General features: G+C 68.4%; 54 protein-coding genes (2 of these 54 cut by a window edge). 19 read left to right on the top strand and 35 right to left on the bottom strand.

Features of this window, described 5'->3' with window-relative positions:
* From BLW00_RS01515 to BLW00_RS01505, 3 genes are all read left to right on the top strand, one after another.
* A protein-coding gene (locus BLW00_RS01515) for an ADP-ribosylglycohydrolase family protein (protein ID WP_217634262.1) crosses the window boundary here: on the top strand, nucleotides 1-1007 show its 3' portion. Its footprint begins 343 nt before the window's first position; only the last 1007 of its 1350 coding nucleotides appear in the window; its start codon lies beyond the left edge, outside the window; it ends in the stop codon at nucleotides 1005-1007.
* A 111-nt stretch (nucleotides 1008-1118) separates the two neighbouring features.
* The gene (locus BLW00_RS01510; protein ID WP_217634261.1) at nucleotides 1119-2411 is read left to right on the top strand and encodes an ADP-ribosylglycohydrolase family protein; all 1293 of its coding nucleotides are present in this window, start codon (nucleotides 1119-1121) and stop codon (nucleotides 2409-2411) included.
* Nucleotides 2412-2455: 44 nt separating this feature from the next.
* Entirely contained in the window at nucleotides 2456-3745 is a 1290-nt protein-coding gene (locus tag BLW00_RS01505; RefSeq protein WP_175494082.1) for an MFS transporter, read from the top strand.
* A gap of 133 nt (nucleotides 3746-3878) precedes the next feature.
* On the opposite strand, the gene BLW00_RS01500 is transcribed toward BLW00_RS01505, so the two are convergent.
* Together BLW00_RS01500 and BLW00_RS01495 are read right to left on the bottom strand one after the other, a co-directional pair.
* Nucleotides 3879-4733, bottom strand: coding sequence for an alpha/beta fold hydrolase (locus BLW00_RS01500; protein ID WP_092548181.1), 855 nt, complete (start codon nucleotides 4731-4733; stop codon nucleotides 3879-3881).
* A gap of 113 nt (nucleotides 4734-4846) precedes the next feature.
* Nucleotides 4847-5845 carry an NADP-dependent oxidoreductase gene (locus tag BLW00_RS01495; RefSeq protein WP_092548179.1) on the bottom strand — a complete coding sequence of 333 codons (999 nt, stop codon included), beginning with the start codon at nucleotides 5843-5845 and terminating at the stop codon, nucleotides 4847-4849.
* A gap of 83 nt (nucleotides 5846-5928) precedes the next feature.
* On the opposite strand from BLW00_RS01495, the gene BLW00_RS01490 reads away from it, so the two are divergent.
* The gene (locus BLW00_RS01490; RefSeq protein WP_092548176.1) at nucleotides 5929-6531 is read left to right on the top strand and encodes a TetR/AcrR family transcriptional regulator; all 603 of its coding nucleotides are present in this window, start codon (nucleotides 5929-5931) and stop codon (nucleotides 6529-6531) included.
* Between the two features lie 129 nt (nucleotides 6532-6660).
* Nucleotides 6661-8427, top strand: a complete 1767-nt coding sequence (locus BLW00_RS01485; protein WP_092548173.1) for a hypothetical protein — start codon at nucleotides 6661-6663, stop codon at nucleotides 8425-8427.
* On the opposite strand, the gene BLW00_RS01480 is transcribed toward BLW00_RS01485, so the two are convergent.
* Together BLW00_RS01480 and BLW00_RS01475 are read right to left on the bottom strand one after the other, a co-directional pair.
* Entirely contained in the window at nucleotides 8408-8779 is a 372-nt protein-coding gene (locus BLW00_RS01480; RefSeq protein WP_092548170.1) for a VOC family protein, read from the bottom strand. The two genes, BLW00_RS01485 and BLW00_RS01480, sit on opposite strands and share 20 nt — an antisense overlap.
* 84 nt (nucleotides 8780-8863) lie before the next feature.
* Entirely contained in the window at nucleotides 8864-9559 is a 696-nt protein-coding gene (locus tag BLW00_RS01475; protein WP_092548167.1) for a helix-turn-helix transcriptional regulator, read from the bottom strand.
* A 151-nt stretch (nucleotides 9560-9710) separates the two neighbouring features.
* On the opposite strand from BLW00_RS01475, the gene BLW00_RS01470 reads away from it, so the two are divergent.
* Complete coding sequence (locus BLW00_RS01470; RefSeq protein ID WP_092548164.1) at nucleotides 9711-10286, top strand: NADPH-dependent F420 reductase; 576 nt, start codon at nucleotides 9711-9713, stop codon at nucleotides 10284-10286.
* Here BLW00_RS01470 and BLW00_RS01465 read toward each other — a convergent pair.
* From BLW00_RS01465 to BLW00_RS01440, 6 genes are read right to left on the bottom strand one after another with little or no spacing between them, the layout of a single operon-like run.
* Nucleotides 10276-11103 (bottom strand): hypothetical protein, encoded by an 828-nt coding sequence (locus tag BLW00_RS01465; RefSeq protein ID WP_092548161.1) that lies wholly within the window; start codon nucleotides 11101-11103, stop codon nucleotides 10276-10278. The two genes, BLW00_RS01470 and BLW00_RS01465, sit on opposite strands and share 11 nt — an antisense overlap.
* Nucleotides 11100-12152 (bottom strand): Gfo/Idh/MocA family protein, encoded by a 1053-nt coding sequence (locus tag BLW00_RS01460; RefSeq protein ID WP_092548158.1) that lies wholly within the window; start codon nucleotides 12150-12152, stop codon nucleotides 11100-11102. Before BLW00_RS01460 ends, BLW00_RS01465 begins: the two co-directional genes overlap by 4 nt.
* Nucleotides 12149-13042 carry a sugar phosphate isomerase/epimerase family protein gene (locus BLW00_RS01455; RefSeq protein WP_175494081.1) on the bottom strand — a complete coding sequence of 298 codons (894 nt, stop codon included), beginning with the start codon at nucleotides 13040-13042 and terminating at the stop codon, nucleotides 12149-12151. Before BLW00_RS01455 ends, BLW00_RS01460 begins: the two co-directional genes overlap by 4 nt.
* A gap of 8 nt (nucleotides 13043-13050) precedes the next feature.
* Entirely contained in the window at nucleotides 13051-14202 is a 1152-nt protein-coding gene (locus tag BLW00_RS01450; RefSeq protein ID WP_175494080.1) for a GDSL-type esterase/lipase family protein, read from the bottom strand.
* Nucleotides 14202-15035, bottom strand: a complete 834-nt coding sequence (locus BLW00_RS01445; protein WP_175494079.1) for an amidohydrolase family protein — start codon at nucleotides 15033-15035, stop codon at nucleotides 14202-14204. Before BLW00_RS01445 ends, BLW00_RS01450 begins: the two co-directional genes overlap by 1 nt.
* Entirely contained in the window at nucleotides 15032-16126 is a 1095-nt protein-coding gene (locus BLW00_RS01440) for an enolase C-terminal domain-like protein (protein ID WP_139256575.1), read from the bottom strand. Before BLW00_RS01440 ends, BLW00_RS01445 begins: the two co-directional genes overlap by 4 nt.
* Nucleotides 16127-16252: 126 nt before the next feature.
* Here BLW00_RS01440 and BLW00_RS01435 point away from each other — a divergent pair, with 126 nt between their 5' ends.
* On the top strand, nucleotides 16253-18700 hold the full coding sequence (locus BLW00_RS01435; protein ID WP_092548142.1) for a hypothetical protein: 2448 nt from the start codon (nucleotides 16253-16255) through the stop codon (nucleotides 18698-18700).
* Between the two features lie 145 nt (nucleotides 18701-18845).
* On the opposite strand, the gene BLW00_RS01430 is transcribed toward BLW00_RS01435, so the two are convergent.
* The 4 genes from BLW00_RS01430 to BLW00_RS01415 form a co-directional block, all read right to left on the bottom strand.
* Nucleotides 18846-19178 carry a hypothetical protein gene (locus tag BLW00_RS01430; RefSeq protein WP_245741179.1) on the bottom strand — a complete coding sequence of 111 codons (333 nt, stop codon included), beginning with the start codon at nucleotides 19176-19178 and terminating at the stop codon, nucleotides 18846-18848.
* A gap of 8 nt (nucleotides 19179-19186) precedes the next feature.
* The gene (locus tag BLW00_RS01425; RefSeq protein ID WP_092548140.1) at nucleotides 19187-19483 is read right to left on the bottom strand and encodes a type II toxin-antitoxin system Phd/YefM family antitoxin; all 297 of its coding nucleotides are present in this window, start codon (nucleotides 19481-19483) and stop codon (nucleotides 19187-19189) included.
* A gap of 725 nt (nucleotides 19484-20208) precedes the next feature.
* A complete protein-coding gene (locus tag BLW00_RS22770) occupies nucleotides 20209-20814 on the bottom strand; it encodes a DUF5677 domain-containing protein (protein ID WP_139256573.1) in 606 nt (201 codons plus the stop codon).
* A gap of 9 nt (nucleotides 20815-20823) precedes the next feature.
* The gene (locus tag BLW00_RS01415) at nucleotides 20824-21363 is read right to left on the bottom strand and encodes a hypothetical protein (protein ID WP_139256572.1); all 540 of its coding nucleotides are present in this window, start codon (nucleotides 21361-21363) and stop codon (nucleotides 20824-20826) included.
* A gap of 261 nt (nucleotides 21364-21624) precedes the next feature.
* On the opposite strand from BLW00_RS01415, the gene BLW00_RS01410 reads away from it, so the two are divergent.
* A complete protein-coding gene (locus BLW00_RS01410) occupies nucleotides 21625-22497 on the top strand; it encodes a CPBP family intramembrane glutamic endopeptidase (RefSeq protein WP_092548131.1) in 873 nt (290 codons plus the stop codon).
* Between the two features lie 18 nt (nucleotides 22498-22515).
* Here BLW00_RS01410 and BLW00_RS23245 read toward each other — a convergent pair whose 3' ends face one another.
* The 5 genes from BLW00_RS23245 to BLW00_RS01390 form a co-directional block, all read right to left on the bottom strand.
* Complete coding sequence (locus BLW00_RS23245; RefSeq protein WP_175494078.1) at nucleotides 22516-22674, bottom strand: hypothetical protein; 159 nt, start codon at nucleotides 22672-22674, stop codon at nucleotides 22516-22518.
* A gap of 103 nt (nucleotides 22675-22777) precedes the next feature.
* Nucleotides 22778-24856 carry a beta-galactosidase gene (locus tag BLW00_RS01405; protein WP_092548128.1) on the bottom strand — a complete coding sequence of 693 codons (2079 nt, stop codon included), beginning with the start codon at nucleotides 24854-24856 and terminating at the stop codon, nucleotides 22778-22780.
* A gap of 1 nt (nucleotide 24857) precedes the next feature.
* Complete coding sequence (locus BLW00_RS01400; RefSeq protein ID WP_092548125.1) at nucleotides 24858-25724, bottom strand: fumarylacetoacetate hydrolase family protein; 867 nt, start codon at nucleotides 25722-25724, stop codon at nucleotides 24858-24860.
* Nucleotides 25724-26326, bottom strand: coding sequence for a GDSL-type esterase/lipase family protein (locus BLW00_RS01395; RefSeq protein WP_245741178.1), 603 nt, complete (start codon nucleotides 26324-26326; stop codon nucleotides 25724-25726). Before BLW00_RS01395 ends, BLW00_RS01400 begins: the two co-directional genes overlap by 1 nt.
* An 8-nt stretch (nucleotides 26327-26334) precedes the next feature.
* The gene (locus BLW00_RS01390) at nucleotides 26335-27381 is read right to left on the bottom strand and encodes a zinc-dependent alcohol dehydrogenase (protein WP_175494077.1); all 1047 of its coding nucleotides are present in this window, start codon (nucleotides 27379-27381) and stop codon (nucleotides 26335-26337) included.
* A gap of 158 nt (nucleotides 27382-27539) precedes the next feature.
* Between BLW00_RS01390 and BLW00_RS01385 the strand changes: the two genes are divergently transcribed.
* Both BLW00_RS01385 and BLW00_RS01380 read left to right on the top strand, forming a co-directional pair.
* Nucleotides 27540-28667: a mandelate racemase/muconate lactonizing enzyme family protein gene (locus BLW00_RS01385; RefSeq protein WP_092548115.1), complete on the top strand. Its 1128-nt coding sequence runs from the start codon at nucleotides 27540-27542 to the stop codon at nucleotides 28665-28667.
* A gap of 6 nt (nucleotides 28668-28673) precedes the next feature.
* The gene (locus BLW00_RS01380; RefSeq protein ID WP_092548112.1) at nucleotides 28674-31202 is read left to right on the top strand and encodes a family 78 glycoside hydrolase catalytic domain; all 2529 of its coding nucleotides are present in this window, start codon (nucleotides 28674-28676) and stop codon (nucleotides 31200-31202) included.
* Here BLW00_RS01380 and BLW00_RS01375 read toward each other — a convergent pair.
* The 4 genes from BLW00_RS01375 to BLW00_RS01360 all read right to left on the bottom strand — a co-directional run bounded on the left by BLW00_RS01375 (nucleotide 31175) and on the right by BLW00_RS01360 (nucleotide 35636).
* Nucleotides 31175-32239 carry a Gfo/Idh/MocA family protein gene (locus BLW00_RS01375; protein ID WP_092548109.1) on the bottom strand — a complete coding sequence of 355 codons (1065 nt, stop codon included), beginning with the start codon at nucleotides 32237-32239 and terminating at the stop codon, nucleotides 31175-31177. The genes BLW00_RS01380 and BLW00_RS01375 overlap by 28 nt on opposite strands.
* Nucleotides 32240-32305: 66 nt before the next feature.
* The gene (locus tag BLW00_RS01370) at nucleotides 32306-33739 is read right to left on the bottom strand and encodes an ABC transporter substrate-binding protein (RefSeq protein WP_092548106.1); all 1434 of its coding nucleotides are present in this window, start codon (nucleotides 33737-33739) and stop codon (nucleotides 32306-32308) included.
* A gap of 50 nt (nucleotides 33740-33789) precedes the next feature.
* Complete coding sequence (locus BLW00_RS01365) at nucleotides 33790-34659, bottom strand: carbohydrate ABC transporter permease (protein ID WP_092551780.1); 870 nt, start codon at nucleotides 34657-34659, stop codon at nucleotides 33790-33792.
* A gap of 5 nt (nucleotides 34660-34664) precedes the next feature.
* Nucleotides 34665-35636, bottom strand: a complete 972-nt coding sequence (locus BLW00_RS01360) for a carbohydrate ABC transporter permease (RefSeq protein WP_092548103.1) — start codon at nucleotides 35634-35636, stop codon at nucleotides 34665-34667.
* A gap of 290 nt (nucleotides 35637-35926) precedes the next feature.
* Here BLW00_RS01360 and BLW00_RS01355 point away from each other — a divergent pair, with 290 nt between their 5' ends.
* The 3 genes from BLW00_RS01355 (at nucleotide 35927) to BLW00_RS01345 (ending at nucleotide 40551) form a co-directional block, all read left to right on the top strand.
* Nucleotides 35927-36700: an IclR family transcriptional regulator gene (locus tag BLW00_RS01355; protein ID WP_175494076.1), complete on the top strand. Its 774-nt coding sequence runs from the start codon at nucleotides 35927-35929 to the stop codon at nucleotides 36698-36700.
* 178 nt (nucleotides 36701-36878) lie between these two features.
* Nucleotides 36879-40082, top strand: coding sequence for a stalk domain-containing protein (locus tag BLW00_RS01350; protein ID WP_092548097.1), 3204 nt, complete (start codon nucleotides 36879-36881; stop codon nucleotides 40080-40082).
* A 127-nt stretch (nucleotides 40083-40209) separates the two neighbouring features.
* Complete coding sequence (locus BLW00_RS01345; RefSeq protein WP_092548094.1) at nucleotides 40210-40551, top strand: hypothetical protein; 342 nt, start codon at nucleotides 40210-40212, stop codon at nucleotides 40549-40551.
* A gap of 99 nt (nucleotides 40552-40650) precedes the next feature.
* Here BLW00_RS01345 and BLW00_RS01340 read toward each other — a convergent pair whose 3' ends face one another.
* Nucleotides 40651-41787: a hypothetical protein gene (locus BLW00_RS01340; protein ID WP_139256569.1), complete on the bottom strand. Its 1137-nt coding sequence runs from the start codon at nucleotides 41785-41787 to the stop codon at nucleotides 40651-40653.
* A gap of 214 nt (nucleotides 41788-42001) precedes the next feature.
* On the opposite strand from BLW00_RS01340, the gene BLW00_RS01335 reads away from it, so the two are divergent.
* Entirely contained in the window at nucleotides 42002-43711 is a 1710-nt protein-coding gene (locus BLW00_RS01335) for a molybdopterin-dependent oxidoreductase (RefSeq protein WP_092548088.1), read from the top strand.
* A gap of 51 nt (nucleotides 43712-43762) precedes the next feature.
* Here the strand turns inward: BLW00_RS01335 and BLW00_RS01330 are convergent, their stop codons facing one another.
* Nucleotides 43763-44347, bottom strand: a complete 585-nt coding sequence (locus tag BLW00_RS01330) for a mismatch-specific DNA-glycosylase (protein WP_092548085.1) — start codon at nucleotides 44345-44347, stop codon at nucleotides 43763-43765.
* Between the two features lie 151 nt (nucleotides 44348-44498).
* Here BLW00_RS01330 and msrB point away from each other — a divergent pair, with 151 nt between their 5' ends.
* Both msrB and msrA read left to right on the top strand, forming a co-directional pair.
* Nucleotides 44499-44960 (top strand): peptide-methionine (R)-S-oxide reductase MsrB, encoded by a 462-nt coding sequence (gene msrB, locus BLW00_RS01325; protein ID WP_092548082.1) that lies wholly within the window; start codon nucleotides 44499-44501, stop codon nucleotides 44958-44960.
* Nucleotides 44957-45475: a peptide-methionine (S)-S-oxide reductase MsrA gene (gene msrA, locus BLW00_RS01320; RefSeq protein WP_092548079.1), complete on the top strand. Its 519-nt coding sequence runs from the start codon at nucleotides 44957-44959 to the stop codon at nucleotides 45473-45475. The genes msrB and msrA overlap by 4 nt, the downstream gene beginning before the upstream one ends.
* Before the next feature lie 125 nt (nucleotides 45476-45600).
* On the opposite strand, the gene BLW00_RS01315 is transcribed toward msrA, so the two are convergent.
* The 6 genes from BLW00_RS01315 to BLW00_RS01290 all read right to left on the bottom strand — a co-directional run bounded on the left by BLW00_RS01315 (nucleotide 45601) and on the right by BLW00_RS01290 (nucleotide 51328).
* Nucleotides 45601-46986, bottom strand: a complete 1386-nt coding sequence (locus BLW00_RS01315; RefSeq protein ID WP_092551777.1) for an ABC transporter permease — start codon at nucleotides 46984-46986, stop codon at nucleotides 45601-45603.
* An 8-nt stretch (nucleotides 46987-46994) separates the two neighbouring features.
* Nucleotides 46995-47756, bottom strand: a complete 762-nt coding sequence (locus tag BLW00_RS01310; RefSeq protein ID WP_092548076.1) for an ABC transporter ATP-binding protein — start codon at nucleotides 47754-47756, stop codon at nucleotides 46995-46997.
* Nucleotides 47757-47832: 76 nt separating this feature from the next.
* Complete coding sequence (locus BLW00_RS01305; RefSeq protein WP_092548073.1) at nucleotides 47833-48537, bottom strand: response regulator; 705 nt, start codon at nucleotides 48535-48537, stop codon at nucleotides 47833-47835.
* Nucleotides 48534-49736, bottom strand: a complete 1203-nt coding sequence (locus tag BLW00_RS01300; RefSeq protein ID WP_092548070.1) for a sensor histidine kinase — start codon at nucleotides 49734-49736, stop codon at nucleotides 48534-48536. Before BLW00_RS01300 ends, BLW00_RS01305 begins: the two co-directional genes overlap by 4 nt.
* Nucleotides 49737-50012: 276 nt before the next feature.
* Nucleotides 50013-50528: a dihydrofolate reductase gene (locus BLW00_RS01295; protein WP_092548067.1), complete on the bottom strand. Its 516-nt coding sequence runs from the start codon at nucleotides 50526-50528 to the stop codon at nucleotides 50013-50015.
* Complete coding sequence (locus BLW00_RS01290; RefSeq protein ID WP_092548064.1) at nucleotides 50525-51328, bottom strand: thymidylate synthase; 804 nt, start codon at nucleotides 51326-51328, stop codon at nucleotides 50525-50527. Before BLW00_RS01290 ends, BLW00_RS01295 begins: the two co-directional genes overlap by 4 nt.
* An 89-nt stretch (nucleotides 51329-51417) precedes the next feature.
* Here BLW00_RS01290 and BLW00_RS01285 point away from each other — a divergent pair, with 89 nt between their 5' ends.
* Genes BLW00_RS01285 through BLW00_RS01275 form a run of 3 tightly spaced genes read left to right on the top strand, consistent with a single transcriptional unit; the run spans nucleotide 51418 to nucleotide 53327 of the window.
* Complete coding sequence (locus BLW00_RS01285; protein WP_092548061.1) at nucleotides 51418-51630, top strand: hypothetical protein; 213 nt, start codon at nucleotides 51418-51420, stop codon at nucleotides 51628-51630.
* Between the two features lie 8 nt (nucleotides 51631-51638).
* Nucleotides 51639-52406: a YqjF family protein gene (locus tag BLW00_RS01280; RefSeq protein ID WP_092548058.1), complete on the top strand. Its 768-nt coding sequence runs from the start codon at nucleotides 51639-51641 to the stop codon at nucleotides 52404-52406.
* Nucleotides 52407-52427: 21 nt separating this feature from the next.
* Nucleotides 52428-53327 carry a hypothetical protein gene (locus tag BLW00_RS01275; RefSeq protein WP_092548055.1) on the top strand — a complete coding sequence of 300 codons (900 nt, stop codon included), beginning with the start codon at nucleotides 52428-52430 and terminating at the stop codon, nucleotides 53325-53327.
* A gap of 6 nt (nucleotides 53328-53333) precedes the next feature.
* On the opposite strand, the gene ybaK is transcribed toward BLW00_RS01275, so the two are convergent.
* The 4 genes from ybaK to BLW00_RS01255 all read right to left on the bottom strand — a co-directional run.
* On the bottom strand, nucleotides 53334-53843 hold the full coding sequence (gene ybaK, locus BLW00_RS01270; RefSeq protein ID WP_092548053.1) for a Cys-tRNA(Pro) deacylase: 510 nt from the start codon (nucleotides 53841-53843) through the stop codon (nucleotides 53334-53336).
* 10 nt (nucleotides 53844-53853) lie between these two features.
* Nucleotides 53854-54570, bottom strand: coding sequence for an alpha/beta hydrolase (locus BLW00_RS01265; protein ID WP_245741177.1), 717 nt, complete (start codon nucleotides 54568-54570; stop codon nucleotides 53854-53856).
* A gap of 139 nt (nucleotides 54571-54709) precedes the next feature.
* Nucleotides 54710-55489: a DNA-formamidopyrimidine glycosylase family protein gene (locus BLW00_RS01260; RefSeq protein WP_092548050.1), complete on the bottom strand. Its 780-nt coding sequence runs from the start codon at nucleotides 55487-55489 to the stop codon at nucleotides 54710-54712.
* Nucleotides 55482-56440, bottom strand: partial view of an Lhr family ATP-dependent helicase gene (locus tag BLW00_RS01255; protein WP_092548047.1) — the 3' end only. It continues 3850 nt past the right edge of the window; the window shows 959 of its 4809 coding nt (coding positions 3851-4809); its start codon lies beyond the right edge, outside the window; its stop codon occupies nucleotides 55482-55484. Before BLW00_RS01255 ends, BLW00_RS01260 begins: the two co-directional genes overlap by 8 nt.

Here is a 56440-nt window from a genome sequence, read left to right as displayed (position 1 = left end):
AACCGGTCGAGCTGGGCTGGGACATGGAGCAGACGGAGCGGTACCTCCGGGCGCAGGACGCGCTTCCCCTCACCGACTACATTCCGATTCCGGATGTCTCGGTCACCGCCCTGCACGCGTCGGGGTTCCTGATGGATTCCGTGGTGCCCTATGCCGCCGTCTCCCGCGGGCGCATCGACGGCGGTGTGCGCGACGACGACATCGACTACACCATCCTCGGGCTGCACCTGCTCGAGACCTACGGTCCGGCGTACCGGACCTTCGACGTCGCTTACGAGTGGCTCCACCGCCTGCCGCTGTACCAGACGTACACGGCCGAGCGGGCCGCCTACAACAACCTGGTGCGCGAGATTCCCCTCGAGGAGGTCGGCGAGTTCCACAATCCCTTCCGGGAATGGATCGGCGCCCTGATACGCGCGGACGTCTTCGGGTACGTGCGTCCCGGCCATCCACGCGCCGCGGCCACAATGGCATACAACGACGCCGTGCTCAGCCATCGTTCCAATGGCATCTACGGCGCCATGTGGGCGGCAGCCCTGATCTCCTCCGCGTTCGTGGCAGAAAGTCCTGAGGAATCGATCGAGCTCTCCCTCGCACAGATCCCGCCGACGAGCCGCCTCGCTGAAGAGATCCGTACGGTGCGAGACCATCACCGTGCCGGCCGGCCCTGGGGCGAGTCGGTGCGGGGGATCAGCGTGCGCCATCCCGGCATGAGCTGGGTCCACACCATCAACAACGCCGGCGCCCTGACCGCCGCCTTGTTGTGGGGTGGCGGCGACTTCACCGACACGATCGCCCTGGCGGTGCTCGCCGGACTCGACACCGACTCCATCGGGGCCACAGCCGGTTCCTGGGCGGGCGCGTACGTCGGTTACGACCGGATACCGCGGCACTGGCTCGAGCCGCTGCGCGGACGGACCCACAGCGCTCTGTTCGGCTTCGCCGACATCGACCTGGACGACCTCGCCACGCGCACCCTCCGGCACCTCCCGCACTCCGGCAGCTGAGCGCGGCCGGAACACATTCGTACCGTCCACCCGGCGCGGCATCCGTCACGCGCCCGCACCACTGAGAGGAACCACATGGAATACGTGCCAGATGTTCAGAAGGAAATGGGCATGACGCAAGACCCGTGGGGGCTCGCACTGGGCGAGCTCGACCAGGCCGAGCAAACTGGACGCGACGTCGATTCGTTCAGGACCCGGCTCGCCGAACTGAATCCGAACGACGAGTCGCACCTCCTGGCGCTCTACGACCAGGTGCTCGCCTTGCCCGCACCCGCCGACTGGCCCTATTTCGAAGCATCCGACCTCCCCGCAATCACCGCCTCCTTGGCCGACGTGGGCGAGGGCTCTGCACCCGCCGACATCGACGATCGGATGGCCGGAGCGTGGACCGGGCGGGTCATCGGCAACATGATGGGCAAGCCCTTCGAGATCGGGCCCACGCGCGCGAGCATCCGTTCCTACCTCGAACCACTCGGCCGGTATCCGCTCGCTGGATACGTACCGTTCGCCGACGGTGCAGACCGCGCCCAGTTGGGCATGTGGGGCTTCGAAGGTGTCACGGAGAGCCGCATCGACGGCGGTACGCGAGACGACGACATCGACTACACGGTGCTCGGACTGCACCTCGTCGAAACCTACGGCATCGACTACACCACCCGGGATGTCGCCGTCGAGTGGCTCAGCAGGTTCCCGGCGTATCAAGTGTTCACGGCGGAGCGAAACGCCTACCAGAACCTCATCCGCGAAGTGCCTCTGGATGACGTGGGGGAGTACCACAACCCCTTCCGGGAGTGGATCGGCGCCCTCATCCGTGCTGACATCTTCGGCTTCATCTACGCGGGTAGATCTCGAGCCGCCGCGCTTGCGGCCTACTACGATGCGCGATTGAGTCACCGTGCCAATGGCATCTACGGGGAGATGTGGGCGGCCGCTCTCGTCGCGTCCGCCTTCACGTCGCCCACGCCGGAAGCGTCGGTCGAAGAGTCCCTTCGCCACCTGCCGCCGGCCAGTCGCCTCGCCGAAGAGATCCGCACCGTCGTCGAGGCATACCGCTCCGGCGCGAACTGGGAGACCGCTTTGGACGCCCTCGCCGCGCGTCACCCACGGATGAGCTGGGTGCACACCATCAACAACGCCGGGGCCCTCACCGCCGCAATCCTCTGGGGCGAAGGCGACTTCGCCCGAACCGCAGGACTCGCGGTCACCGCCGGATTGGACACCGATTCCATCGGCGCGACCGCCGGGGCCTGGGCCGGAGCGTTCGTCGGGCTCGAGAAGATCCCGGCCGCACTCGCCGATCCGCTCCACGACTCCTACCGCAGCGGCGTCTTCGGGATCGGCGACGTCCGCCTCTCCGATCTCGCCACCCGTACGACGGCACTCGTCCGTCGATTCCAACCCTGAACCGCCCGCTCACCGATCAAGCAATGGACAAAGGAGTCATCCCGATGAACACCCCACTCACGAGCGACACCGACGCCCCCGTCGACATCCCCGACGGACGCGTCGGCGATCGAGAAGGTCGCGCCTACGCGCCGCTCCTCGCGCTCACCAACTTCGGCTCGTACATGGCGATCCTGACACCGATCATGCTGACACTCCCGCTGAAGATCCAGGACGTCGTCGGCCCCGATGAGGCCGCCGGCGCGTTCGGTCTCGTCGCCGCGATCGGCGCGGTCTTCGCCATCATCTGCAACCCCCTCGCAGGCCGGCTCTCCGATCGGACCGTGTCCCGCTTCGGCCGTCGCCGGCCCTGGATCCTCGGCGGAGCGATCGGCGGCGTGCTGAGCCTCTATCTCATCGCGTCAGCCAACTCGCTGTGGATGATCATCCTGGGCTGGTGCCTGGTGGAGATCTTCATCAACTCCGCCCAGGCGGCCGCCAACGCGACGGTGGCCGACCAAGTACCCGACGCGCGGCGCGGTCTCGTGTCCGGGCTCGTCGGGTTCGGTCTGCCGATCGCGCTGCTGGTCGGGTCGATCGTGGTCAACGTCTTCACCGGTTACATCGAGCGGTTCGTCGTTCCGGGCATCCTGATGCTCCTCTTCTCCGCCTTCTTCGTCGCAGTGCTGCGCGACAAGCAGATAGAGCGGTCGAGCGTGCCGCGATTCTCGCTCAAGGAGTTCGGCATGTCGTTCGTCTTCAACCCGCGGAAGGCGCCCGACTTCGGCTGGGTCTGGCTCAGCCGATTCGCGATCATGTTCGGCTACAGCGGCATCAACACCTACACCGTGTATCTGCTCATCGATCGATTCCAGATCGGGGGCGCCGAGCTCACAGGCCTCATCGTCGCCAACAATCTCGCTTCGTGCATCATGACGATCATCTCGAGCGTGGTCTTCGGAGTGCTGTCCGACCGCCTTCGCAACCGCCGCGCGTTCGTCGCACTCGGATCCGTGCTCATCGCAGCGGGGCTGCTCCTGATCGCGTTCGGCCCGGCGCCCATCTGGATCACGATCGCCAGTGCGATCCTCGGTCTCGGAGGAGGTGGCTTCTTCGCCGTCGATCTCGCCCTCGCGACCGAGACCCTGCCCCACAAGAAGGACACCGCGAAGGATCTGGGTGTGCTCGCGATCACGAACGGTCTTCCGCAGTCGATCGCTCCCGCGATCGCGCCCGCCATCATCGGTCTCGGGGTCACCCTGTCGATAAACGGCTACCAGCTGCTGTACGGAATCGGCGCCGTCGTCGCCGTGCTCGGCGCGGTCTTCGTCTACCGGGTCAAAGGCGTCCGCTGACGCCGAGGGCGGGGACGGAGCCTCAGCTCGTCCCCGCCCCCAGCTCTCTGGGCGAGTGATCGTCCCCGGCCGATGTGGTGGGAGCGCTCCGGCGTGTGAGCGGAGAGCACGAAGCGAGGCGGCCTCGATGAGGTCAGCCCCCGAGGAATTCGACCGCTCGCGGCGCGAAGTCGGGGTGGTACTGGAAGATGCCGCCGTGGCCGGAATCGGGGTAGATGATCAGCTCCGAGCCGGTGATCCGCTGATGGAGGTCGTTGGAGAGCGCGGAGGGCACCATGCGGTCGTTGTCGCCGTTTGCGATGAGTGTCGGCATGGTGAGTTCTGAGAGGTCCGACGGTGTGGAGCGGCCGTAGCGCTGGATTGCGCGGAGCTGCGTCTGGAAGGCTTTCAGCCGGATTGGCGCGTCGCGGTCGGTCGCTCGCTCTGTGAGACGTTCGATGAACGCCTTGCCGGCGCGTTTGCCGGCGGTGTCTCGGTTGAAGAAGAGGAACTCCTTCGGGTCGGAGCGGGTGAGGGTCGCGCGCAGCACGTCGTAGTAGGTGGTGCGCAGCACCTTGTCCATGTCCTTGCCGCCGCGCGGCCCGGTGCCGGTGAGTACGAGCCGGCGCACAAGACCCGGGTGCGCCACGATGAGGTCTTGGGCGATCATCCCGCCCATCGAGAACGAGAACACGTCGATGGTGTCGAAGCCGAGGGCGGTGATGAAGCGGTAGGCGTCCTCGGCGGCCTGCTCGATGGTGGGCGGCACGGTTCCCGACGACCCGCCGACGCCCACGTTGTCGAAGGCGATGACGTGGCGGTTCTTCGCGATCGGGTCGACGATCCGGGGGTCCCAGTTGTCGAGGGTCGCCGCGAGGTGCGCGAAGAACACCACGGGCACACCGCCCCTGGGGCCCAGTTCGCGGTAGGCGAAGGTGGTGCCGCCGGCGCTGAGGGTGCGGTTGGGCGCCTTCGCGTAGGAGGTGATGACTTCTTCGTCGCTGTTCATGATCGACTCCTTCAGGCTTTCGGTTCGGGGTACAGGGCTTCGGCGGGTGCTCCGGTGAGTGACGGCACGGTGGCTTCTTTGTTCGAGAGTGGACAGGGGGGTGTCGGATCGGGTCAGTCGGTCATGGTGACCACGACCTTGCCGCGCAGGCCGCCGCGTTCGAGAGCGGTGAGGGCGGCGGGGGTCTCGGCGAACGGGAACACTCGTCCGATCACGGGATGCAGGGCGCCGGCGTCGACGAGCGCGGCGATCTCGGCGAGCTGCCTGCCATCGGCTCTCATCCAGAGGAAGGAGTAGTCGACACCGAGTCGCCGCGCCCGCCGCCGCAGGTTCGCGCTGAGGCCGCCGATGGCCAGCCGGAGGGCCGGGTTCAGGCCGATCTCCCGCGCGAACGCCGGGTCGGGCGGGCCGGCGATCCCGATCGCCCGCCCGCCCGGGCGCGGCACGCTCAGCGACCTCTCGAGGTTCTCGCCGCCGATACCGTCGATCACCACGTCATACCCGTCGAGCAGTTCATCGAAGCGCTGCGAGCGATAGTCGATGACGTCGTCGGCGCCGAGCTCGCGCAGCCACTCGACGTTCGAGCCGCTCGCCGTCGTAGCGACGTGAGCGCCCAGGTGCTTCGCCAGCTGCACGGCGATCGAGCCGAATCCGCCTGCCCCGCCGTGGATCAGCACGCGGCTTCCCGCTCCGACGTCAGCGCGCTCCACCAGGGCCTGCCAGGCGGTGAGTGCCACGAGCGGCAACGAGGCGGCCTCGACCATGCTCGACGACGCGGGCTTCAGCGCCACATCGGTCTCGGCGATCGCGATGAGCTCGGCGAACGTGCCGATGCGGAAGTCGGCTGCCCGGGCGAACACCTCGTCACCGAGTGCGAAGCGGGTGACGGCTGCACCGACGGCCTCGACCACGCCGGCGACGTCGTGCCCCAGGGTCAGGGGGAGTTCGTAGTGGAGCATCGCCTTGAACTCTCCCAGGGCCAGCTTCAGATCGAGCTGGTTCACTCCGGCGGCGTGCACACGCACCAGCACGTCGTGATCGCCCACGACCGGCTCTGCGGCATCCGCTTCTCGCAGCTCGCCCTTGTACCGATCGATCCTGAAAGCCTTCATCGTGTCTCTCCTCGTTTTTTATGAATGTACTCATTTATGAGGTGAATCGCAAACGACTGGGCGGGGAATACACTTGAGTTCTGATGAAAGTCCCCTCCTCCTCCCCTGGCCGCCGCGAGCGGAACAAGCAGCAGAAGCTCGACCGCATCACCGAGGCCGCAGACCAGCTGTTCGGTCGCTTCGGCGTCGACGAGGTCACGACGCAGCAGATCGCCGACGCGGCCGACATCGGCACGGGCACTCTCTTCCTCTACGCCCGCAGCAAGGCCGAGTTGCTGCTGCTCGTGCAGAACACGCACTACGCCGAGGCGATCGAAGCGGGCCTTCTCGCGGCCGACGACGCGGCGTCACCCCTCGACGCGGTCATGGCGCTCGTCGAGCCCGTGGTCGAGTGCAACCGTCGGCAGATCGAGAACGGCCGCACGTATCTGCGCGAGCTCGTCTTCGGCGACCCCGAAGAGCCCCATCACCGCATCGGGCTCGAGATCATCCAGCAGGTCGACGACGCCTACGTCGAGATCCTGCAGCGAGACGGACGGCTATCGGCCGGCGATGCCGCGCTTCTCGCTCGTGCGATCTCGGCCGTGATGTTCGTGAGCTTGGCATCTCCGGCGCACCTGCAGTCCACCGACCAAGAAGTCTGCGACGACATCCGCAACCAGGTGCGGGTGCTTCTGCGCCCGTAGGGCGAACTGGGCGGCTCGACGGGGCGGGTTTCGTGGCCGCCGTGGACTGCTGATCGAGAGTGGCTCGGGAGTGTACTATCCGACGTGTGATGATCAGTGGGACCATCCGTTGTTCCTCTGAGGAGTGTTGTGCCGATCTGGTCGGTCTTTGCCTGGGTTGTGGCTCTCGGCGTTCCTGTTCTGCTGGTGTTCTCCGCCGCCATGGCCGTCTTCCATGGGCTCTGGTGGCGCCAGCCCCTGCTCGCCCCGCTGTTCGGGGTGCTCGGCACGGCTGCCGCTGCCTGGGTGTCCTTCCTCGCGTACTGGGCGCATCCGGTGTTCGGCCTCGTGGTGACGAGCAGCCTCATCGTCGCCGCTGTGGTGGTCTTCGCTCGCAGCCGGCTCTGGGTGCACTGGCGAGCCGCGGTTCCTCTGCTCGCCCTCCTGATGGGTTCGCTCATCTTCTCGATCGGATTCACCTATGTCTGGGGCGCGGGCCCCGACCCCTACACGGTGGTGGCGAACCGCTTCTTCTACTTCTCCCTGCCCGTCGACAACACCATTCCTCGGCTCTTCCAAGAGCACCTCATGCACAGCCAGAGCACTCATCCGCTGATCGGCGACTGGAACGGCGGCGACCGCCCACCGCTGCAGGTCGGGTTCGAGCTGCTGTTCAGCCCGTTCCTGGCGGCCGGCCAATCGATCGCCGGCGCCGTGGGCGGGGGTTCGTTCACGGTCGCGGGTCTCGGCGGTGCCCTGCCGACAGGCGCCACCTTCGCGCTCGACGTGTTCGCCCAGTATCTGTGGATTCCTGCAGGCTATGGCTTCTTGCGCCTGCTCGGTTTCGCGCGACGCGCCTCCGTAGGAGCGTTGGTGTTGGCGGCCGTCGTCCCGTCGACGGTGGTCAACACGCTCTTCACCTGGCCGAAGATGCTCTCCGCTGCGCTCGTGCTCACCGCCTTCGGATTCCTCTTCGCCACCCGAAGAGCACAGACGGGTGCCAACTGGACGTTCGTGTTCGCGGTCGTCGCTGCGGTCTTCGGCGTTCTCGCGCACGGCGCCGCGGCGTTCGCGCTGCCCGCTCTCGTCGTGGTCGGCCTCTACGCCCTCCGCGGCATCGGCCGGCGGTCCGCCTTCGCACCGATCGCCGTCGGCGCCTCGATCGGCCTGGCGCTCTATCTCCCCTGGATCGCCTACCAGCGTTTCGTCGATCCGCCGGGCGATCGGTTGTTGAAGTGGCACCTCGCCGGAGTCACCACCCCCACCGACACCTCCTTCCTCCACGTGCTGGCGTCGCAATACTTCAGGCAACCGATCTCCGAAGCGCTCGACGCGAGAGTGCAGAACCTGGTCACCTTTCTGGGGCTCGACCAGGGGCATCTCGTGTTCCCCTTCAACCAACTCACCACCATCGGCTTCCGCACCGAGGACTGGACGAGCACACTGTTCGCGCTCGGGGCCGTGGCGCTCGGCTCTCTCGTGGCGATGCTGGTGTGGAGCGCGGTGCGTTTCCGATCACTCACCGTCCTCGACAAAGAACGCCTGCTCCTGATCGGCGCCATGATGCTCAGCGTCGTCGTGTGGGGCCTGTTGCTGTTCTCGCCGAACGCCACGATCGTGGCGCAAGGCTCGCACTCCTGGATGCTCGTCTTCACCCTGGTGCCGTTCGCCTGGCTGCTCCAGCGCCTCCCGCGCATCGGTTGGGGCTTGATCGTGCTGCAAGCGGTGCTGTTCGTCAGCGTCTACTACGACTGGCTGCTCGGCACCCGCACCGCCGAGTCCCCATCCATACCGGCCATCGTGGTGTTCGTGCTCGGGCTGCTGTTCTTGCTCACCGCACCCTTGCTGCTGGCGTCCGATCCATCCACCCGCTCCCGTCGTCGGGCGGAACTGGAGGTCAGGCCGCGGGTCGGGTGAAGAGGTTGACCAGGTTGCCGTCCGGATCCCGGAACAGCGCGGAGCGGTTTCCCCAGGGCATCGTCGAGGGCTCGAGCACGATGTCGTCGAGCTCGTCGTGGAGACGTGCGAACTCGGCGTCGACGTCGGCCACTTCGAACTCGATGAAGACGGACCGATTGGATGCGGGAGCCGTCGCATCGCCGAGCATGGCGACCGTTGCCGGGGATGCGATCGCCAGGGTCGCGCCCGGGCCGGCGAACTGCGCGAACACCGGCGCCGGCCGAATCGCGGTGGTGCCCGTGACGAGCTCGTAGAAGTTCGCGAGTCGATCGACGTCGTCGGTGATGATGCGGATGGAAGCGAATGGCATGAGGGCCTCTCTGATGGATGAACCACTCCAGTCTTCTGGGCCACCGCGACAGCGTCCTGTCGGTGTTTCGAGACGAATGGCGTCTCAGTCGATCACCGGCCGGAGAATGCCGTCGGGAATGTCGAGATCGTCGAGGCTGAACGCTCGTGGTTCCGGGCGCTCGTCGGTCACGCTGGCGGAGAGGGTGCGGTCACCACGGAAGGCCCGGATGTCGTCGCGGAGCCGGCACCAGGCGACGAGATACCAGTTCCCCTCCTTTTCGATGTAGCCCAGAGGCTCCACGTCACGGCGACTGACCGTCCCGTTCCGATCGCGATACTCGAGTCGAAGCACGCGGTTCGCGCGGAGGGCCTCGGCGAACTCCGCCGGGACCGGCGTGACGGGGGCATCCGGCTCGAGAAAGCGATACCGGGAGGCAAGAGCTACAGCAGGCTGCGCGTCGACCTCGGGCGTCACGGCGACGACCTTCCGCAGCGCCGAGGCGGCGGCCTGGCGGAACGGCCCTCGTCGAAGCGAACTGAGCGCGATCAACGTGGCCAGTGCTTCGTCGGGTGTGAAGGCCATCGGGCCGAGTGTCGCTCGGGTGTCGATCGCGTATCCTCCGGACCGGCCGGTGTTCGCCCAGATCGGCGCTCCGGCCTGTTGCAATGCTGCGAGGTCGCGCTCGACGGTGCGCATCGACACCTCGAAGTGATCGGCCAACCAGCGGGCGCTCCTCGTTCGCGGGGCGACCGCGCGAAGCTCTTCCACGAGCGCGTAAAGCCGATCAGTCCTGTTCACGCGTCTGATCCTCCCATCGCCGGGGTATCCAAGTGTCGTCGACCATGCGCCATCGTCTCGCGCCCCCGCATCGACAAATGCTTGTAGCAACAACTAAATCGTGCGATAGTTGTAACTACAAGCAATGATCACCTCAGAGTAAGGAATCGCCATGGCACACATCACCATCATCGGAAAGGGCTCTATGGGAGACGCCATCGGAGGTGTCTTCGCCGCTGGAGGCAGCGATGTCAATTACGTCACCCGCGGCGACGCCGGCGCGACCATCTCGGGCGACATCGTGGTGCTGGCCGTTCCCTACCCCGAGGTCGATGGCATCCTCGCCGCCTTCGGTGATCAGCTCGCCGGCAAGACGGTCGTCGACATCACCAACCCGCTCGATTTCTCCACCTTCGACTCGCTCGTCGTGCCCGCCGATGGCTCCGCCGCCGCCGAGATCCAGGCGAAGCTGCCCGCGAGCCATGTGCTGAAGGCCTTCAACACCACGTTCGCCGCCACTCTGGCGAACAGGCAGCTGGGTGGCGTGCCGACCACCGCGCTCGTCGCCGGTGACGACACCGATGCGAAGGCCGCTCTGATCGCGGCCATCACCGCCGGAGGTGTGTCGGCCCTCGACGCGGGTGCCCTGAACCGCGCGCGCGAGCTCGAGGCGATCGGGTTGCTGCAGCTCACCCTCGCGGTGGGGGAGAAGATCGGCTGGGACACCGGGTTCGCCGTCATCCGGTAGGCGAGTCACCGGGGTGATCGAGTGCTCCGGCCGTGCCGAGCAGTCCCGACGCATCAACGAAGGCCTGCGTCAGTCTGATCTCGGCCCCGGAGCGGAGCAGGTTGTACAGGGCGACCCACGAGGCGCGGTGAGCGGTCTGCCAGCTCGTCGGCACCTCGATGGCGGCGTCGGTCGAGGCGAGCACCGCTCGACCCGGCCGAGCGGTCGTGCCGTCGGGCAGATCGATCCGGATGGTCTCCTCGCGTCCGACCAGCAGGATGTCCAGGGTGCCGTCTGCCGTCGTGCTGTGCGCGACACTCAGCACGATCCTCGCACCTGCTACCGACCGGCCGACCGCGAGGATCGACGACGGGGTCTCTGCTGCGATCTCCACAGATGCGACCTCGATCCCCATGCTCTGGACGGCGCGGAGCTGGGCGAACACCACCGTTCGGAGGTCGCGGCCGGCCGGATGCTCGACAGTGCGGGCATCCACGAGCCCGGTCCGGTGGATCTCGACGGGGAATCGCTCCCGGACTGCTCGGAGCACGGGGCTCGACGCCCACGGCTCGGCCAGCACGATCGAGGCGGCCGGCGGATCGTCGCGCAGGGTGGCCGCCGCGATCGACGGCACGGGGTCGGTGACGATGACACCTCGCGCTCCGCCATGGACGGCCGCGCGCACGCGGTCGACCCAGCCGTCGTGGCCCGAGACCACCACGACCTCGGCGTCGCGCTCGACCCGGGTGTACGACAGAGGGAGAGCCGCCAGCGTTGCCGACGCCGCGGCAGCTCGACCCTCGTCAGCGGGTTCGATCCGCACAGTCCACGCGGTCATCGTGTCGCCTCCTGCCGAGCGGTGGCCGATGCGGCCGAGGCGACCTCGAGCGCGAAGACGAGGTCGTCGATCAGAGCCGCCACGGGAGGTGCCGCCGACGGGCCCGTCGAGGCGACCGCGTGCACTGCCCGCCACTCGCCCTCGTATCCGTTGTGGGGGTAGGGTCCGAAGCGCACGGTCTTCTCGTTCGCGGTGATCGTCGCGACCCCCGAGCCTGCGTGCACGTAGGACGGCGGGAATTCGAGGAGCAGCCGGGCCGAGTCGCTCACCACCTCGAGCTCCCAGGTGGGACGCCACTGTTCGGTGAGCGCCCCGATCGCGTGCACCAGTCGGCCGTGCGCCGTGAGCCCGACCTCGTATCCCCAGGGCGAGAGCGCTGACGCCGACACCACCACGACATCGTCGGTCGCGGGCAGGAGGCGCCGGATCAACGGGAGGTCGTGGATGGCCAGCCCCAGCACCCCGCCGAACACCATCTGCGCCCGCACGGCAGGGTCATCGAGGTCGGGAAGCCCTGAACTCGGCCGCGGAGTGAGCACTTCGGTGGCCGCCGTCTCGAATCGCGCGTTCGGGGGAAGCACGACTCGGGAACGGATCGTATGCGCTTCGCCGCCGACCGACTCCCATTCGGTCGAGGCGGCAAGCCACGCCGGGTCATAGGCGTGCATGGCTCCGACGACGACGGGCACCCCGGTCTGCCGGCTGACCTCGGCGATCTCCTCGGCCTGATCGCGATCTGTCGCGAACGGCTTCTCGCAGAGCACGGCGCGCTTACCGGCCCGCATCGCCGCGATGACCTGGGACGCGTGGAAAGCACTGGGGCTGCAGACCGCGACCACCTCCACCCGATCGTCGGCCAGCAGCTCGTCGAGGGAGGTGGATGCGCTCGCCCCCACCCGACCCGAGACCGCTCCCGCGACATCCGCGCTCACGTCCATGACGTTGCGCACGGTGAAGAGATCGCGCAGGCGGGCGAGCGTGGGGAGGTGGATGGCCTGCACCACCGGGCCCGCGCCGACGATGCCCACTCCGAGGGGCGCGTCGGTCATGAGGCCTCCTTCGCGAAATAGGGCAGTGCGAGCAGATTGTGCCGGGAGAGCACGGCGCTGTCGAACGGGGTGCCGTGCTTGGGCAGGTCGACCTCGACGACGTGCCAGCCGGCGAAGTCGGTGGGCAGTGCGTCGAGCACCGCGACGAGGTCGAGTGCGCCGGCGCCTGGTTCTGCCCAGACGCGATGATCCCGAGTGGCATCGAAGTAGCTCGCACCCTCCTCGAGCACGCGTGCGGCTGCCATCGTGTCGAGATCTTTGAGGTGGATGGCCGCGACGCGGTCGCGGTAGTCGGCGACGAGCGCGACCGCGTCCATTCCCGCGAAGGCGAGATGGCCGGTGTCGGGACCGAACATCAGCGCCCCGCCCTGCGAGCGATCGAGCACGCCCCGCACCTCGAACTCGGTCTCGATCCACGAGCCGACATGCGGATGCAGCGCCGCGGTGACCCCTTCGGCTCGCGCCGCCTGCGCGGCGAGCTCCAGCCCGTCGGCCATGATCTCGACCCGCTCGGCCGACGGCTCCACCCCGATCGCCGGTCGCGCCCGGCGCGCGTCGCACATGTGCTGGGCGATGAACATCGCGTCGAGGCCCAGCTCGGCCGCGGCGGCGGCGTGTCTCCGGGCGTCTTCGACCACGTCATCCCGCTCATCCGGGCGATCGAAGAATCCGCCGAAGTAGCCGGGTGCCGGTCGCAGACCGTACGACTCCAGGAGAGCTCCGTAGGCGCGCGGTGTCAGGCCGGGCGGCACGTCGGCGTGCACGGCGGTGTACCCCGCCCGCGCGATGTCGGTGAAGGTCGCGCGCAGGCGCTCCGGCGAGAGGTCGAGCCCGCTGCCCTCGAGCAGGAACGGCAGAGGGTTGATGGCCAGGCGTTCTCGTCGTGACACGGGACTGCTCACTCTCCGGGATTCCGCGGCGCCCACACGGCGTGGCGCGCTATCTGAACGAATCGATCACCCATCAGCACGTAGCCCTCGGCATCCGGATGCAACCGGTCGTGCAGATGATGGGTGTCGTCGGGGCCGAGCAGGCGGCGCCCGTCGAGGTAGTGCATCGCCGGGTCGGCGCGCTCGCCGACGATGCGCTCGAGCGTCGGCCGCACGTACGAGAGCGTGAGCACGCCCGGGCGGTCGCCCGCGTCGGGCGTGCCCGTCAGATGACCGTCGGGCCCCACGACCGTCGGCCCCGGCGTCGTCTCGTGCATCGGCAACGCCACCGGCGAGATGACGACGACGGGGGTGTCGGGCTGCCCGTCACGGATGGTGTCGAGGAACCCGTGCACCGCGGGAACGAAGGTGCGCATGCGCAGGGCGTCGGCGTTGATGGGATTGGTGCCGATCTTCAGCGTGATCAGCTCGCTCGGCCGGTCGCGGATCACTCGCGCGACGAAGGGATCGATCATCGCCTGACCCCCGAACCCGAGGTTCGTGAGATCCCAGTCGAGGGCGAGTGCCGCGAGCGCGGGCCAGGTGCGGGTGGGCCCGTCGGCTTCGGCGGAGTGGCTGATCGAACTGCCGTAGTGGGTCCACCTCGGGCGCGCGCGGGTGGGAGACGGGTGCAGCGGGGCGTCGGCGCTCACCCTGTGGATCTCCGTCGCGCTCACCTGGGGCAGCCAGATCTCGATCACGCGCGGCCGGGTCGCGGGTTCGCCGAGGGAGAGCTCGGCGATGGCGACCGCGCCGTCGATCCGCTCGGTGCGGCCGGCGTCGAGCTGGCGCAGGATCGGGCCGTTCAGGAACGCCTTGCGGTCGGTCTCCCGCCCGTCGACCACAGCGACGAGAACGGCCGGTCGGGCATCGTCGGGCACCGCCGCCGGAAAGCTCCTGGTGAGAACGGCCTCGATCGCCACGACGCTCGCCGTGGTAAGTACTTCCAGGCGCACGCCGGCGGTCTGCGCCGCCATCCGCTCGATCGACTCGTCACCGCCGCGCTGCCGGATGCTGTGCGGCAGACGGATGGGCGAGAGCCCGGCCTCGGTCTCGTCGACGAACGCGGTGCCCCGCACCGCGGCGCGGATGTCGTCACGCGACATCTCGAAGGCGAGCATCATGACCTCCAGGGGTAGAGCGCGAGGATCGTTCCGCCGAACACCTGGTCGCGCTCGGAGGCGTCGAAGAACGCGAGCGCGTCGTCGGCGAACGCGAGCGCATCGGCATAGCTATGGTGCTGCGTCGAGACGGGCCAGTCGGAGCCCCAGGCCAGGCGCTCGGCGCCGAACGCGAGCGCCACCCGTACGAGCCGGGCGCGCACATCGGCGTAGGGCGGGGTCGTCGTCGAGACGTATCGGAAGCCCGACACCTTGACGGCGATGCGCGGATGCTTCGCGAGGGCGATCAACGCCTCCACGTCCTCGTCGGTGGTCGCCAGGCCCTGGTGGTGCAGCAGGAGGGTGAGGTCGGGGTGCCGCTCGGCGAGCGCCCCGATCGCCGCGTGCCACGCCGGGGGCGCATGTACGCTCGCCACCAGCCCGAGACCCTCCGCGGTGGTGAAGAACTCCGCGGCCTCCGCGGTGTCGAACCAGCCGTCGTCGGCGTCGCCGAGATAGTGCGTGAAGCCGTGTGCGCCGGTGCGCGAGACATCCTCGGCCAGTCGCGTGGCCGATCCCGGGCGATGGTAGAAGGGCGACCAGCGGGAATCGACGTCGGCGAACATCCGGAACGCTGAAGGACGCTCGCCCACCATCTCGGCGACGTCGTCGTTGTTGTGCGGGTTCTGCGTGCGCGCATCCTCACCCCCGATGGCGGCTGCGACGACGAACGCCCGAGCGACCCCGTTCGCCGCCATCTCGCCGACGAGAGCGGTCGCCGTGGCCGCGCCCGGCGGAGGCGTCGACGGGTAGGGCCAGCGACGCCAGAGGTGGCAATGGGCGTCGACGATCACCGCAGGCCCACCGATGCCGGATCGATGCCCACGCCGAGGCCTGCGGATGCGCGTGGCTGCCCGGGCACGCCGCCGAGACCGAGGAGCACCTCGGTGAGGCTGTCGACCCCGAGCGACGAGAGCAGGTGAACCGCCCACGGATGCATCGCGGCGCCGTGGGGCGCGAAGGTGACGCCACGGTCATCGGCGAGTTCGGCCACCCGGCGGGCCGTGGTCAGCCCACCGCACCACGTGACGTCGACCTGGATGACGTCGACGCATTCAGCTTGCAGGAATCGTTCCGCCTCCACGAGACCGAACAGGTGCTCGCCCCCCGCGACCGCCACGGGCTGGCGGCGGCGGAGCTCCGCATACCCCGCGAGGTCATCGGGGAACAGCGGCTCTTCGATCCAGCCGAGGCGATGATCGCTCGCGTCGCGCAGGAACGCGGTGGCGTACTCGAGATCCCACGACATGAAGCAGTCGACCGACAGCGACACGTGCGCCGGCACGCGCGCACGGGTGTCGTCGAGCCGCGCGAGATTGGCGAGAAGGCCCTCGCTGCCATCCGCGGGGCCGTAGGCCATGGGCACCTTGACGGTGGCGCTCGCCCCGAGTAGATCGGGATCGACGTCGTCGAGCAGTTGCGGCTCGGGGCAGGTGAGGTAATGACGGAGCGGCCGCTCGCGCCCACCGAGCAGGTGGGCCAAGGAGGCTCCGGCGGCGCGCGCGGCGAGATCCCACAGCGCGAGCTCGCACGCCGAGAGCGCCATCGACGAGATGCCGCCGGCCGCGTAGGGGAGGGCGGCTCGGTGGAGTTGATCCGCGCGCGTCTCGATGTCGAGGGCCTCCCGGCCGAGCAGCAGTCCACGGAAATGACTCTCGATCAGCGCGGCCGTGACCACGCCGCCCCGGCTCTGCCCCACGCCGAAGACGGCGGGATCGTCGGTCTCGATCAGCACCCACACCAGGTCGCTGCCCGGTCCGCGCCAGCTGCTGCGGCGTTCGGCGAACTCCGGGTAGCCCGAGAGCGGGGTCGACACCCGGCTCTCGTCGAGCCAGGTGCCCCCGGAGAAGGGCGCCACGACGACGGCGACGTTGCGGATCTGCACAGGTTCCTCGGTTCCGACTTCCTCGTGGGGCTGCACAGCGATGCTAACGTAAAGCCAGCAGAAAGTTCAACCTGCAAGACTAGCGTACAGAATGGTGGATCTCTCCACCGCAGATCGGGAGTTCGAATGAGTCACCGCAGCCTCGAGCGAGTCGGACTGGAGACCTCGCTGAAGCCGTTCCCCTCCTGGAGCGAAGCCGATCTCGAGGCCACCGCCACCATCATGTTCGACCAGTGGCGCGATCTCGTCGGCGCCGCGCGATCGGCGGCCGTTCTGCTCTGGATCGCCGACGGCAGCGAGATCCTGGAGTGGGATCTCGACTTCGACCGCGAGGTCACCTGGGCGAACTCGGTGGGCTTCTCGAACACCGAGTACGACCCCTACTCGCACACGGTCACGCCCGACAACACCGCCCAGCCCTTCCGGGCGGATGTGCCGCCCCTCCGCTACCGAGACATCCGTCGTCTGGTGGCGGCGATCCGCCGGGTGGGCGAGCGGATGCTCGGGGTGCCCGTGACGGTGGGCGCCACGTTCGACCCGGGGCCGGAGTTCGCGACCTCGCGTTTCAAGTACGAGGAGCATCCGGAGATCGTGGCCGGCGACGACGAGCAGCGTCTCGGCAAGCTGATCCGGATGATCCGCGCCAACTCCGTCCTGCACGCCGACGAGCGATCGTTCGCCGGTTTTCCCGACGGCGTTCCGGAGGGCACGCCGTTCGGCGTGTTCCTCGGCAGGCAGGCCGCGTCGTACCTGGCCGAGATGGGCTTCGACTACCTCTGGCTCTCCAACGGCTTCGGCTTCAGCGCCTACTCGTGGACTCCGCTCGGCGAGACCTACAACGGAGACGAGTTCCTCTCGGAGCGAGTCGCATCCGTCTCGGCCACCCTGCTGGAGTTCTGGCGCACCTTCCTCGGCGAATGCCCCTTCCCCGTCGAAGTGCGGGGCACGAACTTCTCGACCGGCATCGACCTGGGCGGCGACGCCGTACCCACTCGCGAGATCTACGCAGCCGGGGTGTTCCGCAATCCGCCCCCGAACTCGCCCTGGGGACCGCTGAACGAGGACTTCGGCATCGAGATGTCGGGGTATCTCTCGCGCATCGCCGAGGTTCCGTCCGACGGATTCCTCTTCCGCTTCTACGTCAACGACCCGTGGTTCTGGCAGAACCCGTGGTGGGACTTCTACAACCGCGAGCCGTTCGACATCTACCTGCCGCTGAGCGTCTCGCGGCTCGACGACCGCGGGCGGGTGCGTACCGCGTCGGACGTGCAGTTCCTCTCGATCGACACCGAGCGCGGGGGGCTCGATCCGCGGGCGGGTCGGGAGGTGAGCGGGTATGTGCTGCGGGCTCTGGAGTCGGCGCCGGATGAGGCGGGGCCGGTCGTGTGGGTCTACCCGTTCGACGAGTACGCCGACGATGCGCTCGCCGACCCGGAGTCGGTGCGGCATCCGTACTTCGAGGACTGGTACCTGACGGCCGCGATCAACGCCGGTGCACCGGTGAACACGGTGGCGTCGACGCGGATGCTCTCGGCTGCGGTGGCGGCGGGCTCGCTCGACGGCCGCATCCTCGTCGTGCCGACGAGGGCGCTGCGCGGCACGGTGCTCGAGCTGCTGGAGACTCTGACCGCGCGCGGCGCGAGTGTGCTCGCCTACGGACCGGCCGATCGCGCCGATGACCGCGGGCGCCGCCTGCTCGGCCTGACCCTCGCCGACGGGATCGAGGGCGACCTGGAGCTCGAGACGGCTCTCGACGCCGACGCCGACGCGATCGCCGACGAGCCGGCGCGCCGCGTCCTGCGCCATTCGTCGACCTTGTCGGGCGGAGCCATCCGCGAGATCGCGGAACCGGATGCGACGGTACTGGCATCGGTACGCTCGGGCGCCGACGTGCGCGCCTACGCCACCCGGCAGGGCTCATCGGCGTGGGTGCGAGGCTCGTCGACTTTCGACCGCGCGCCGATGGATGACCACGGCTTCCGCCACTCCCGCCCTCTCGACCCGCGCGAGTTCGAAGAGGCGGGCGCCATACTCGGCCGCGTGCTCGGCGAGCTGGGTGTGTCGTGCCGCTTCATCCGCCGCGATGCGGCTTCGCGCGCCGCTGTGCAGTCGCTGCACCAGAACGGCAACGCCACCTGGCTGAACGGCTATCTGGCTGACACGACCACCCGCCCGCGCTACCGACTCCCTCTCGGCGCGCCGGTTCTGACCGGCCTCGAGGGCTGGTACGCCGACGGCCACACCGAGTACTCCTTCGGCAAAACCCTGCACGCGGAGGCCCGTGTCTTCATGCACCAGCAGGATGCGGCCACGGTCACCTGCCGCGAACTCTCGCCCTACCCGTACTCGATGAGCCGAACCCTGAAGGCGACCGGCTTCACGGATGCGCGAGTCACCATAACCGTCCCCCGAGACGCGACCCGCGTCATCCTCGTGCGAGACGACCAGGCCGCCCTCAACCTGATCGGCGACGTGGTCGCCTCCCGCGACGTCACCGCCGACGTCGTCGACGGCCGCCTCGCCCTCGAGCACGTGACCGGCTCGATCATCGTGAGCTGGTCCGAGAATCGATAGACGGCTCGACTGGCGCGGACCTGACCCCAAAAAAAGGGCCCTCGACCGGCTCGGGCACTCAGTGAATGCCAAGCCCTCGAGGGGAACTGTTGATCGCCGCTATCGCGCTTCGTGATTCGAGGAGACAGAGATCGTCCGCCCACCCTCATAGCCGGCCGAGCCGCTCTGCAGCACGCAGATAAGCGTCAAGCCCCTGCCTGCGCCCGACGGCAACGGCCTCGATCGCGACGGCTTGGACCTCGTTTGGCGTGAACCGATAGACGAGCCGGAACCGCGGCTTGTCGGATCCGTCCGGATCGAAGTAGAGCTTGAAGCAGTCCCCGAGATCACCCGTTGACGCGCGATCGTCCAACGCAATGCCGCGGACATCCCCATTACGAACGTGCAGAAGCATGTTCACCGCCATCTGACGAGTGGCCACATTGGGCAGAGCATCAATGTCGTCCTGAAAGCCCGGCAGGGCCGTCAGGCCGAGCACGCGAGCCACTACTCGAAATCAGCGGGGTTCAAGCCGACCTGCTCAGCAATACCCGAGAGCGGAACCGCCGGCCCTGCAGCAGCCCGCTCGCGCACAGTGGCAGCGATCTCGAGGTCCTCGATCGCCGGGAGCAGTTGGGCGTACAGCTCGAACGGAATCACAACGGCCTCTGGCTTTCGGTGAGAACCGAAAATCACCGGGGTCGCAGAAGCGTGCTCAGCACGAAACCGCTTGAGAACCGCGGGCAGCTTCTCACGGAGCTCACCACTCGGCATCACAACGGGCATCACATCTGAAATGGACATGCCGCAAGCGTATATGAACTACTCGTAATTCTGTACATATTTACCCACATAAAGGCTGCCGATCTCGACGCTACCGCATCTGATCTGTCGTCGAACTTTACGAAGAAGACATCGCTGGCCGTCATGGGCGGTTTCGATCCCGCCACCCTCAAGCCCGGGTCTACGTTGAGCTCAAAGGTTCAGCGCGCTATTGACCTTGCGATCTCGGGCCAACGGATTGAGATCGTGACTGAGCCGACGTTCTTGGAGCTGATCGACCTGTAGGTTTGCTCACCAATCACGGGCCTCGTCCGACCCGACCCGGCCATATTGAGGCGGAACTTCGTCGTGATTGCGCTCTGCCGACATTCCGTCGGATATCTGTTGATGGCTTCGCGTCAGTGCGCCAAGGATGTAGCGACCGTCGGTGATCGGGTTGGTTGTAGGTGACATCGTGACGGATAGCGGGACTATTGCACCAAGGACGCCCATGAGAAGCCCGGATGCGACCACGGCGGGGGCTGCCAAGTTGCCGTCCTCGGGCCCAGCGTAGACATACTTTATGCGGAGGTCCTGATGTCTCAAAGCGTCGTTTAGACCCTCAGAACTGGCGTGTAAATGTGCACTTGCAATTCGGTAGAACACGGAAAAGTCGGGAAGGACCAGCTTGCTGAGTGCGCTGAACGACGGGTTCCCGTTCGGGAGAATCGGTGCAGCCCAGCCCCACGGTCCGGCGAACTCTTTGCCTACTGGCTTGTTAGAGCCTGCCTCTTCGCGTGAAGGGCCTGACGCACTTCGTCGTCAAGTATTGATGCGACCTCAGGATTAGCAGCGCTCAGATCTCTCGCTACTGAGGGGGTGAAGACCTGATGGTGGCAGACGTATCGTGCGACCAATTCCGGATGTTCTCCGTCTGGCATTCCATGCAGCCCAAGGGTTGCAGCAACGACGAACAGTTCGTGGATGGTTCGTACGCGTGTCCACGCGCCTTGTGGGTAGCCGCCGCGCAGCAGCCATCCGACCTCGTCGAATGCCAGGAGGGCTCGCCCCCCGAGTCCGACCTGGAGATTAATGTACTCTGCAAACGCGTCATCCTCGGGCGTCTCGTCTAATGCGCCATGCACCGTCTCAGATGCCCAGTTGACTGCCTCCTCTGCTGTCGAATGCATGAGATCCGTCGCTTCAAAACCCGACCTGTACTTCTCGGACAGCATTGTCCTCAGCTCGGTTCGAGTGGTCGAATTGGAGCTCGACCAGTTCACTTCACTGCGGAAGTTGGTCCAGAAGTCCTCGAATGCTGAGTCAGCGACTGGCGGCTGCGCCCCGATCTCGAACTCGAAGTCTGCGGTCACTGTGGACTGTCAATCGATGACGACGACGGCATCGAGAGATGCGAACTTGTCGCCGGAAATCTCGTCTATGGACACCAGAGTGCCTGAGAGGTTCTGCCCCGCATCGCCGATGCATGCTTGGACTGGTCCAGGCTGATTTCGGGCAATAGGGAGCGTGATTGACAGGTCGTAGCTTCCGTGGAGCGGAGTGCCCTTGTTTGAGAACGGCCCAAACGAGATGCGCCCATCATTGAGGACGCCTTCGTCCTGAGCGAAAAAGCCGTCCTCGACGAAGAAGCTCGCATTCAACTCGGAACCGTCCGGAAGGTTCGAGGTAGCGTCGATCGTGACTCCGCCCGACGAATCGGATGAGAGCGCGTAGGCGATGGCCACATCAATGGGTGGGGGAGGGCAGACGGCCCCAGTTGCGTCCGACTGCGCCTCCGACGACGAACTTGGGGACGGTCTCGGTGAAATCGTGGGTTCTACAGCGGGACCGGCCGTCGGCGAACAGGCGGACAGAGTGAACGCCAGCAAGGCGGCGCACGCGGTTGCAAAAGCGATCTTCATCTGTTGATTATCGCGGCTCAATCGCCTCGACCGAACTACTCGCCGGTAGCGATGGAAGCACACCTCTTGCTGTGCCGACCCCGGATGCAATCTGGTCAGCTCGGAGTCGTTGATCACCGAGATCCCTCAGCGGGTTGCGCAGATGCCAGGGAATCGACAACCACGTTCCAATGAGCGTGTTTCCGGCGGTTCACCTCACCCGGCTACGTTCACGCTCGGCTGGGGGAGACATGCGCGAAGAGAACCGGGGGCGATAGCGCCATGGCGCCCGAAGCCGCCCAGTTCTTCTTCGCCTACCTACTGGTGGTCGTGGCGATCATCCCGGTGATGTGGGTGCGGCTGCGCCCCGGTATGTCGCTCGCCCGCCGTCAAGTCACGATCATGGCGGGCATCGCTCTTCGGATAGCCGGCTTCCTCGCGTCGTTCCTCGTGATCCTCCGGCTGGCGGGCCACCAGATCGAACCGATGCTCGCGAAGGCGGGCGACTGGCCCTTCGTCGCCTGGGGGCGCCAGACGCTCGCCACCGGAGGATTGCCGCTCGCCGCACTCATCGCCGCCGGGCTCGTGCTGGCCGCGGCGAAAGCTGTTCTGCTCTGGCGCCGCACGGTGCGCAGATCAGAGACCCTCGGTTTCGTGGTGTGGCACTATACGCGCTCGGCGACCACCCCGATCACCGAGTATTTCCGTCCCCCCGAGACGGCGATCACCGCGCATCTGCCCCGATCGGTAGCGGAACTGTTCACCCGGGGCGTGCTCGGTTCGATCGTGGTGGGCATCACCGAAGAGCTGATGTTCCGCGTCGGTATCCCGGCGTTGCTTCTGCAGACCGGCGCCAACCTGTGGGTGAGCGTGATCTTCTCGCTGGCCATGTTCGCCCTGCTGCACGGCTACCAGGGGTGGGGAGGTGTCGCGAGCTCCGGCCTGTCCGGCGTGGCCTACACGTACATCTACTTCGTGACCGGCGACATCGTTCTGCCGATAGTCCTGCACGCGCTCAACAATGCGTACGTGCTCGCTGTGCTGCCGGCGGTGAGCTGGCGATCGTCGCGCCGTGAGTTCGACCAGCGGATGCGGGCAGCTGCAGAGCGACCCGCCGTCAGCACACCGGCGATTCCCCCGCCACCCGGAAGCTGACCCGCCCCTCGCGCTCTCTCACCCGACGAACGGGTCGAACTTCTCCCTGATCCACAGCTCGTCGGCGCAGTCCTCGGAGCATGCCCGGTGGTAGTAGATCATCTCCCCGCGGGGCACTCGGATGCCGCAGTGCCGGCACCGCCGCAACCGGTTGCCGAAGCGCTCGTGCGCGCTCACCCCGCCACCGCCTCCACGTACTCGCGCAGGGTCGCGCAAACCACTGCATCGATGTCCTCGCCTCGTGCCGCGGTAATAAGACGAGCCGTGTCGCCCAAGGCTGCTAGCGCCAGCGCACTACCGCGACACCCCAGGCTGAGAGGCCGACGACGAGGCGTTGCCGCACGACGGCGGCCCGGCCATCCATGAGCTCCTCGATCTCGACGACCTCGCCGAGGTTGGGGATGTCGACGAAGTGTTCGCTGTGCGGGGCGCCGATGAGGAAGAGCACCGACCAGTCGCCGCTCGTTCCGCGGCGCCACTGCACAGCTGTTCCGTCGGTGCCGGGCACCCGCGCCGAGACCGCGACACCCGCGCGTTCGACGAGGTGCTCGGTGAACCGCAGCACCTCCGCCGACGACGCGCGACTGTGCGCCAGGCCGAGGAAGCTGCCGACCGACACAACGGCACCCGCGCCCATCGAACGCTCCAGTGCGACCGGGCGACCGGTGTCGCGCGCGAGCACCCGCGCATCCGTCTCGTCGTACTGCTCGAGCCAGCTCGCGGCCGGCAGCACGAACGGCACGCCGTCGAGCTCCAGCGAGAGGGTTGCGGATGCGGGCAACTCGCGTCGACCGAGCGACCGCAGGCCGAGGGCCGACGTGGTGCGCTCGCCGGGTGGGTGGTAGAACGCCTCCTCGTCGAACGCCGCGAGATCGGCCTCGGTGAGCAGGAGTCCACCCCGTTCCACCCAGGTTGCGACGGCCGCAAGCGCGGCCGGCGGAACGCTGAGCGGCCAGGGCAGCACCAGCAGCTTCAGGTCGTCCAGCCGATCGAGATGGTCGGGGTCGAGCACCTCGTAGGGCAACTGGAGTTCCTCGAACGCCCGCATCCAGCCGAGCATGCTCTCGCGCACTTGTCGACCATCATTGCCATCCTGCGCCCACTCGAGGTAATACGTATCGGGGAGGAACAGCACTCCCACCTGGGCCGCCTCCGGCCGGTACGCGTCGAGGAAGTCCTCGTTCGCAGCGATCAGCGAGGCCGTGCGCGCCATAGCTTCCGCGCGCGCCGGCGCGTGCCCGTCGTCGCCGGAGAACCCGAAGCCGCCCGACTCGCGGCCGAGCACCTCGTCGCGCCACTGCCAGACGATCGTGCCCTTCGCGCCGCGCCCCATCCCGTTCCACAGCCAGCGCTGCTGCTCGTCGGCCCGCACCGCGGGCAGCACGTGATGGCCGAGCCGGCCGCCGCCGCCCTGCAGCTCGGCGAGCCAGAACGGCCGCTCACCGGCGGCGCTTCGGGTGGCCTCGATGCGCAGCCCGAGGTCGAGCATCGACATGCCCTCGAGGTTCGGAAAGCTGGAGCATCCGTACCCGTCGAGTTCGGCGGCGAGCGCGAAGTCGTTGCCGCGCGACAGCGGCTGCTCGAACAGGCTGCCGGCCGAGTTCACCGACGGTTCGCCGCAATGCGCCGAGATCGGATGCGCCGGGTCGGCGGCACGGATCGTGTCGCGCCGGAAGCGCAGATGCGCGGCAGCGCGCTCGGTGAGGAACCGCTGGAACGCCACGAGGTCGGTGTACGGCAGCCCCGGTTTCCGGCCGGGTTGCACGTCCTCCCATGTCGCGAACCGCCCCCGCCACGCTCGCGCCACACCTTCGAGGTCGCCGTACCGCTCCCTCAGCCATGAGTGGAACGCCCGGATGCTGGCCGGACTGTAGTCCAGGTAGCCGTCGCCCTCCATCGCCCAGCGGTTCTCGTTCCAGCAGTCCCACGCCACGAGCGCCGGGTGACCGGCGAAGTGGCGCGCGGCCGCGTCGAGGAAGTCGCGCATGTGCCCCAGCACCCGCGGATCGTCGATCGAGCCACCCGGCGTCACCCCGGACTGCGCCTCGACCCGCGTGGTCGACGGCGTGACCCGGCCCAGATGGTCGACCATCGCGGCATCCGGATACCGCCGCAGCAGCCAGGCGGGTTGCATCTCGGCGATCGTGCTGATGACGACGGTCAGACCGTTCGCGTGCGCGAGATCCAGGAGGCGGTCGTAGTCGCCCCACTCGAATTCGCCCGGCGTGGTCTCGACCCAGCCCCAGATCAGCCAGAGCTGCACGGTGCCGAACCCGGCCCGGGCGATGTCGGCGATGTCCTGCTCCCACAGCGACGGGTCGGGCGACGGCGGGCGGTAGTACTGAACCCCGAGCAGCATGTCAGGCGAACTCCTGCCGGATCGACCCGAGTCCGTCGATCTCGGTGACGAGGGTGAGCCCGGGCGTGAGGAACTCCTCCGGGGTGCGCCCCTGGCCGACACCGGCGGGCGTTCCGGTGAAGACGAGATCGCCCGGCTGGAGCTCGACGATGGCCGAGAGCTGCTCGACGATCGCCGGAACGGTGAAGATCATGTCGCGGGTGCGGCCGTCCTGCAGCACGCGCTCCTGTCCGGAGGAGTCGATGCTGCGGCAGCTCACGCGCAGGTCGTCGCGGTCGTGCCCGGCCTCGATCTCGGCCACGCTCACCACCGCTGGCCCGGTCGGCGCGTACCCCTCAAAGGACTTGCCGAGGCTGAACTGCGCGGATGCGCCCCACCATTGCACGTCGCGGTCGCTGATGTCCTGCCCGATCGTGAGACCGGCGATGCGGTTCCAGGCCTCCCCGGCCGGGATGTCGCGCCCACCAGTCCCGATCACGACCACGAGTTCGGCCTCCCAGTCGACGCGCGCGCCCGACAGCTGCACCACTGCGTCGGGGCCGGTGAGGCTCGAGGCGAACTTCGTGAAGACCAGCGGATGCTGCGGCAGCTCGAGCCCGGACTCCGCCGCGTGCTCGGCGTAGTTGAGCCCGACGGCGAGGATCTGGCCGGGCCGCGGCACCGGCGGAGCGAGCGTGGCGCGGTCGACGTCGACCGAACGCGGGTGCCGGTCGACATCGATCCCTTCGCCCCACTCGCACAGCTCGCTCCACGAGGCGTAGACCGACTGCGGGTCGGCCGAGAACCGGCCGGCGCTCGCCGAGGCGATGTCGAGTACGCGGATGTCGCCGAGCAGCACCGCGCGACCGTCGAGGTTCGCGACCCGCATCAGATCGTCACCGACTCGAACCAGGTGCGTGCCAACAACTCGCGTCCGGCGTCGGTGGGATGCACGCCGTCCCAGAGGAGCCCGGCCGCATCGCGCTCGTAGCTCGCCCGGGTGAACGCGACGTCGGCCGCGACGAGCTGGGCATCGAACTCGCGCGCGAGCGTGCGCACCACTTCGATCTTGGGGTCGAGGTCTTCGCGCCAGGTCGTCTGCTCGGGGCGGATGGCGAGGAGGAACGGCTCGATCAGAACGAGGCGCGCCCCGGCATCCGCCGCCCGAGTCGCCAGGTCGCGGTACGAAGCCTCGAACGCCTCGGTCGAGGTCGCCTCGCCGCCGTCGTAGCGGCGCCAGGTGTCGTTGATGCCCACGTGGATCGACACCACGTCGGGATCGTGCGCGAGGCAGTCGCGGTCGAAGCGGGCCGCGAGGTCGACCGCCCGGTTGCCGCCGATGCCGGTGTTGACCACGCGCTCCTCGAAGCCGGCTTCGGCGCGACGACGTGCCACGCGCGCCACATAGCCGACTCCGAGGTCGTACGGATCGTCTATCCGTCGTCCGTCTTCGGTGATGCTGTCTCCGATGAAGACCAGATTCTGTGCCACTCGCATCCTCACTTCGCGTATTCGGTGGTCTTGGTGAAGGCCACGAGCACCTTGCCCGGGATGTCGTCGCCATTGGCCAGGTCGGTGAACGCCTCGTCGGCGCTCTCGGGTCCGATCACTCTGCTGATGAGCGACCAGGCCGTCAGCGGGTTGTCCGCCACCAGTGCCGCGGCGTCGGCGAAGTCGCGCGCGGAGTAGGTGAAGCTGCCCACAAGGGTGCGCTCGGCGGTGCTGATCTGGAAGGCGTCGAGGCGCACTTGCGGCTCGCCCATGCCGACGAGGCACACCGTGCCGCCGAGCACCGTGCAGGCGAGGGCGTCGGCGAGCGAGTGCGTGCTGCCCACGGCGTCGATCACGACGTCGACGGGGCCGCCGTGACGGCCCAGAGCGCCGAGGAGGTCGCCGGCCGACGGATCGATCACGGGAACGCCCATTCCCTCGAGCAGGCTCCGGCGGCCGGGGCTGATCTCGCTGACGTAGATCTCCGGAACGCCGAGCGCTTGGAGCACCAGCACCACCGACTGCCCGATCGGGCCGCCGCCGATGACCAGCACGCGCTCCTGAACGGTCACTCCGGCTCGGCGGGCGGCGTGCAGCGCGACGGCGGTCGGCTCCACCAGGGCGCCGTGCTCCACCGGCATGCCGTCGGCGAGGCGGAGCACATTGACCGCGGGCACCACGACGTAGTCGGCGAAGGAGGCGTAGCGCGCCGGGTCGACGCCGATCACCGACTTGCGGGGCGAGTGCTGCTCGCGGTCGACGAACTCCACTCGGTCTTCGAGGGGCAGCACGACGGGATTGAAGGTCACCGCATCCCCGATCGCGAGCCCGAACGGCGCATCCCCCGGTCCGAACCCCTCGATCGTTCCTGAGCTCTCGTGGCCCATCACCTGGCCGACCGCCCGGCGTCCGTTGTGGCCGGTGTAGCCGTGGATGTCCGAACCGCAGATACCCGTGAACGCCACCCGGATCAGAACCTCGCCGATGGCGACCTCCGGTATGGGGCGATCGGCCAGGGCCATGCGCCCGAATTCCTCCAGGACCAGTGTTCGCACGGTCGATTTCCTCTCGTCTCGCATCGTCGCATCGGAGTCGCCCGACGTCCGTCGAAGCGATCCCACCTTATCAATAAGTTCATCAGAGTGATAACAAGTTCGAAATACAGAACTTTTCTCTCGCTTCTTCGTCGATTTCCCGGCTATAGTTCGAAATCATGATTGACGGCTCACAGTCGAGAACCGCAGGCGTGAAGATCGCCCGCACCGAGATCTTTCCCATCAATGTGCCCGCCACCCCCGAGCAGGTCGCGGCCGGGTACTACCACCGCTATTGCGTGGTGCGCATGACCACGACCGAGGGAGTGCGTGGCCATAGCTTCGCGGGGCCCATCGACCGCACGGTCTGGCCGGCCGTCATCGCCGCCACCGAAGGGGCATCGGTCACCGACATCGACGGGATGCTGCGCCGCGGCCTGAATCGCGGAGCCGGCGCCGAGCACGCGGCCTGGGACGCCCTGGGCAAGACCCTCGGCGAACCCGTGCACGCTCTGCTGGGCGGCGCGCGGATGCAGGAGCTGAAGGCCTATGTCACCCTCGTCTGGCCGGGCGACCCCTCGCAGTCGCATGTCAGCCACGCCCAGACCGTCGACGCCGTGCTCGCCTATCAGGCGGCAGGGTTCGAAGGCGTGAAGATCCGCTGCTGGCGGGAACCGGGCGAGAACGCGCGACTGTGCGAAGTGATCCTGGCCGCGACCGGCCCGGACTTCACTCTGATGGTCGATCGCACCGCCCACGTCTCCGGCGCAACCTGGACCTACGAGCAGGCGCTCGCAGAGGCGCGCGAACTGCAGGACGTCGGGGTGCGCTGGCTCGAAGAGCCGCTTGACCGCTACGACCTGAGCGGCCAGTCCCGGCTCGCCGACGAGATCGAGATGCAGATCGTGGGTGGGGAGGGATACGCGACGCCGGCGGAATTCGCCGCGGCGCTCGTGGCCCGCAGTTTCGACGTCATCCAGCCGGACGCGTCGATCGCCAACGGCATCCTGCCCACCGTGCGGGTGGCGACGATGGCCGAGGCGCTCGGCGTGCCGGTGTGCCTGCACGGCACGGGCGGACTGCGGCTGCCGGGGTGGCTCCAGGCCGCCGCGCTCATCGGGCCGGAGTGGCAGGAGCTCGCGATCATCCCTCCGACGCTGCATCCGGATGAGGCGTGGAGCCTGAACGAGAGCGTGCTCCGCAGTGCGCCCTGGAGCATCGACCGCGGGCGGATCAGCGTGCCGACGGCGCCGGGGCTCGGCCTCGACGTCGACGACGACGCGCTCGACCGCTACCGGATCGGCTGATCGCGGATGTCCGTGCGCCTCACGGGCCTCACCGTCGAACACGCCGAGGAGCCGCTCGGCATCGACGTGCGGCCGCGGTTCGGCTGGGTGGTCGACGGTGGCGCGGCCGGCACCCGTGTGCGCAGCTGGCGGATCGAGCTGTTCGCGCCGGATGGCCGGCGCCTCTGGAGTCGCGACGACCCGAGCGGCGGCCCGGGCGTCGACGTCGAGTACGAAGGGCCCGAGCTCCGCTCCCTGACCCGTTATCGCTGGGAGATCGTCGTGACGACCGAGCACGGCGCTGCGCGGGCGTCCTCCTCGTTCGTCACGGGCATCCTCGACGACGACTGGCGTGGAGCACAGTGGATCTCCCACCCCGACCCGGGTGGCGCCGCACCGCTGCTGCGTCAGGAGTTCACGGTGCCGCAGCTCGCCGCGCCGAGCTACCTCGTGGTCGGCGCCGGCGGCTACGCGCGCCCCGAGATCAACGGCGTGCCCGTACCCGGGTTCGACCTCGCCCCCGGCTTCACCGACTACGACGTCACGGCCCAGTACGTCGTGGTGGAGATCACCGGCCTCCTGGTGCCCGGCCGCAACGCCATCGGCGTCGAGCTCGGCCGCGGCTTCTACGGCATGGCCTCGCCCTCGACCTGGAACTGGGAGACCGCGCCGTGGCACGACGAGCCCTGCGTGCGCATCCTGATCGTGACGGGCGACGAGGTGGTGGTGCTCTCCGACGAGGGCTGGCGGGCCGTCGACGGCCCCACCCGCTACGACGATCTCCACGGCGGCGAGGACTTCGACGCGCGGTACGACCGGCCCGGGTGCTCCGCTGCGGGCTACGACGACGCGGGATGGACGCCGGTCACGCTCGCTCGAGGACCCCGGGGCCGGAGCGTCAACCAGCGCCAGCAGCCGATCGCGGTGGCGCAGACCTTCGCGCCCGATCGGGTCGAGCAGAGCGCGCCGGGCCGGTGGCTGTTCACCTTTCCCCGGGTGATCGCGGGACGCATCCGTCTCCAGCTCGACGGCGCAGCGGGCGAGGTGGTCACCGTCCGCACGGCCGAGAGGCTCCGGGCAGACGGCCGGCCCGACAACGACGATCCGCACGGCTACTACGCGGGGCGGTTCCAGGAGAGCCGGATCACCCTCTCCGGAGAGCCGCTCCTGTGGACGCAACGCTTCGGCTATCAGGGCTTCCGCTACGTGGAGGTCGAGGCGACGCGCGAGCCCGTCGTCGAGGCCGAGCTGCTGCACAGCGCGGTCGCCCGCACCGGCCGCTTCCGCTGCTCGAACGCTCTGCTGAACCGCCTGCACGACCTCACCGTCGACACGGTGCTGAACAACCTGCACGGGCTGCCCACCGACACCCCCAAGTACGAGAAGAACGGCTGGACGGGCGACGGGATGCTGGGTGCCGAGCTCATGCTGCTGAATCTCGACAGCCACGAGCTCCTCGCGAAATGGGCGCACGACATCGCCGCATCGCGGCACGGCGTGGGGGCGCCCGGGGTGATCGCGCCGCACGGCGGCTGGTCGATGGACTGGACGCCGGCGCCGACCTGGCACGCAGCCCTCCTGTTCGTGCCGTGGGAGATCTATCGGCAGCGCGGCGACGTGCGCGTGCTCGCCGACACCTGGCCCGACGCGAGCGCCTACCTCGAGTTCGAGCTCTCGCGGTGGCCCGACGGCATCGCCGACACGACCCTCGGCGACTGGGTGAGCCCGGATGCCGATCCCGGCGGCGGCAACGCGCCCGAAGACACGCGCATCGCGGCCACGGCGTACCTGATCGCGGGTCTCGACATCGCCGCGAAGACAGCCCGGGTGCTGGGCCGCGACCAGGAGCCGTGGCTCGAGCACGCCGCGCGCCTTCGACGTCGTTTCGTCGACGAGTTCTTCGCCGCCGATCGCGCCCAGATCGTGGGAACCGGCGATCGGGGAGACCGCCAGACCCATCAGGTGCTCGCGCTCGCCTTCGACCTGCTGCCGGAGCGGCACCGCCGGCCGGTGGCCGACACGCTGGCCCGGATGATCACGGAGAACGGCGACCATCTGAACACCGGCGCCCTCGGCACCAAGTATCTGCTGCCGCAGCTCACCCGCTACGGTCACGCCGAGACGGCGCTCGCCGTGGCTCTGCAGACCGACTATCCGAGTTGGGGCCTCTGGGTCGAGGCGGGCGCGACCTCGTTGTGGGAGCATTGGAGCCCGTCCGCCCGATCGCACGGCCACTACTTCCTCGGCACCATCGACGATTGGCTGTTTCGATCGGTCGCCGGCATCTCCCCGGCGGCTGGCGGCTGGCGCGAGATCCGGATCGAGCCGGCGGTGTTCGGCCTGAGCTCGGCGGAGGCCGAGGTGCTCACCCCGCTCGGACGAGCCGGAGTCAGCTGGCGCACCGAGGCGTCCGGCGTCGTCATCGACGTCGAGATCCCCGTCGGAGCCGTGGCGACCGTGCGTCTCGGCGAACGCGAATGGAAGGTCGGGGCCGGCCGGCGCCGGCGGCATGCATCGGTGCCGGCTGCTCAGTCACGGACGGCATCCTCGCTGTAGAGGCTCTCGATCACCTCGACCGCGCGAGCGGCGCGCTCCGCGCCTGCGGTCAGTTCCATCAACGGAGCGTCGGAGTGGCCGGCGCGCACCTGGGCCACCGCGTCGATCAGCGTGCTGACCGGGGCGCCGTTCGGATAGGCCGACTCGCCGTCGCCCGGTTCGACGTGGCCGCCCGCGCCATCCGCCGTCGCCCAGTCGAGCGTCGCCCGGGCGAGGTCGTGTCGCGCCGACCCGGCGGTGCCGAGATAGGTGACGGACTGCTGCGCGGCGAGGCCGGGCAGGGCTCCCCCCGAGGAGAAGACGGTCGCGACCGCCGTGCCGGAGAGCCGCAGCGAGATCGCATTGGCCGTGTCCATGCCGGGGGAGACGAACACGCTCTCGCCGGCGATCCGCTCCGGCCGTGCCCCGGTGGCGTCCATGATGGCCGAGACCACGTGGGAGGTCTGGGACTGGCCGTGACCACCGCCGGCGATCGCGACATCCGCGTAGGTGCCGGGCAGCGGCGCGACGGCGTGCGGACGGTTCACGCGCCGGAGGTACTCGTCGACGTCGCCGGAATAGAGGGGGGCCGTGTACGACTCGAACACGGCGTGCACGCCGACGAGGTCGCCCAGCCTGCCCTCCGTCAGCAGCGCGCGAATCTCCCGTGCCGCCGCCGTGTACTGGTAGGGCAGGCTCACCGAGAGGCCGAGCCGGCGCGCCCGCGCCAGGCGTACCAGCCCGTGGGCCTCGGCGGCGTGCAGGGTGAAGGGCTTCTCCACGAGCACGCTGACCTCGCTCAGGAGGCCGGCCCGTGCGGCCCCGGCGTGGAAAGCGGCGGGCGACGCGACCACGAGCACGTCGAGGTCGCTCACCGCCAGCATCTCCTCGACCGTCGAGAAGCTCCGCGCCCCCGGAGCCCCCGCCGTCATCGCGGCGAGGCGCGCCGGGTCGGGGTCGCTCGCCGCGACGAGCGCCGCATCCGGATGCGCTTCGATGGCAGGCACGTGGGCGTGCGCGGCCCACCAGCCGCAGCCGACCAGACCAACTCGAATCATGATGCCTCCTCATGCGGATCTGGCCCGCGATGCGCGATCGCGGGCCAGATCCTGTGGGTTCGGGTGCTACTGCTGCGCCCAGTCGTCGGTCCACTTGCCGTCGGCGGCGACTTCCTTCGCGCTGGTCGTCCATTGCGACAGGGTCTCGGTGAGCTGGTCGTCGAGCGACTTGTTGCCCGTCAGGTAGCCCGTGTAGATCGCCTGCCCGAGAACCGCCTTGGGGAGCAGCGCCGGTTGCGGAACGGTTGGGTTGAGGGCCCAGTCGCCCGTGGTCAGGCCCTCGAGTCCGGGGGCCGGCTTGGCGTCGGCCAGAGCCGGGATGCCGCCGGTCTGGTCGAGCCACGGCTGGATGCCCACCGGGCTGGACGCGAACTGCAGGAACTTCACGGCCGCGTCGAGCTTGTCGCCCTTGGTGGTGGCCGGGATCATGTAGCTCGTCCCGCCCGTGTTCGCACCGGAGCGGGCCGCTTCGCCGGTGGAGAGCGGGCTGTCCTGCTTGGTGATCGTCGGGAAGGGGAGGGTTCCGTACTTCCAGTCGACCTCGTTGAGGCTGTTCGCCGAGAAGTTGGCTCCGAAGGACATCGCGGCCTTTCCGGCCAGGAACTCCTGCGCCCCGGTGAAGGCGGCCCCCGTGCTGGCCACGCCGGACCAGTTGGGCGTGGCGCACGCGTCGACGACCTGCTTCGCGAGAGTGAACGCCTCACCGATCTCGGGGGTGTTCTGCGGGGTGAACTCCCCGGTGAGCACGCCCTTCGCGAAGTCCTTCACCGAGATCTGCTTCGAGGTGCCGGGCTTGCCGTCGGGCCCGTAGTAGTTCAGCTCGTCGAAGTACTTGGTGAGCAGCATCGAGGTGATGGGCTTCACCACGCTCGCCTGAGCGAGGTAGCTGTTGTCGAAGGCCAGCGGCGTGTAGCCCGCCGCGCTGATCGCCTTGCAATCCTTGATGAGATCGCCGTACGTGGCCGGCGGCTCGTGGATGCCGGCGGCGGTGAACACGTCCTTGTTGTAGTAGATGCCGCTGAGGTAGAGGTTGAACGGCACGAACTCGTAGTGCTGCGCCGCATTGCGGCCCGCGTTCGCGGCGCCGCCGATGTAGTCGGGATTGAAAGCGGTGATCCACTTCTCGTTGCCCTCGATGTACGGGTTCGGCTTGTCGAAGTAGTCGTCGAGCGTCACGACCTGATCGGGCTTGTGCGAGGCCTGGTTGAAGATCAGCTCGGGGGCCGTACCGGCGGCGAGCTGCGTCGAGAGCGTCTGGTAGAACTCGGTGAGCGGCAGCACCACCGTCTTGACCTCGATGTTCGGCTCGGCCGCCTCGAAGCGGGCGACGAGGTCCTCCCAGGCCGGTCCGAAGCTCTGCGCGTCGGTGTTCCACTGGTTGGGGCCGGCGATCGTGATGACGGTCTTGTCCGAACTCGCACTGGGAGCGCATCCGGCGAGTGCGAGGGCGGTGGTCGCGACCACCCCGAGCGCGATGATCGGTTTGAGCTTGCTATACATCCTTGTATTGCCCTTCTGTGTGATTGGTGACGAAACGGCCGGAGGTGCGGTCAGTGCGAGCCCGGGAGCCCGCCCTGGATTCCGGCCAGGAAGTACTTGGAGAGAAAGAGGAACAGCAGCAGCAGCGGCAGGCTCGCGATCATGTAGCCCGCGAACATCGCGCCGTAGTCGGTGCCCGCCTGCCCGCGGAAGAAGAGCAGCCCGACGCTCACCGGCTTCAGGGCGTTGTCGGTCACCGTGAGCAGCGGCCAGAAGAAGTCGTTCCAGACGCCGATCACGGTGAGCAGCGACACGGTGCCGACGACCGGCAGCGACAGCGGCAGCATGATCGAGCGGAACAGGCGGCCCGCGCCGGCGCCGTCGACCCGTGCGGCGTCGAACAGCTCCTGCGGGATGCCCTCGATGAACGTCTTCATCAGGATGGTGCCGAGCACCGCGCCGCCGGCGATCCTCGGGACGATGAGCACCCAGAGCGTGTTCAGCAGGCCGAGGTCGCGCATCATCACGAACAACGGGATGAGGCTCGCAATGCTCGGCACCATCAGCAGCGCGATCACCAGCGTGAAGAAGAACCGGCGGCCGGGGAACTGGAATCGGGCGAAGACGTATCCCGAGAGCAGGCTGAGGGCGACGATCCCGACGATCGAGATGGCGGCGACCACCACGGAGACCAGCATGAACGGGGCGATCTGGTTCCAGGCCGTGGCGTAGTTCTCGAAGTGCAGGGGGAAGGACGGGGCCCAGTAGCTCGTGGCGAACTGCTCGTTGGTCTTCACCGAGGTGGTGAGCACGAAGAGGTAGGGCAGCAGCCCCACGGCCACGATCGCGATGAGGGCGACGTGGATGGGCGCGCCACTGCGGCGGCGTTTCACCCTCGTGCGGGGCTGCCGGCTCGGGGCCTCGATGGTCGCTGCGGACATGAGGGTCACATCCCTTTCACATTGGTCGTGGAATCGCGGCGCTTGGCGACGGCCACGATCGTGCTGAACACGACGGTGAGCACGAAGAGAGTGGTCGACAGCGCCGCCGCATAGCCCCAGTTGCCCCCGTTGAAGGCCTCGCTCAGCATGTGGAGCACGGGCACCGTCGTCGCGTTGTCGGGCCCGCCGCTGGTGAGGATGTAGGCGACGAACCCGTATTGCAGGGTCTCGATGATCACCAGCACGAGCAGCAGCTGCACCTGCCGGCCCATCAGCGGCAGGTCGATGAGGAAGAGCCGCTGCATCCGGTTCACCCCGTCGAGCGAGCAGGCCTCGAAGATCTCCTTCGGGACGTTCTGCAGCGTCGAGTAGAACATCAGGAAGGGCAGGCCCGCGATGAACGGGAAGCCGATGAACAGCAGCGAGATCAGCGCGAGGTGCGGATCGCCGAGCCAGTTCTGGGCGAGCGCGTCGAGGCCGATCGACTTCAGGAAGGTGTTGATGACCCCGTCGTTGGGCTGGTAAAGGAACGACCAGATGAGCGCGGTGACCACGCCGGGGAAGGCCATCGGCACGATCAGGAGGGTGCGGTAGACGAACTGCGCGCGCTCGCTCCGCAGTGAGATGAGCAGCTCTGCCGCCGCCAGCGGGATCACCCAGGAGACGACGCCGAAGAGGAAGATGATGCCCAGGTTCTTGAACGACTCCCACCAGAGCTGATCGCTCATCATCGTCGCGTAGTTCTCGAGACCGGTGAAGGTCGACTCCCCGCCCGGGTTCCAGTTCCAGAAGGAGTGGAAGATGCCGCTTGCGGCGGGGTAGTAGCAGAACACGCCCAGCATGATGGCCAGCGGGGCGAGCCCGAGGTAGGCGCCCCAGCTGATCGATCGCCGGCGACGAGGGCGCCTCGGCGCAGTCGTGTCCGCGAGGATCGCCACCGTGTCCGGCACCACCCGGTCGGGTGTCTGTATTGCCATGTCCACTCCACAATGAGTCGGGTGCTGACCGCGGTGATCGGGAGTGTCGATCGCCGGCGTCAGCGCGCAAATGCTCGACCGTGGGCCCGTCAGGGGGCCGCATCGGGCCGAATGATCGAAAGTCTCGCACGCCAGAAGGTTCATGTCAAGGAATCTGCGTTCACACCCATGAACTATGGCTTCGTCGGGCGGCTAAAAGTTCATCTAGCTGTATTCTGATCCTATAGACGGGATGGCATCCGGCTGGAAAACGCGGCATATCGCCGCTTGCCGCGATGGAGAGGCAGATCATGGCCACTGACGACAAAGGCACGAGCGTCAAGTCCGCCGAGCGGGCTCTCGGCCTGATCGAATTCGTGAGCGAGCACGAGAGCGTGAGTTTCGGGGAGATCCTGACCGAGCTCTCCATCCCGCGATCGAGCGCCCATGGGCTTCTGCAGACCCTCACGGCCACGGGCTGGGTCGCGCACGACCCGCGCACCCGTCAGTACTCGCTCGGACTCCGCGCCTGGCAGATCGGCCAGAACTTCCGCGGCCACACCGACCTGCTCGGCATCGTGCGCCCGCTGATGGACAAGCTGGCCGCCGCCGTAGGCGAGACGGTTCAGCTCGCGCAGCTCGACGGCGTGAACAACGTCTACATCGCCATCAGCCAGGCCGCTCGCACGATGCGTCTCGCGTCGTCGGTGGGAACGCAGCTGCCGGCTCACGCGACAGGGATCGGCAAGACACTCCTCGGCCTGCTCCCGCCCGCGGAGGCAGAGCGACGACTGCGTGCCGCCGCCCCGCTCGCCCACCTCACCGAGCACACGGTCTCCGACGTCGACGAGCTCCTCGTTCTTCTCGACCGCGTTCGCCGCGAGGGTTTCGCGGTCGACGACGAGGAGTACATCAGCGGATGTCGCTGCGTCGCCGTGCCGCTGCCGTTCCTGTCCGACGCGCACCGCCAGATGGCGCTCTCGGTCACCATGCCGACCTCGCGCACGACCGAGCAGTGGCCGGCCGACATCCTCGCGCAGCTGCGTGCCACCGTCTCCGAGCTCGAGGCGACCATCCGCCCATAGCGACGGCTCCCGGGTGACCCTCTCCACGGAGGGGCGCTGCCGTCTGCCTGCGGACGCCGTTCGGCGATTTCGCGATCGACCCTTGCCTCCGACGGCTCGGCTCCAGTAGCGTCATGCTCAAAGTTCAATCTGACGTATTTAAGTTCAGAATACCGAACTAGAGGATAAGGGAGTCCTTGTGCGCGATGCAGTCGATCCAGATACCGAATCCGTCCTCGAGAGCGAGTGGTTGTTGCAACCCGAGCCCGGCAATGGCATCAGCCGCCGCTCGTTCCTGGCCATCGCCGCAGCGGCTGCGGCCGCCAGTGGCCTCGCGCTGGGGGACACACCGGCGCCGGTGGCGGCCCGCCCGCTCCCCGCGATCGTCGGAAGGGGCGTGTCGGCGTCGACCGGCACCGCGCGGTACCTGGTGGAAGAGGACTTCCACATGCCGAACGCCGTCACCGACCCGATTCTCGTCGTGCCGTCGGGGTGGGACGTGCGCCAGGCCGGCGGAAGCTTCACCTTCGCCTACGGACGCTGGGCGAAAGTGACGGACGGCGGGGGCCTGCCCATCGTGATGCAGCGCCGCTTCACGGCGCACACGGCGGGCGTGCTCACCGTCGACTTCCGGTTCGAGCCCATCACCCAGCTCAACGGCGTGACCTGGACGATCGGAACCACCGGGGCGAACGCCGTGGTGCTCACCGCGAACTCGGGGCAGCTGAGCCTGCAGACCCCCTCGGGCACCCAGAACCTGGCGAGCACGGCCATCGGAACCCCGATGGGGGTGCGGGTGGTGCTCGACCTCGCGGCGGCGCAGTTCACGGTCTACGTGAACGGCGCTCTGGCGGCCAGCGCGGTCGCGTTCGCTCAGGCCGCGACCGTGCTCGACCTCTTCACCATGCAGACGAGCGAGGCCTTCGTCGGCAACTTCTACATCGACACGGTGCGCATCCATCGCGGATTCCTCGTCAACGAGTCGTTCGTGACCGTGCCGTCGGGCCTTCCCGCCGACTGGTCGACGGCCGGCGCCGGTGCGGTCTTCTCGATCGCCGAGCTGCACGGGTCGAGCTACGCCGACCGCTACAGCCTCCTGGTGAACACGACCGCGGCCACCGAGACCGCGACCTTCCGGCGCGCCTTCGCTGCGCAGAACGACGACCTCACCCTCGAGTTCCGCTTTCTCGCCCCCTCGGGCGCCCAGAACGTCTCGGCCGTGCTCTCGGCCGGCACGACGGCCGGGGTCCAGATCGGCGCCTCCGGAGGCAGCATCACCTACGCGGATGCGAGCGGAACGCCGGTCGTCTGCTACGACTGCAAGCCGAACCTCTGGTACCACGTGCGCGTGACGACCGACACGACGAACAACCTGGCCACCGTGTGGGTGAACGGCAAGACGGCGGCATCCGGAGTCGCGATCCCGGCCGTCACGGCCATCGACACGCTGACCTTCGGCGTCGGGGCGGGCGCATCGGGAAAGGTGTACCTCGACGACATCCGGCTCTCGCTCACCCCGCCGCTGCCGAGCGACTACGTGCCGACCCCCGTCCCGCTGAACACCGGCGACTACCTCGTCGGCGTGCAGACCTTCGCCGGCTGGCGTGAGGGCCACCACCAGGGCTGGGATGCTCTGAGCCCCTACCCGAGCCGCAAACCGCTGCTCGGCTGGTACGACGAAGGCGACCCGGAGGTCACCGACTGGGGCATCAAGTGGATGGTGGAGAACGGCATCTCGTTCGAGCTGGCGTGCTGGTTCCGCCCGCTCGACGGGGTGGGGCAGCCGATCAAGGTGCCCGACCTCGGGCACCACATCCACCAGGGGCTCTTCACCTCGCAGTACAAGTCGCTGGTGAAGTTCGCCATCATGTACGAGAACATCAGCAGCGGCGCCACCAACAGCAGCGACTTCCGCACGGTGATGGTGCCCTACTGGATCGAGTACTACTTCCGCGACCCCGACTACCTCGTGATCGACAACAAGCCGGTCTTCTCGATCTACTCCATCCCGAAGCTGATCACGACCTTCGGCAGCGCTGCGGCGGCGGCTGCAGAGGTCGCGTATCTCCGCACGGCGGTGCAGGCGGCCGGGTTCGACGACCTGATCATCATCGCCCCGCAGGTCGACGCCAACGCGCCGACCGTCGGTGTCGACGCCCAGTACAAGTACAGCGTCGGCTCCGTCGCCGCGCTCACCGAGGGCTACCGACAGAACCTGCTCACCTGGCGCGGCAACGCCGTGGTCGACGTCGTGCCCACCATCTCGATGGGGCAGGACCAGCTGCCGTGGAACCTGACGCCGGGAGCCTGGGCGAGCGTGACCGACTTCGAGGCGAACGCGACCTGGGTGCGCGACACCTTCATGCCGGCGCTGCCGAGCACGAGCCTCGGCCGGTCGATGGTGCTCGTCGACAACTGGAACGAGTTCGGCGAGGGCCACTTCGTGATGCCGAGCGCGCTCGCCGGGTTCGGCTATGTGAACGCCGTCGCCGACGTCTTCGGGGCGAGCGCTCACGGAACGAACGTCACGCCCACGACCACGCAGGCGGCGCGGTTGGGCTTGCTGTACCCGGCCGCCCGCACCCAGCCGCTCAAAGAGCTGCCGCCCCCGGCGAAGCCCGAAGACTACTGGACGAGGTGGACCTTCAACACCGACGGTGACGTCGAGGGCTGGACCAACAGCGAGAAGAACCAGGTGACCAACATCCAGGTGCTGGGTGGAGTGATGACGGCCACCTCGATCGGCACCGACCCGGGTCTCGTGTCACCCGATCATCTCGGCATCGACGCCAAGCAGGCGCCCTGGGTCAGGGTGCGGATGAAGAGCGACACGCCCCCGGAGTATCTCTACTTCATCACCGATGCCGACACGGCGTGGACCCAGGACAAGGGCACGCAGGTGATCTTCGACGCCTACAACGACGAGTTCGGCATCGGCTACGCTGCAATGTGGGGCAACCCCAAGTGGGTCGGCACGATCCGGCAGATTCGGCTCGACATGATGTCGACGGCCGGGAACTTCACGATCGACGAGATCAGGGTGGTGAAGGTGCCGCTCCCTGCCCTGTCGCTGCTCGTCAGCGGCAAGTACTCGCGCACCGCGGTTCCGCTGATCGCCCCCAACGGCACACCGATGGTGCCGGCGGCCTACGTGGTGGAGGCGATCGGGGGTCGCCCGGAGTGGCGGCCCGACGTGCAGTGGTTCGTCGGCGTGCGCTCCGGCACCACGCTGATCGCCCAGGTCGGCAGTAGCTCGGCGTGGGTGGGAGCGACCTCCGTGCACCTGGATGCGCCCTGCCAGTGGGTGGGCGGCCGCTTCTACATCGCGGCCACCTACTTCCAGTCGCTCGGCTTCACCGTCACCTGGGATGCCACGGCGCAGCTGCTGACCATCACACCGTGATCAGCGCCCCGGGCTGTCGAGGGCGGGGGAGCAGCGCCGGCAGCCCGGCCCACGGGATTGCTGCCGGCGCCGCTGCAGATGCCGATTCGCTCTGGCAGACTGCTGCCAGGAGAGAGGATGGGCCGCCATGCCGTTTCGAACCAAGGAGACCCTCGAGCGCTGGGTCGGTGAATTCGGAGCGGCTGGTCACGACGTCGCCGGAACGATCAGCGTGCTCGATCACGACGACGACGCCGGTGGAACGGGCCTCGTCGTGGTGCATCTCGAGCACGTGCCCATCGACGTCTATCTCGAACCGCTCGCTCCCGGCGATCCGCACTGGACCGTCACCTTCACCCGCCGCGACGTGGATGTCACCATGGATGCCGCGCGATTGGCCGAACTCGTGGCCGAACTCACGATCGCCTCCGAGTTGTGCACCTTCCTGGAGGCGCGCTCGATGGAATACGTCGTGGCGGGCCGGGGCTGAATTCCCTGCGCTGTCCGCCGGCCGGGCGAGGTGCACCCGTCGGAGTGGCGGTCGGTCAGCGCCCTGGTGCTCGAGGTGGCGGTGTGATTCTCGACCGACTCAGGGTGTCGCTTCGAAGCCGGTGCGATCGTAGTTGGAGGCGGAGCCGCGGGCGGGGGCGCGGCGGTCGGCATCGTTGAGCACCACGCCGTTGAAGTTCACCTGCGACCCACTGAGGTTGACGGGAACGGTGGCGGGGTCGCCGTCGGTGTAGCTCAGCGAGAAGGTGACGACGTCGCCTTCGACGAGGTCGACCGTGGTCGTGTAGTACTTGTAGATGACCTGGCCGAAGGAACTGTCGTCGCGGGCGAACACGATGGCGTCTCCGGCGGGTTGGCCGTTCAGCTGGATGTCGTCGACCGAGATCGCAGTGCTGACCCGCTGATCGGTGAGGATCATGATCTCCGCGCCGGCGACGGCCGGGTTCGGGCCGGTCGAGGTCATCGTGACGCTCGTCGCGCGATGGCTGTATCCGCTGCCTCCGGCGAAGTCGACGCGCTCCCACACGGCGTCGGTGAGTACGCCCCACGGCGCCGCGGGGGCGATGTCGCTGTAGCCGGGGTAACTGTCCGTGTCGTTACCGGTGTCGAGATCGCCGGCCGGCGACCCGATCACCCAGGTCGTGTTCAGCACCGGCTGCACGCCGTCGTTCGGGTAGACCGCGATCGTCTCGAAGTCCATCGCCACCCGGAACCCGGTGAACGAATCGGTGCCCGCGGGGATGGCGTAGGGAATCACGCCGGTGATGGTCGAGAGGTTGCCCGACGTGGTGTTCGACGTGATCGTGAGGGCCTCGGGCGCCCCGCCACCACCGAACGATCCGCGCATGCCGGTGAAGCGGAAGACACGTGAATCGCAACTGACGGTGAGCGTCGCGCCCGCTGGAGAGGCGATCGTGCCGTGGTTGCTCACCACGGTTCCGAGCGGCACACTGGCCACCCACCGTCGGGTGAAGTCCGCGCTGAAGACCGTGAGACCGTCGCCGACCTGGTAGGAGTCGAAACTGAGGTCGAACCCGGCTTCGCTCGCGGCCGCGGCCGGAGCGGCGACCGACAGCATCACCACGGGAGTCGACCACGCCGCGGCCGTCAGCACCGTGCGACGGGACAGTCTTCCGGTGGTGTGCAGATCGTTGCTGTCGGTCGGGGTGCTCACGTCACTGCTGCGGACTGCGTCTTCGGCGGAATGGTGGGTCATCGATCGTCCTCGCTCTCGTGAGAGCCCGCACCCGCCGATACCCGATTCCAGGCGCCAGAAAGGAGGCGCAGATCCCCCGTTTTCAACAAATGTACCCCATACAGGGGGAAGAGCGGGGCGTCGTTCCCGGTGAGGGCGCTTCGGCGTGCGACCGCAAGCGGATCGGACGACCGCTCCGAATACCTGGCGACACCCCAAGGGCAGGAGCCATCGCATGCGCGCACCGACACCTACGCGAGCACGACCGCACGGATCGAAACGGGCTGTGTTCGCCGCCTTCGCCGCTCTCGCCGGGGTGGTGAGCGCGGCCGCTCTGCTCGCCGTGGCGGAAGTCGTCGCCCTCCTCCTCGCGCATGACGGCAGCCCGGTGCTCGCCGTCGGCTCGTTCGTGATCGATATCGTGCCGCGCTGGGCGAAGGAATTCGCCATCGAGACCTTCGGCGCGAACGACAAGCTCTTCCTGCTCGGCTCGATCGGCCTCGCCGTCGTGGTGGCCGCCGCCGTCGCCGGTGTGCTGCAGTGGATCCGGCCCCCACTCGGCGCGGTGCTGATCGCGCTCGCGGGAGCGCTTGCCGTGATCGCGATCGTGACGCGCACCGGCGCGACGCCTCTCGCATCCGTTCCCACCGTTCTCGGCACCGTGATCGGCGTCGTGCTGCTGAGCGTGCTGGTGAAGCGATTGCGGCGGTGGCGAGAGGCGGTCGCTCCGGATGCGCCGGCGCCTGTCGGACAGGCGGCCGGAACCTCCGACGGGGTCGGCCGGAGTGGGCCATCCGATGATCCGGCCGCGGAAGGAGCCGCCGGCACGGCCGACACGGCCGGCGACAGCGACGAGGCCCGGCCGGGCCACGTCGCAGTCGATCGCCGCCGCTTCCTTGCGATGACCGTGATCGTGGCCGTCGGCTCGGCCGTGGTGGGCGCCGGATCGCGCATCGTCTCGGCGGCCACCTCGTCGCTCGCGGGCCTCCGCGAGGCCCTGAAGATTCCTGCCGCCCGCAGCCGTGTCGAGGTGCCCGCCGGTGCCGAGCTCGACGTACCCGGCCTCTCCTCGCTCTACACCTCGAACGCCGACTTCTACCGCGTCGACACCGCGCTCACGGTGCCCTCCATCGATCCGGCCACCTGGAGCCTCACGGTCGTCGGGCTCGTCGACACGGAGCTGACGCTCTCGTTCCAGGACGTGCTCGATCTCGGGCTCGACGAGTACTCGATCACCCTGACCTGCGTCTCGAACGAGGTCGGCGGCGAGCTGCTCGGCACGGCGAAGTGGCTGGGGGTGCCGATCCGCGACGTGCTGGCGAAGGCCGGCCCGCAATCGGGCGCCGACATGGTGCTGTCGAAGAGCATCGACGGATTCACCGCCGGAACCCCGCTCGGAGCGTTGACCGACGACGGCATCGACGCCATCTTCGCGGTGGCCATGAACGGCGAACCGCTTCCGTTCGAGCACGGTTTCCCGGTGCGGATGGTGGTGCCGGGCCTCTACGGCTACGTCTCCGCCACGAAGTGGGTGACCGAACTGAAGGTCACCACGTTCGAGGCCGACGAGGCGTACTGGACGCCCCGCGGCTACTCCGCCGAGGCGCCCGTCAAGATGTCGTCCCGGATCGACACGCCGCGTATCGGCAAGCCGGCGGCGGCAGGACCGCTCAAGATCGCCGGCGTCGCGTGGGCGCAGACGGTCGGCATCGGCAAGGTCGAGGTGTCGATCGACGACGGTGAGTGGCGGCCGGCGACTCTCTCGACCGCGGTGAACGCCGACACCTGGGTGCAGTGGGTGGTGGACTGGGAGGCCACGACGGGCGCGCACTACGTGGCTGTGCGGGCGACCGACAAGCGTGGCAACCTGCAGATCCAGGAGCGGGCGCCGATTGCGCCGAACGGATCGAGCGGGTGGCAGCGCACCTTGATCACCGTGGCGTGATGGACGCCCCGCCGCGGTCGGTGAGCCTTTCGGCCAGACGACGAGGACGCGTCAGGAGATCGGTTGCGGATAGACCGGGATGCCGGCCGCGATCGCGACCTCGCGGTAGGCCACGGCCAGCGAGTCGACCGACTCGTGGGCGTTGAGCCCGCTGGGGTTCGGCACCACCCAGAGCTCCGCGCCGGCGAGGGTCTCCGGTTGACGGCCGACGACTGCGTGGGGGCGGGAGAAGGCGATCCGGTAGGCCGTGATTCCGAGCATCGCGACGACGGCAGGCCGCAGTTCGGCGACCCGCGATTCGAGCGCGGCAGCGCCCTCGAGGAGTTGCCGGGTGCTGAGTTCGTCGGCCCGGGCGGTCGCTCCCGCGACGAGACTCGTGAGACCGACGCCGCGGGCGATCAGGTGTTCGCGGTCGCCGGGCTGGAAGCCCTCGGATGCGTCGATCACGTGATCGAGGATCCCGGCTCGGTAGAGCGCCGCGTAGAACCGATTTCCCCGGCGGCTGAACGGGGCCTGCACGGCCGCCGTGTGCAGACCGGGATTGATTCCGACGATGAGCAGCCGCAGGCCGTCGCCCCGCACATCGGGCACCGGCTTTCCTCGGTAGGACTCCAGTTCGGCGCGCGTGAAACCCATGGCAGAAGGCTATGCCACGCGCGCCGGGACGTGATTCTGTGAACAACCTGTGATCGCGTGCCATGTCGCGACCGTGGGAACTTTCCGGGCAGAACGGATGTTCTACTCAATGACCGCCGCAGCCAGTGGTGCGAATCCAAGGAGATCTCACGTGACACAGGAGTACCGCAAGACCCCCGAGGCGTTGTCCCGCCTCACCCCTCAGCAGTATCGAGTGACCCAGGAGGACGTCACCGAGCCGGCGTTCCGCAACCAGTACTGGGACAACAAGAACGCCGGAATCTACGTCGACGTCGTATCGGGGGAGCCGTTGTTCGCCTCCGTCGACAAGTTCGACAGCGGCTCGGGCTGGCCGAGCTTCACCGTTCCGATCGACCCCGCCAATGTGGTGGAGAAGACCGACCGCAGTTGGGGCATGAAGCGCACCGAGGTGCGTTCGGCCAATGGTGACAGCCACCTGGGCCACGTCTTCGACGACGGCCCGCGCGAGGCCGGTGGCCTCCGCTACTGCATCAACTCCGCCGCTCTGCGGTTCGTCGCCCTGGAGAATCTTGAGTCCGAGGGCTACGGCGACTACCTCACCCTGTTCGACACGAAGGAGAACGCACGATGACCACGACCGAGAAGGCCATCCTGGCCGGTGGATGTTTCTGGGGCATGGAGGACTTGATCCGTAAGCGCACCGGCGTGCTCGACACCCGTGTGGGCTACACCGGTGGCGACACCCCGAACGCCACCTATCGCAATCACGGGAGCCATGCCGAGGCGATCGAGATCACCTACGACCCCGAGAAGACGAGCTACCGCGATCTGCTGGAGTTCTTCTTCCAGATCCATGACCCGTCGACCAAGAATCGTCAGGGTAACGACGTCGGCACCAGCTACCGTTCCGCGATCTACTACGAGAACGACGAGCAGCACCGCGTGGCCGAGGACACCATCGCGGATGTCGACGCCTCCGGTCTCTGGCCGGGCAAGGTCGTCACCGAGGTCGCCCCCGCCGGCGCCTTCTGGGAGGCGGAGCCGGAGCACCAGGACTACCTCGAGCGCTACCCCAACGGCTACACCTGCCACTACGTGCGGCCGGGCTGGAAGCTGCCCCGCCGCGAGCAGCCAGCGAGCCTGTAGCCGACGGTGCCACTGACCGTCGCGCGAGCCACTCGCGCCACGGCCACGGGCGAACACCCATCAACGGGCGTGGAGACCACCACCGGTCTCCACGCCCGTTGTCGTTCATCCGCCGCCGTCTCGTCTCAGTCGACGGCCGATGCGACGACCGGCGAGATCCGGGTCGCACGCCGGGTCGGCGTGATCGAGGCGGCCACGGTCAGGAGCGCAGCCGCGGCGACCACGGTGCCGATGAGCCAGAGCGGGAGCACCGGAACGATCAGCCCCGGGCCTCCGTACATCGAGCCGAGCAGCGACTGCGCCCCGGCCCAGCCGTAGAACGTGCCGAGCGCGAGCCCCACGAGCACGGCCGCGACCGTGAGCTGAGCGCTCTCCGCCACCACCATCACGCGCAGCTGACTGTTCGTGAAGCCGAGAGCACGCAGCAGCCCCAGCTCACGCGTTCTCTGCAGAACGCTCAACGACAGGTTGTTCACCATCCCGACCGCGGCGATGAGGGCGCTGAAACCGAGCAGGGCGGAGAAGACCCCCACGGTCACGGTGACCAGCTGCTCCGTGCCCGCGTAAACCTCCGGTTCGGCCAAGCGGGCTTGGGTGAGGATCTCCTGGTAGCTCCCCGCCGCGACGGCGAAGGTCGTCACCAACGTCACGCCGATGACCAACCCGATCATGGTGCGCGAGCTGCGCTCCGGATACCTCATGGCGTTCTCCGCGGCCAGCCGCGACGCTGCTCCCCGGCCGAGTGCCTTGCCCACCAGCCGCAACGCCGGAGGCAGGAAGAACGGAGCGCCGAGCACCAGCCCGGAGAAGGAGAGGATGCCGCCGACGAGCCCGGGCAGTACGCCGAGGGGTGTGGCGAAACCCGCCACGATGCCCAGAGCGAGCAGGCCGAGGCCGATGGCGATCAGAGTGATCGCGGTGGCGTTGCGGCCGCGCCTCCCGGCTACGACTTCGTGGCGCATCTCCTGAGCGCCTCCGGTGGCCTGGATGGGTGACACGTCGAGCACGCGGCGCGACCCGATCCACGACGCGAGCCAGGTGGTGAGCACCACGGCCAGGAGGGGGAGAGCGATCACGGGCGGCAGGTAGCCGTAGGCGAGGTCGGGCACGAAATCGGTCGCCACGGCGAGGGAGATCAGCGCGAAGGTCACCGCGGTGCCCACCACGAAGCCGAGCACGCTGCCGGCGACGCCGACGAGGAGGCCCTCGCGGGCGACAGCGCGGCGCTGACTCGATGCCGTCGCCCCGATCAGTCGCATCAACGCGATCGTGCGGGTGCGTCCGGCGATGATCGTGGCGAAGGTGTTCGCCGTGACGATGGCGCCGACGTAGACGGCGATGACGATGAAGACGCCGCCGACCAGCGAGAGCATGAAGGCGACCATCCCGCTCTCGGACATGCCCGGCGCCGAGGAGATCATCGTGGCGAGCGCCCCGGTCACCTGCAGCAGCGAGACTCCGAAGGCGGCGCTGAGTGTGGCCACCAGGATGCTCGGCGCGTGTTCACGCATCCTGATGCTCACAGCACGCCTTCCATTCCGAGCATGAACTGGCTGATCTCGGCCGCTGTCGATCGGCCGCGGTCTTCGACGATGCGACCGTCTGCGAGGAAGACGATGCGCTCCGCGAAGCTCGCCGCCACCGGATCGTGCGTGACCATCGCGATGCTCTGGCCGTAGGCCGACGCGGCGGTCGCGAGCAGCGTGAGCACCTCGCGACCGGTGCGGGAATCGAGGTTGCCGGTGGGCTCGTCGGCGAAGACCAGATCGGGACGGGAGCCGAGCGCGCGCACGATGGCCACCCGCTGCTGCTGGCCGCCGGAGAGCTCATGAGGCCGGTGGCGGAGCCGCGGACGAAGGCCCAGGGTGTCGATCAGGTGATCGATCCAGACGCGCTCCTCGGCCGTCGGCACCCGCCCGTCGAGTTCGAACGGCAGCAGGATGTTGCCTTCGACGTCGAGGGTCGGAACGAGATTGAACGACTGGAACACGAAGCCCACCCGCCGACGGCGGAGCTTGGTGAGCTCGGTGTCACCGAGCGAGGTGATCTCGGTGTCGCCGATCCAGACCCGGCCGGAGGTGGACGCGTCGAGGCCCGCCATGATGTGCATCAACGTCGACTTGCCGGAGCCGCTCGGACCCATGATGGCCGTGAACTGACCGCGCCGGATGCCGACCGATACGTCGTCGAGCGCCGTGACCATCGTCGAGCCGCCGCCGTACGACTTCGTGAGCTGAGTGACCCTCGCGACGAGGCCGATATCTCCTGGGCTGATTTCCATGACGTCGACGCTACGGAAGGGTGCACGGCTGCGCGTCACTCCGCAGGACGACAGAGATACATCCCGAGGATGACGTCTACCCCGACGCGGTCGGGCGGAGGAGACCGTGCGTCACGGCGAAGAGCACCAATTGCACTCGGTCGCGCAGTTCGAGTTTGTTCAAGATGCGGCTGACGTGCGTCTTGACGGTGGCCTCGCTGACGAATTCCGCCCGCGCGATCTCGGTGTTCGACAGCCCGCTCGCGACGAGCAGGAAGATCTCCCGTTCGCGGGCGGTCAGTCGTCGGTAGACGTCCGAGGGTGGCATCCGAGGTCCGCCTTCGGCCAGACCTGGAGCCCGGAGCGCACCGGACTCCTCCGCGAAATGCTCGAACAGGTCGCGAGTCGCCGCCGGCGCGATCACGGCGTTGCCGGCGTGCACGGTGCGGATCGAGGCCAGCAGGAATTCCGGATGGGCGTCTTTGAGCAGGAAGCCGCTCGCACCCGCCTGGATCGCGCGCAGAGTGGAGGAGTCCTGGGCGAAGGTGGTCAGCACCACGACGCGAGCGGTCGCCGGGTCTGCCGCCACGATGCGTCGGGTGGCCTCGATCCCGTCGAGCACGGGCATCCGCAGATCCATCAGCACCACGTCGGGGCGGGTCTGCTCCACCATCACCACGCCCTCGGCGCCGTCGCCGGCCTCGCCCACGAACTCGAGATCGGGCTGCGACGAGACGATCTGCCGGATGCCCGCGCGGAACAGCGGCTGGTCGTCGACCAGTGCGACCCGGATCGTGCTCATGCGGGGCGCGCCGTCACGTCGAGCACAGGGATCGTCGCCGTCACCACGAACTCGCCGGCCACCTGCTCGGCGTCGAACGTTCCGCCCACCAGGGCGGCTCGCTCGCGCATTCCCGCGATGCCGTGCCCGGTCCCGGCCCCGGGCACGCGAGGCAGAGCATGACCCTGTCCGGCGACCCCTGCCGGCTGCGCGGCCATCCTGCTCGACACCCGGAGACCGAGCGCTTGCGGCCGCCAGGAGAGGCTCACGGTGGCTCCCGCCCCGGGCTCGCCGTGACGCATCGCGTTCGTGAGGGCCTCCTGCACGATCCGGTAGACGGCGAGCTGGCTGCCCGCGGGCAGAGCGCCCGGCGTTCCGCTCTGCACAACCTCGACCGGAAGGCCGGATGCGCCGATCTGGTCGTAGAGCTGCTGCAGGTCGCCGAGCGTGGGCTGCGGAGCCGTGGGCTCGTCGTGGCGGAGTTCGCCGAGGAGCACCCGCACGTCGGCCAAGGCGCTGCGGGCCGTCGAGGAGATGGTGCTGAGGGCCGATTCCGCGGCGCCTGGATCGGACGCCATCGCATAGCGGGCGCCATCGGCCTGGGCGATCACGACGGCGAGCGAGTGGGCGACGACGTCGTGCATGTCGCGGGCGATGCGGTTGCGCTCCTGCTCGACGGCGACGTTGTGCTCGGCGATGGTCTGCAGCAGCCGGCTCTCCCGGGCGGCGCTCCAGGTCTTCGCGAGCAGCCCCAGCGTCCAGCTCAGGACGAGGGCCGCGACGGCGGCGAACAGATAGGCGAGGAAGGTCACGGCGAGGCTCGGCACCGTGGGGGGTTCGACCGGGCCGAGCAGCGCGCTGAAGTAGACCCCGAGAGTGAGGTAGAGCGATGCCGCGAGGGCGCCTGCGCCGGCCGACGCGAGTCCGGCCCACTTGACGACCCGGCCGCCGTAACGAGCGGTGGAATACAGCACCGGCAGGATGGCGAGGTTCGCGACGTCGGGCTGCAACGACGACGCCATCTGCACGATCGCGAAGACCCACGCCGTGCCGAGCGCCAGCGCGGGACTCGCGCGTCGCAGCGCCAGCGCCAGACCCATGCCCATGATCACCACCACGAGCGCGACGCCGGGAGAGCCGAGTGGCACGCGCAGGCCCACGCACAGCACGGCGAGACCGATGTCGAAGCCGAGCTGATAGGGCTTCAGAGGGCGGAACATCCCTCCACGGTAGACGCCCCGGAGGCCGGATCCGAGCGGATCGGGACGATCATCGCAATCGAACGGCAGAGATCATCCTCGCGATGTACGCGAACGGCCGGCGCCGGGAAGTCAAGCGGTTCCGGGCCGCTTCCGGGTTCGGTTAGCATCAAGGGAGAGCGGGGGGCGGCCCTTTATCCCGGTTGCGCTCCCCGCTCACTTCTGAACGTACTCCGGTCCGTGCGTGGCAGCCGTCGAGGTGTCCGGCGCGATCTCGCCGTCGACGCACCGATGCCGCTACCGGTCTGCGTTCGGGCGCGTCAGGGTCGTGAAGCGATAGCGCAGCCCCGTGCGGGACTCCAGCCATCCGGACGCCGGCGTGACGGTGCGCTCCCAGCCGTCACCGATCGTGGGAGCGACCGTGTCGCCCTCGATGGCGAGGTCGACCTCGGTGATCTCCAGGCGACGGGCCAGAGCGAGCGCCTGCAGGTAGATGTCACCGCCGCCCATCACCCAGACCGTCTCGGTGCCTGCTTGGCCGACCGCTCCGGCCAGGGCCTCCTCCACCGAGTGCGCGACCTCGGCGCCGGGTGCCTCCCATCCGGCCTGGCGTGTGACGACCACGTTGCGGCGGCCCGGCAGCGGCCGGAACCGCTCGGGCAGCGACTCCCAGGTGCGGCGGCCCATCACGACGGTGCTCCCGCTCGTGAGCTGGCGGAACCGGGCCAGATCTTCGGGCAGGTGCCAGGGGATGCCTCCGCCCTGACCGATGACACCGCCCTTCGCCTCCGCCCAGATGAGAGCGACGCTCATACGGCGACAGCTGCGCGGATCGCGGGGTGGTGCACGTAGTCGACGACGTCGAGGTCGTCGTACTCGTAGTCGAAGACGCTGTCGCGATCGCGCACGATCCGCAGGGTCGGCGCGGGATAGGGCGTGCGCTCCAGTTGCAGCTTCACCTGTTCGACATGGTTGTCGTAGATGTGGCAGTCGCCACCGGTCCAGACGAAGTCGCCGACCTCCAGCCCCGTCTGGGCCGCGATCAGATGCGTCAGCAATGCGTAGCTCGCGATGTTGAAGGGCACACCGAGAAACAGGTCGGCGCTGCGTTGGTAGAGCTGGCAGGAGAGCTTGCCGTCTGCCACGTAGAACTGGAAGAGCGCGTGACACGGCGCCAGAGCCATCTGCGGGATCTCGGCCACGTTCCAGGCCGAGACGATCATGCGTCGCGAATCCGGGTCGGTGCGGATGGTCTCGACGACGTGGGAGATCTGGTCGATGTGTTCTCCGGTCGGTGTGGGCCACGAGCGCCACTGCACGCCGTAGACCGGGCCGAGCTCGCCCTCGGCGTCGGCCCACTCGTTCCAGATCGAGACGCCGTTCTCCTGGAGCCAGCGCACGTTGCTCTCGCCGCGGAGGAACCAGAGCAGCTCGTAGGCCACCGATTTGAAATGCACCCGCTTCGTGGTGATGAGGGGGAACCCCTCGGAGAGATCGAAACGGAGTTGCCGCCCGAAGACGCTCCGCGTGCCGGTACCCGTGCGGTCGGACTTCGGCGCGCCCTGCTCCAGGGTCTCGCGGAGGAGGTCTTCGTACGGCGTCGCGATCGTCATCACACCGAGCGTAGAGGGAATTCGCTCCATCGGCGAGATGCGCGCCGCGCGAGGACGCGTAGCCTGGGATCGACGAAAGGCGGTCGACCGTGAAGCGGATCAACATCCTGTACGACGGAAAGCAGTACTCGGTCTCGGGTCGAGACGTCGACGAGGTCAAAGAGGAGATCCGCGCCGCCGTCGAGTCGGCCGTGCCGACCTGGCTCGAGGTGAACGTCGGTGAGGGCAAGTACAAGCGTGCCGACATCCTGCTCTCCCCGGGCATCGCGGTGGCCGTCATCGGCATCGACGCCGACGACTGACGCGCTCGATGGACGTCGAGCCGCTTTCGCGGAATGCGCCGCCCCTCGCGGGCGGCCCGCTGCACGAACAGGACTGGCAGTCACTCACCTTTCTGCATTGGCGGGTCGATCCGGCAACGGTCGCCCCGCACCTGCCGCCCGGCACGCGCCCCGATCTCTTCGACGGTTCGGCGTGGGTGGGTCTCATCCCCTTTCGTCTCGCGAACGCCACGGCGCCCGGCGCACGAGCGCTCGGCCCGGTTCCTTATGCCGGCACCTTTCCGGAGATCAACGTGCGGCTCTACTCCGTCGACGACTCGGGCCGGCGCGGCGTCGTCTTCGTCTCGCTCGAGTCGTCGCGGCTCGCGGCCGTGACGGCAGCACACGTGCTCTTCGGGCTCCCGTATCGCTGGGCGCGGATGAGCATCACGACCGGCGGCGACGGAACCATCAGCTATCGCTCCGAGCGTCTCGGCGACAGCGGGTTCGGCGGTTCGCCCGGTCCGCACAGCCGAGTGGATGCGCGACCCGGCACCCAGGATCGATCGAACGACGAACTCGCCGTGTTTCTCACCGCCCGCTGGGGCCTTCACATCGCCCGTGGTGGCAGCACCCGATTCATCCCGAACGAACACGAGCCCTGGCGGATCGTGGACGCCGAGCTGTGCTTTCTCGACGACGAGCTGCTCGCTGCCGGAGGTTTCCCGGGCCTCGCCGAGCGCCCGCCCGATTCGGTGCTGTTCTCTCCGGGAGTGCACACGGCTTTCGGCCGGGCACTCGGCGGCGCTCGCCGATAGGCGAGCGAGGATAATGTCGAGGTGACTACCACCATCCCCGATCTCGGACTGCTGCTCGATGTCGACGGCCCGATCGCGAGCCCTCTCACCCGGAGCATCGCGATCCCGTCGATCGCCACCGATCTCGTGGCACTGGCCAACGCCGGGGTGCCGATCGTGTTCAACACCGGGAGATCCGACCGATCGCTGCAGCGGGGTGTCATCGGGCACCTGCTGGGTGGTGGTCTGGGTGACCACGCCTGGGTCTTCGGCGTGTGCGAGAAGGGTGCGGTGTGGTTTCGCATCCTCCCCACCGGTATCGGCGATCTGTCCATCGATGAGACCCTCGTTCCTCCCACTGATCTGGCGCGCGCGGTCGACGACCTCGTTGCGGCGCGCTACTCCGATTCGATGTTCTTCGACGACACGAAGCGCACCATGATCTCGGTCGAGCAGCGCACCGACGTCGACTCCCACGACTATCTCGCGAAGCAGCCCGAGTTCGACCGGTCGGTGCTGGATCTGTGCAGGACTTTCGATCTCGGCGTGATGTGGAGGAGTGGATCCTTCCCGGCGAGCGACGGCCAGGTGCTCTACCGGATCGATCCCTCGATCATCGCTACCGACGTCGAATCGATCCGTGTGGGCAAGGACCTCGGTGCCGAGCGCGCTCTCGCCCTCCTCGCGGGAACGGGTCACGTGCCCCGCACCTGGCGCACCATGGGCGACTCCCGCAGCGACTACGCGATGGCGGATTGGTTGCACGCCCAGGGATACGACGTCGCACACATCGACGTGCGGCCCTCCGAAGGAGTGCCGCAGAAGGAGTACCCGGTTCTGCCTGCCGAGGGCGACGCGACGAACGACGCCGTCGGCGCGGTCTTCCTCCGGCGGTGGGCACGCTCGATCATCGACGGCATCTCTCCCGACGGCCCCGCCTGAGTCGGCTCAACCCCGCCGGATGACGGCGGTGCGCCCCGACACCGCGCGCAGCAGATCGGCGGGCGCCAGCTCGAGGTCGAACCCCCGCCGACCGCCCGAGACGAAGATGGTCTCGTACTCCAGCGCACTCCCGTCGAGCACCGTCGGCAAGGGGGTCTTCTGGCCCACCGGACTGATGCCGCCCACGACGTAGCCGCTCTTGCGCTCGGCCAGCGCCTTGTCGGCCATCGCCGCCCGTTTCGCGCCGAGCTCGGCCGCGAGGGCCTTTACGTCGAGCTGGTCGCGAACCGAGACGATGCCGATGCCGAGTCCCGCGTCCGTGTCGACCATCAGGGTCTTGAACACCCGCTCAGGCGGGACGCCGAGCTCTCGAGCCGCTTCCGCGCCGAAATCGGTGACCGCGGAGTCGTGCACGTAGACGTGCCCCGTGAACGGGATGCCCGCAGACCGCAGCGCGACCGTGGCCGCCGTCGTTGGAACGGCGCCGCCATCCGCTCCGCGTGCCTTCTTCGCCATCCGCGCCCCGTCAGTCGGCCGGAACCTGATCGGCCGGATCGAGCGGCAGCACGTCGCGCAGGAACGCCGACACATCGGCCAGCTCCTGCGGCGAGATCCCGTGTCCGACGCCCGGGTACAGCCGTGCGGTCACCATGAAGTGACCGGGTGCCCAGGCGCTCGTGCGGTCGATGCCGGATGCGGCGATCACCGGATCGGCCTCGTCGCGCCCCCAGAACAGCGGTGGCCGACGCGCGGCCAGGTCGGCATCGCCCGAGAGCGTTCCCGACGCGCTGAAGCCCGAGAGGTTCACGGCTGCTGCGAAACGGTGCGGAGCCAACCGCATCAGGTGGATCGACATCGCACCACCCTGCGAGAAGCCGAGCCCGGCGATGGCAGGCGGCGCCCCGAAGGTGGCCTCCACACGGTCGAGCCAGGCGAGCACGGCGTGACCGGCAGCGTCGATCGTCTCGATGGACGGGTTCGCGGGCTCGCCCGGCGGAAACCAGGTCCAGCCGCCGATCCCGTACGGCGCTCCCGGCAGCGGTGCGCGCACCGAGGCATACACGACGCCCTCGGGCAGCAGCGGGAAGAGCGATGCCAGATCGTTCTCGTGCGACCCCCGCCCGTGCATCACGACCACGAGCGGCTCGCTCGCGAGGCGCTCGGAGATCTCCTCGCCCGGCACCGACCACACCACGGCATCGTCGTCCAAGGTCAGGTTCCCGGATGCGTTCGCTTCGCTCACCCTGCGAATCTAACAGGCCCTGGTTCTGCCTATCCTGCGCCGGTAGTGTTCCGGGCATGGAGCATCCGAAGCTCTTCGAACCCGGCGACCCCGTCGTCGACAAGCTGCGTGCGCTCTGCGCCGACTACATCCGGGCCAGCTAGCTCTGGCACACCGGGCACCAGTACGTGACCCGCTGCGCCAGCTCGTTCGCGCCCAGCGAGCCCCGCCGGATGCGTGTGCCGCAGCGCCGGCACGGCCTGCCCTCCCGCCCGTAGACCCAGGTCCGTCGCCCCGGACGGAGGTCGCCGGTGGTGGTGCGCTCCACCCGGTCTCGGTTGGCCACGATCAACCGGTGCGCCAAGGCCACCACCCCGGGCAGGTCGCGCACCTCCGCCACCGGCCGCTGCGGGAGCATCCCCCGCAGGAAGCACAGTTCGTTGGCATAGACGTTGCCGAGTCCCGCGAGGTTGCTCTGGTCGAGCAGCGCGACGTCGATCTCGCGATCGCCTTTCGCCGTCAGCCGCCGCACCGCTTCGCCCGGATCCCAGTCCGGTCCCAAGAGGTCGGGCCCGAGGTGGCCCACCACCTCGTCTTCACGTTCCCGCTCGATCACCTCGACCAGACCGAGCTCGAATCCCACCGTCACCCACTCGGTGTTCTCCAGCACGATGCGGGCCTGATAGGCGGGGCGCCGCCAGCGTGCGCCGTGGCGGTAGATGTGCCACGTCCCCTCCATCATCAGGTGGGTGTGGATGCTGTAGTCGCCCACGCGGGTCAGCAGGTGTTTGCCGCGCGAGACCACGCTCTCCACGGTCTCGCCGCCGAGATCGACGGATGCGTACTTCGGCACCCGTACGTCGCTGACCGTGAGCGGGCGCCCGGCCAGCGCCTGGTCGAGGTGCATCGCGGTGCGGAAGACGGTGTCGCCCTCAGGCACGGAGCCTCAGCCCTCGGGGGGTGCCGGTGAACCCGGCCGTCTCGAGGGCGCCCCCGACCGGGGTGCCGACCACGAAGTCGCCGTTCACCCGCTCCACGGCGAGCCGGTCGACCCGCCCTGAGGTCACCGCCTGGGCCACCGATCGCGCTGCGATCTCGAGCACCGCCGGATCGGTGCTGAAGGAGAGCGCCGTCTTCCCGCCACGCTCGAGATAGAGCACGAGCTCGCCGTCGACCAGAGCCACCAATGCCCCTGCCTTGCGCCCGGGCTTGTGACCCTCGACGGGCGGCCAGGACAGGGCGGCGCCGAAGGGGTTGGCCGGATCGGTCGCGGCGAGGGTGAGGGCCTCGGGCGGTCGGTCGCGCCCGCTGTCGCGACCGACCGCATCCGGAGCGAAACCGCGCAACCGGTCGACGGTGCCGCCGGTGGCGAACTGGGCGGCGCCCAGCGTCTCGACGAAGTAGCCGCGTCGGCAGCGCCCGCTCTCCTCGAACTGACTGAGCACGCGGTATGCCAATGCGAAACCGCCCGGGATGCGTTCGTTCACCACCGATCCGCGGGTCACGATGCCGTAGCGGTCGAGCAGGAGCTCGGCGGTGGCGTGGGCACGGAGGGTCGGATCGCCGTTCGGCTCCGGCAGCAGCGACCAGCGCCCGCCCGCGGTCGGCGGACCCACCCGGGTCTGCATCGAGGCGCGGGCGAAGCCGCGGCCGCGATACATCCGGGTGCGGGGCGTGGGACGCTTCGTGCTGTGGCTCGACTTGCCTGAGCCGGTGAGCGTGCGGAGCGGAGCGACCGTGTCGTTCGTGACGTAGCCCGCCCACACGAGATCCCAGATGGCGCTCACGATGGTCGCGTCGTCGACCGCGACCGGACCGGATCGGATGCCCGCCGTCGCGTCGGCCGCCCCGGGATCGTTCGCCTCGGCCAGCACTGCGCCCGCCACCTCGT

This window comes from Herbiconiux ginsengi (assembly GCF_900107435.1).
GTDB lineage: Bacteria > Actinomycetota > Actinomycetes > Actinomycetales > Microbacteriaceae > Herbiconiux > Herbiconiux ginsengi.
The sequence above is the reverse complement of the archived record's forward strand: the minus strand, read 5'-3'. Positions and strand labels throughout refer to the sequence as shown.

Bases quoted from the DNA above. Each gene is read 5' to 3' on its own strand.
- BLW00_RS01510 (WP_217634261.1), top strand. From the start codon at position 1,119: ATGACGCAAGACCCGTGGGGGCTCGCACTGGGCGAGCTCGACCAGGCC.
- BLW00_RS01505 (WP_175494082.1), top strand. From the start codon at position 2,456: ATGAACACCCCACTCACGAGCGACACCGACGCCCCCGTCGACATCCCC.
- BLW00_RS01500 (WP_092548181.1), bottom strand. From the start codon at position 4,733: ATGAACAGCGACGAAGAAGTCATCACCTCCTACGCGAAGGCGCCCAAC.
- BLW00_RS01495 (WP_092548179.1), bottom strand. From the start codon at position 5,845: ATGAAGGCTTTCAGGATCGATCGGTACAAGGGCGAGCTGCGAGAAGCG.
- BLW00_RS01490 (WP_092548176.1), top strand. From the start codon at position 5,929: ATGAAAGTCCCCTCCTCCTCCCCTGGCCGCCGCGAGCGGAACAAGCAG.
- BLW00_RS01480 (WP_092548170.1), bottom strand. From the start codon at position 8,779: ATGCCATTCGCTTCCATCCGCATCATCACCGACGACGTCGATCGACTC.
- BLW00_RS01470 (WP_092548164.1), top strand. From the start codon at position 9,711: ATGGCACACATCACCATCATCGGAAAGGGCTCTATGGGAGACGCCATC.
- BLW00_RS01465 (WP_092548161.1), bottom strand. From the start codon at position 11,103: ATGACCGCGTGGACTGTGCGGATCGAACCCGCTGACGAGGGTCGAGCT.
- BLW00_RS01460 (WP_092548158.1), bottom strand. From the start codon at position 12,152: ATGACCGACGCGCCCCTCGGAGTGGGCATCGTCGGCGCGGGCCCGGTG.
- BLW00_RS01450 (WP_175494080.1), bottom strand. From the start codon at position 14,202: ATGCTCGCCTTCGAGATGTCGCGTGACGACATCCGCGCCGCGGTGCGG.
- BLW00_RS01435 (WP_092548142.1), top strand. From the start codon at position 16,253: ATGAGTCACCGCAGCCTCGAGCGAGTCGGACTGGAGACCTCGCTGAAG.
- BLW00_RS01425 (WP_092548140.1), bottom strand. From the start codon at position 19,483: ATGTCCATTTCAGATGTGATGCCCGTTGTGATGCCGAGTGGTGAGCTC.
- BLW00_RS01415 (WP_139256572.1), bottom strand. From the start codon at position 21,363: ATGAAGATCGCTTTTGCAACCGCGTGCGCCGCCTTGCTGGCGTTCACT.
- BLW00_RS01410 (WP_092548131.1), top strand. From the start codon at position 21,625: ATGGCGCCCGAAGCCGCCCAGTTCTTCTTCGCCTACCTACTGGTGGTC.
- BLW00_RS01405 (WP_092548128.1), bottom strand. From the start codon at position 24,856: ATGCTGCTCGGGGTTCAGTACTACCGCCCGCCGTCGCCCGACCCGTCG.
- BLW00_RS01400 (WP_092548125.1), bottom strand. From the start codon at position 25,724: ATGCGGGTCGCGAACCTCGACGGTCGCGCGGTGCTGCTCGGCGACATC.
- BLW00_RS01385 (WP_092548115.1), top strand. From the start codon at position 27,540: ATGATTGACGGCTCACAGTCGAGAACCGCAGGCGTGAAGATCGCCCGC.
- BLW00_RS01380 (WP_092548112.1), top strand. From the start codon at position 28,674: ATGTCCGTGCGCCTCACGGGCCTCACCGTCGAACACGCCGAGGAGCCG.
- BLW00_RS01375 (WP_092548109.1), bottom strand. From the start codon at position 32,239: ATGATTCGAGTTGGTCTGGTCGGCTGCGGCTGGTGGGCCGCGCACGCC.
- BLW00_RS01370 (WP_092548106.1), bottom strand. From the start codon at position 33,739: ATGTATAGCAAGCTCAAACCGATCATCGCGCTCGGGGTGGTCGCGACC.
- BLW00_RS01365 (WP_092551780.1), bottom strand. From the start codon at position 34,659: ATGTCCGCAGCGACCATCGAGGCCCCGAGCCGGCAGCCCCGCACGAGG.
- BLW00_RS01360 (WP_092548103.1), bottom strand. From the start codon at position 35,636: ATGGCAATACAGACACCCGACCGGGTGGTGCCGGACACGGTGGCGATC.
- BLW00_RS01355 (WP_175494076.1), top strand. From the start codon at position 35,927: ATGGCCACTGACGACAAAGGCACGAGCGTCAAGTCCGCCGAGCGGGCT.
- BLW00_RS01345 (WP_092548094.1), top strand. From the start codon at position 40,210: ATGCCGTTTCGAACCAAGGAGACCCTCGAGCGCTGGGTCGGTGAATTC.
- BLW00_RS01340 (WP_139256569.1), bottom strand. From the start codon at position 41,787: ATGACCCACCATTCCGCCGAAGACGCAGTCCGCAGCAGTGACGTGAGC.
- BLW00_RS01335 (WP_092548088.1), top strand. From the start codon at position 42,002: ATGCGCGCACCGACACCTACGCGAGCACGACCGCACGGATCGAAACGG.
- BLW00_RS01330 (WP_092548085.1), bottom strand. From the start codon at position 44,347: ATGGGTTTCACGCGCGCCGAACTGGAGTCCTACCGAGGAAAGCCGGTG.
- msrA (WP_092548079.1), top strand. From the start codon at position 44,957: ATGACCACGACCGAGAAGGCCATCCTGGCCGGTGGATGTTTCTGGGGC.
- BLW00_RS01315 (WP_092551777.1), bottom strand. From the start codon at position 46,986: ATGCGTGAACACGCGCCGAGCATCCTGGTGGCCACACTCAGCGCCGCC.
- BLW00_RS01310 (WP_092548076.1), bottom strand. From the start codon at position 47,756: ATGGAAATCAGCCCAGGAGATATCGGCCTCGTCGCGAGGGTCACTCAG.
- BLW00_RS01305 (WP_092548073.1), bottom strand. From the start codon at position 48,537: ATGAGCACGATCCGGGTCGCACTGGTCGACGACCAGCCGCTGTTCCGC.
- BLW00_RS01300 (WP_092548070.1), bottom strand. From the start codon at position 49,736: ATGTTCCGCCCTCTGAAGCCCTATCAGCTCGGCTTCGACATCGGTCTC.
- BLW00_RS01295 (WP_092548067.1), bottom strand. From the start codon at position 50,528: ATGAGCGTCGCTCTCATCTGGGCGGAGGCGAAGGGCGGTGTCATCGGT.
- BLW00_RS01290 (WP_092548064.1), bottom strand. From the start codon at position 51,328: ATGACGATCGCGACGCCGTACGAAGACCTCCTCCGCGAGACCCTGGAG.
- BLW00_RS01280 (WP_092548058.1), top strand. From the start codon at position 51,639: ATGGACGTCGAGCCGCTTTCGCGGAATGCGCCGCCCCTCGCGGGCGGC.
- ybaK (WP_092548053.1), bottom strand. From the start codon at position 53,843: ATGGCGAAGAAGGCACGCGGAGCGGATGGCGGCGCCGTTCCAACGACG.